This is a genomic window from Streptomyces collinus Tu 365, from assembly GCF_000444875.1.
GTDB lineage: Bacteria > Actinomycetota > Actinomycetes > Streptomycetales > Streptomycetaceae > Streptomyces > Streptomyces collinus_A.
Map to the genome: position 1 here is coordinate 8142651 of NC_021985.1, position 56750 is coordinate 8199400.

The window sequence follows — 56750 nt, forward strand, 5'->3', positions numbered from 1 at the left end:
CCTTCTCCACTTCCTGTAAAGAAACGAGTTCCTTCGCTTTCCTCGCCGCCCGCTTCGACCGGGAGGCACCCCGCAAGGGATGCCTCCCGGTTTTCGTGTGTGCCGGTGCCCCGGCGGCCGGGCGCTCACCCCGGGGCCGGAGCCGGGGCCGCCGCCCGAAACCGGCAGGCATGTGTCGCATCAATGGGGGAAGTGGTGCTCTGGTGCAGGAAGTGACCGTTGGGTAGTACGACTGGCGTATGGTCTCCGTGGCATATTCACTCACCTGTTTGACGAGGACCACGTGGCCACTGACAGCAGCAATTCCCATCCTCTGATCGAGACACTGGCCACCCAGCGGGACACGTTCCTGACCCAGTGGACCAGGGTCGTCGGCGACGACCTGCAGGGCAGGCTCAGCATCGCCGAGCTCGGACGGGAACTGGGCGAGCTGTACGACGCCGTCCTCAAGGCCCTCACCGAAGGCGGCCTGAACAGCCGGGCCGAGCAGTTCGGCGAGACCCGCAGCCTGCTCATCGAACTCTCCCGCAGCCGGGCCCGGCAGGGCTTCACCCCCACCGAGACGGCCCGCAGCGTCTTCGCCCTCAAGGAGGTGCTGGAGCCCGCCCTGGCCACCGACGAACACGGCGCCCGCACCTACCTCCAGTTCGCCCGGCTGCTGGACGAACTCGGCCTGCTCACCACCGAGGCCTACATCCGCACCCGCGAGGAGATCATCTCCTCCCAGGCCGAGCAGCTGCTGGAGCTGTCCACGCCCGTCGTCAAGCTGTGGGACGGCGTCGTCGGCGTCCCCCTGGTGGGCACCCTCGACTCGGCCCGCACCCAGGTCGTCATGGAGAAGCTGCTGCAGACCCTCGTCGAGAGCGACTCCACGCACGCCATCATCGACATCACCGGTGTGCCCACCGTCGACACCCAGGTCGCCCAGCACCTGCTGAAGACCGTGGTCGCCGCCCGCATGATGGGCGCCCAGTGCATCATCTCCGGCATCCGCCCGCAGATCGCCCAGACCATCGTGGCCCTCGGCATCGAGTTCGGTGACATCCCCACCAACTCCTCCCTCGCCGACGCGCTGCGCCAGGCGCTCAAGGAGATCGCCCGGGACACCGAGGACGACGTGCGGGGTCTGCTGTGACCGACCGCGTCCCCGTCCTCAAGATCGGCGAGATCCTCCTGGTCTCCATCCAGTTCGACCTGGAGGACCAGACGGTGCTCGACCTCCAGGAGGACCTGTCCCACCGCATCGTCGACACCGGCGCCAAGGGCGTCGTCATCGACATCTCGGCGCTGGAGATCGTCGACTCCTTCGTCGGGCGCATGCTCGCCACCAACGCCTCCATCTCGCGCATGCTCGGCGCCGAGACGATCGTCGTCGGCATGCGGCCCGCGGTCGCCATGACCCTCGTCGAACTGGGACTGTCCCTCAACGGCGTCCGCACCGCCCTCAACCTCGAACGCGGGCTGAAACTGCTACGGCGCCTCAACGCAGGCCGCGCATGAAGGACTACGGCCCGTTCGCCGACACCGCCGAGAGCGTCACGGTCCACCACAGCAGCGACGTCGTCAACGCACGCCAGGCGGTCCGCACCCTCGCCCAGCGCGGCGGACTCTCCCTGGTCCACCAGACCAAACTGGTCACGGCGGCCAGCGAACTGGGCCGCAACATGCTCATCTACGGCGGCGGAGGCGTGGTCCGCGCCGCCCTCGTCACCGAGGGCGGCCGCCCCGGCGTCTACGTCGAGTTCCGCGACCAGGGACCCGGCATACCGGACATCGAGATGGCGATGCAGGACGGCTGGACGTCCGGCAACGGCCTCGGCCTCGGCCTCAGCGGCGCCAAACGCCTCGTCGACGAGTTCGACATCGCATCCAGCGAGAAAGGCACCACGGTGCGCATTGTGAAGTGGGGCCGGTGAACACAGGCCTCGTCGCCGAGGCCGGCGATGTCCACTGGCTGCGCGCGGACATCGCCCTGGCCGCCGCCGCACGCCGCCAGGCCGGACAGCTGGCCCGCGCCGTCGGCCTGCCCGACGAACGCGTCTCCCGCGTCGAGCTGTGCGTGACGGAGATGGCCACCAACCTCCTCAAGCACGCCCACGACGGCTCCCTCGCCCTGCGCGTGGTGCGCACCCGCGGCCGCGCCGGCGTCGAGTGCCTCTCGCTCGACAACGGCCCCGGCATCGACGACGTGCAGCGCGCGCTGCGCGACGGCACCTCCGCCTACGGCAGCCTCGGCATCGGGATGGGCGCCATCGAGCGGCTCGCCGACGTCAGCGGCATCCACTCCCTGCCCGGCCGCGGCACCGTGGTCTGCGCGCGGTTCTGGACGGACGGCCCCCCACCCGAACCCGAGCCCGTCGCCACCGGCGGCCTGACCCGCCCCATCACCGGCGAGCAGCTGTGCGGCGACACCTGGGCCGTCCGCGCCCTCGACTGCCCCTCGCCGGCGCTGCTGCTGCTGATGTGCGACGGCCTCGGGCACGGCCCCCTCGCCGCCCGGGCCGCGGACCAGGCCAGAGCCGCCTTCCGCGCGAGCCGGCACATCAACCCCGAAGCCGTCCTGCGCGACGTGCACGAAGCACTGCGCAAAAGCCGCGGAGCGGCGGCCGCGATCGCCCTGATCGACCTAGCCGACCAGCGCGTCCACCTCAGCGGCGTCGGCAACATCACCGCCCTGCTCGCGCACGGCGACCGTCGCAACGGACTGCTGTCCACCCCCGGCATCGCCGGCGCCCATCTGCCCCGCGCACGCACCCACACGATGCCGTTCCCGCCCGGCACCGCCCTGATCATGCACTCCGACGGCCTCAGCGACCGGTGGAAACCGCACGACTTCCCCGGCCTGTTCACCCAGGACGCCTCCCTGGTCGCCGGGCAGCTGCTGAACCAGACCGCGGTCCGCCGGGACGACGCCGGGATCGTCGTGGCCCTGCACCGGCCCTCATGACCCCGGCACGATCCGCGCACGACGTCCTCACGATCGCCCTGCGCAAGCCGGGCGACGTGATCACACTGCGCCGCTGCACCCAGACGGTGTGCCGGGCCGCGGGCCTGACCGGCAGCCCCCTGGTCCGGCTGACCACCGTCGTCAGCGAGGCCGGCGAACACCTGCTCGGCGCACCCGGACTCAGCGCACACCTGCGCCTGGAGGAGACGGACACGGTCATGGTGACGGTGCGCATCCGCTGGCCCGGCGACAGCCGGCCCCCCACCCCCCTGCTCACCGCCGCCGGCCGTCTGCTCGACGACTCCCGTCTGACCGGCCCGCACGAGGACGGCCATCACGAACTCGTCCTCGCTCAGCGCACCGAGACCCCGCCGGCCTCCCTCGGCGACCTGGCCGCCGACGTCCGCGCCACCCTCGCCGACGGCAGCACCGCGGCCGACCTGATCGAGGCACTGCGCACCCAGAACGGCCAGCTCCTGGCCGCCCTGGAGGAGTCCCAGCGCCAGCAGGACGAACTCCAGCGCCTGAACGCGGAACTGGAGGAGACCAACGCGGGCGTCATGGCCCTGTACTCCGAACTCGCGGGCGAACTGCAGGCCACCAACACCGGAGTGGTCGCCCTCTACGCCGAACTCGAGGACAAGTCCCGCCAGCTCGAACTCGCCAACGAGTACAAGAACCGCTTCTGGGCCAACGTCAGCCACGAACTGCGCTCACCGGTCAACTCCATCATCGCCCTGGCCCGGCTGCTGCTGGACGCCTCGGCCGACCCGCTGAGCGACGAGCAGCGCCAGCAGGTGGCGCTCGTCCAGGCCTCCGGCAGCACCCTGCTGGCACTCGTCGACGAACTCCTCGACGTCGCCAAGGCCGAGTCCGGCCACCTGGAACCCCACCCCACCGACGTCGACCTGCGCCCGCTGCTGCACCAGCTCCGCGGAACCCTGCGCGGCACCGCCCACCCCCGGGTCGAACTCGCCATCCCCGACCACGTCCAGCAGCAGCCCCTCGTCACCGACGAGGTCATGCTGACCCGGATCCTGCGCAACGTCCTGTCCAACGCCCTGAAGTTCACCGCCGACGGCCACGTGAGCCTCGACGTCACCGAGCAGGACCAGACCGGCGACGACCCGCGCTTCGTCTTCCGCGTCCGCGACAGTGGCATCGGCATCCCCGCGAACGAACTGGACCGCGTCTTCGAGGAGTTCTACCAGGTCCAGGGCCCCCACCAGCGCGGCCGGGCCGGCACCGGACTCGGACTGCCCTACGCCCGCCGCCTCACCGAACTCCTCGGCGGCACCCTGACCCTGCACAGCGAGACCGGCCACGGCACGACCGTCACCCTCGACATCCCCGCCCGCCTCACCACCCCCGCACCCCAGAACACCCCCGCACCCGAGGTCCCCGCCCCCGACACACAGGCCGGCCCCCCTCCCACCGACCCCCAGGCCCCCGAGGCGCCCGCCGGACCACCCCCCGCCGGCCCCCACGCCCAGGCCGGCGGCACACCCACCGGCCCCGCGCCCCGCCCCGCCACCGGACCGGGACCGACCGCACACGTGGTCGTCATCGACGACGACGCGGCCTTCCTCGCCACCCTTCCGCCCCTGCTGGACGGACTCGCCGCCTCCGTCACCACCCTCTCGGACAGCACCCGGGCCGCCGCCACCGTCGCACACGAACAACCCGACCTCGTCCTGCTCGACCTCACCATGCCCACCACCGACGGCTACACCGTCCACCGCACGCTGGCCGCCGACCCGCGCACCGAGCACATCCCCGTCGTCGTCCTGACCGCCCTGGAAGCCGGGCAGGTGGACCACGCCCGCCTGCCGGGCGTACGGGCCGTGCTCAGCAAGACCCGTCTCACCGCCCCCGACCTCGCCGCCGTCCTCACCCCACACCCCACCCCGCCACCCCCGGCAGCCCCCACGCCCCCGCCCACCCCGCCGCACCCCAGGGCCGAGGAACCCCGATGACCCAGCGCACCGACAGCGACCCCAGCCCCGCCCACATCCTCGTGGTGGACGACACCCCCACCAACCGCTACGTCCTGGCCACCATCCTGCGCCGCGCCGGACACCAGGTCACCGAGGCCGAGGACGGCACCCGCGCGCTCGAGATCCTCGCCGGCCCCGGCCCCCTGCCCGAACTCGCCATCGTCGACGTCCGCCTGCCCGACATGAGCGGCTTCGAGGTGTGCGAACACATCAAGAACACCCCCACCACCGCGGCCATCCCCGTCATCAACATCTCCGCGTCCGCCATCACCGTCGACGACCGCGCCCACGGCCTCTACCGCGGAGCCGACGTCTACCTCGTCGAACCCGTCGCCCCCGCCGAACTCCTCGCCACGGTCACCGCCACCCTCCGCTACGGCCGGGCCCGCCGCCGCGCCGAACTCCTCACCGAACGCCTCCACCTGCTCAACCGCTTCACCCTCGCCCTGTACAGTGCCCCCGACGCCCGCACGCTGATCCGCGTGACCGCCGAGGCCGCGGGAGCCATCTTCCGCAGCGACGTCGCGGTGTTCCTGACCACACCCCAGGGCACCCCCCTGGTCGCCCACACCTGGGCAGACCCGCACACCCCCCAGAGCCCCGGCCGCCCCCAGGTCCACAACGCCCCGGCCCGGCCCGCCGCCGGCGCGCGCCCCGCCCACCCGGCCGGCCCCGACCTGCCCTGCGCGCCACCCCGCCTCACGGACCCCGCACAGCGCCGGGTCGTCGTCGGCCGCGCCAAGGCCGACCGCCAACCCGTCGTCGTCGTCACCTCCGCGGACGCCGTCACCACCGCCGACGACGGCCGCCTGCTCACCCAGCTCACCCAGGCCAGCGCCCTGGCCCTGGAAGCGCTGCGCAGCTACAGCGAGGAACACGCCCTCGCCCTCACCCTCCAGCGCAGCTTCCTGCCCGAAACCCTGCCCGAGACGGCCCGCGCCGACCTCGCCGTGCGCTACCTGCCCGCCAGCGAACGCACCGAGATAGGCGGCGACTTCTACGAGGCCGTCACCACCCCCGCCGGACTCGTCGTGGCCGTCGGCGACGTCGCCGGCCACTCACTGGACGCGGCCATGGTGATGGGCCAGGTCCGCCACGCACTGCGCGCCTACGCCACCGAAGGGCACCCGCCGCGGGCCATCCTGGCCCACCTCGACCACCTGCTGGCCTCGGTGAGACCGGGCGCCAGCGTCACCCTCTGCGTCATCCTGATCGAGGCGGACTCCGACACCCTGCACATCGCGAACGCCGGACACCTGCCGCCCCTGATCCGCGACCCCGACGGCACCACCCGCTACGTCCGCGAACACGGCCCCCTCCTCGGCCTCGGCCTGCCCCACCCGCCCGCCCACCGGGTCACCGTCGAACCCGGATCCCTCCTCGTCCTCGTCACCGACGGACTGGTCGAACGCCGCCACGAAGACCTCGAACACTCCCTGCACACCCTCGCCGCACTGGTCGGCGAGATCGGCCCGGACCCCGAGGAGACCTGCACCAAACTCCTCGACCGCCTCCTGCCCGACGGCAGCGACGACGTGGCCCTGATGGCGGTCCGCGTGAACACACCCCACCCACGCTGACACGGTCCGGCCCCAGGTGGCGGCCGCCGAGGTCGAGGTGCCCCAGACCCCGCGGCGCCCTGTCTGCCGCCTACGGCGGCGGCTGGCCGCCCTGGGTCCGCAGTTCCTCGTTGATGCGCTGGGCTTCTTCGAGCTGGTCCTCGAGGATGACGATGCGGCAGGCGGCCTCTATGGGGGTGCCCTGGTCGACGAGTTCGCGGGCGCGGGCGGCCACGCGCAACTGATAGCGGGAGTAGCGGCGGTGGCCGCCCTCGGAGCGCAAGGGGGTGATCAGACGGTGTTCGCCCAGGGCGCGGAGGAAGGCGGGGGTGGTGCCGAGCATCTCGGCGGCCCGGCCCATGGTGTAGGCGGGATAGTCGTCGTCATCGAGACTGTCGACGAGGCGGGTACTGCGAGGGGGCATAGACCTCTTCTTCCTGGGGGCACGTCGGGGGGCCCGGTGTGCCGTACTGGCGCACCGGGCCCCGAGCTTTCAACACCATCTACCGGCCAACCGTGCCGGCTTTCTCTGTCCGCGTGTTCCGCCCGGGAGGGCGGGACTGCGGGGATCGTGACTGCGTGACCGGGGACCACCTTCCAATCCGGGGCCTTGCGGTACCCGGGCGGACTGTCTCCGGCGCCCGGGCGATCCTGATGGCGTCTTGCTCCTTGTCCTCGGCTACTCGGTAGTACTGCTGACATCTCGCAGGCAGTTCATGTCTGCCGTGCCCACTTCGACTTCCTGAGTACGACAGAAACGCTAACTCCTCGGACGGTCAATGTCTACTACGGCCGCGACAGATTTTCTGCCCTGACCGCGGGGCGGGAGCCTCCGCCGTTCATATGGCGTGCAAGCACCGCACATCCAGCAACGACGATGCGGGTCCACCGCTCCGCGTGTCACACGGCGCCGACACGGCAGCCCCTTCACACAATGAGGCGATGGACCCCCGCGACGAGAGTCGGCACGAGCCCCGGCAGGTGCCCTACGGCGAGGCCCGCTGGCCGATGGCCGCAGCCGTCATCGCCGCCGCGGTGCTGACCCTGCTGCTGCCCGACGACCTGCGCCTGGGGCCCCGCTGGGCGCTCCCCGTCGTCGAAGGGCTGCTCCTGGTGGCACTGATCGCCGGCGACCCCGGCCGCATCAGCCGCCGCTCGAACGCCCTGCGCGGGGTGTCGATCGCCCTGGTCGGCGTGCTGGCGTGCGGCGCCATCTGGTCGACCCTCCGGCTGACCGACGACCTCGTGCACGGCGGCGACGAGACCAACTCCGCCGACGCCCTCCTGCAGGCCGGCGGCAGCGTGTGGGCCTCCACCGTCCTGGCGTTCTCCCTGCTGTACTTCGAACTCGACAGCGGCGGGCCCGCCGCCCGGGCCCACCACGCGCCGCCCACCCCCGCTCTCGCCTTTCCCCAGCACCTCAGCCCCGAGCTGAACGCCACCCACTGGCGCCCCCGCTACATCGACTACCTCTACCTCGGCTTCACCAACGCCACCGCCTTCAGCCCCACCGACGTCATGCCACTGTCCCCGTGGGCCAAGATCGTCATGGCGGTCCAGTCCGTCGTCTCCCTGCTCATCCTCGGACTCGTCATCGCCCGAGCCGTCAACGTCCTCGCCTGACGCGTGAAGCGGCGCGTCCGAGAGCGGGGCCCGTCGTCCGGTGTCGTCCGGTGGTGGAGGTGCGGGTCAGCCGGTCGGTGGGCCGGTCGGGGGACGTACGGGAGTGCTCTGGCGGGCTGAAATGAATACACGAAAGGCCGACCGGCCCTCGTCCCCCCCCCGGATCAAGAATTCAGAGGATCTCTCATGCTGAACGCCCGTCGTCACCTGGCCGCCCGTATCGCCGGCATCTCCTGCATCGCCGCTATAGCCGCCGGAACCCTCGGTGTCGCCAGTGCGGAGGCCGCGCCCATGACGAACCACCACAGCGCCTCCCACGCCGGCAGCCACCACCAGCAGCATCAGCAGCAGCACCACGGCAAGAACAGCAACAGCAAGAACACCAACAGCAGCAACGCCAGCAAGAACGGCCCGGCGAAGAACGCCGCCATGCCCAAGGGCGGCAACACCCAGGGCGGCACGCAGGGCGCGGGCAACGGCAACACCCAGGGCGGGACCCAGGGCGCCGGTAATGGCAACACGCAGGGTGGCACGCAGGGTGCGGGCAACGGCAACACCCAGGGCGGGACCCAGGGTGCGGGCAACGGCAACACCCAGGGTGGCACCCAGGGTGCGGGCAACGGCAACACGCAGGGCGGAACCCAGGGTGCCGGTAACGGCAACACCCAGGGCGGGACCCAGGGCGCCGGTAATGGCAACACGCAGGGCGGGACCCAGGGCTGATCACTGACAGCAGGCCGGCGCCCCGCGGAGACAGTCTCCGCGGGGCACCGGCCTGCTTCGTGCGGGGCACGCGGAGGCGGGTGGGCGGCCCGGTTTGGTAGGAACGCACAATCTCGCCGGGGGAGGGATAGCCACGCGTGGCTCACCGCGTCGTGGGGGGCGTGAAGAAGGGGAGGGTCGATGGAGGCCTCGAGCCACGATGAATTCCGGGAGTTCGTAGCGATGCGCTCCACCGCGCTGCTGCGACTCGCGGTGCTGCTCACCGGCGGGGACCGGCACGCAGCGGAGGATCTGCTGCAGATCGCGCTGATGAAGGCCTACGGGCGCTGGACGCGCATCGAACAGCCCGAGGCGTACGTCCGCCAGATCCTGTACCGCCAGCAGGTCAGCCGCTGGCGGCTGCGCAGACACCACGCCGAGACCACGGTGGGAGTGCTGCCCGAGTCCGGCGGACAGGCGGGCGCCGGACAGGCGGGCACAGGAGCGGAGCCGGAGCTGCGGATCGCGTTGTGGGCGGCGCTCGGCCGCCTGTCCAAGCGCCAGCGCGCCGTGGTCGTCCTGCGCTACTTCGAGGACCTGCCCGAGGCCGAGGTCGCGGCGCTCCTGGGCATCCCGGTGGGCACGGTGCGCAGCACGGCGCACCGCTCGCTCGCCAAGCTCCGCGCGCTCGTACCGGAGCTGGAACCCGACGGGCCCGCGGAACAGCTGCGACCGCTCAGTTACACGGCGAAGGAGATCCAGGGATGACGACACAGCGGGTGGAGGACAAGGTCCGCGAGACGCTGCACGCGGTCGCCCTGGACGCGGTACTGGCGCCGGCGGACCTGGCGCAGCAGGTGGTACGGCGGCGCGGCCGGCGTCGCTTCTCACAGGTAGCGGGGGCCGCGGTGGCCGTCGCCGCGATCGCCGCGGGGGCGATGCTCGGACCGTGGGGGAGCGGTGGGGGCGAACAGGGCCGCCCGGCGCGGCCGGCCGTGTCGCCGCAGGGCTGGCACCCGTGGCAGAGCGGAGCGGCGGGAGCCGGCGAGCGGGGCTGCCTGGCGGACGGTTCCGCGCTGTACTGCAGCGGGTCCAGGTACGACGTGGTGAAGATGGACGCCAACACCGGCGAGCGGCTGTGGAGCGTCAAGGTCAACGGCGGAGGCGACGGCATGGACCCCCCCTTCGCCGTGCGCGACGGCGTCGTCTACGCCTACCGCAACCACACGGCCGAGCACGAGCCCAACGGGGACTACGCCGGCGGCACCGACGTGATGGCCGTCGATGCCGCCACCGGCCGGCGGCTGTGGTCGGTGAAGATGCCGCAGGACGACCGCACCGGCCAGGCCGCCATGCTCATCGACGGCGCGCTCTGGGCCAACACCCCGTCCCTGCGCACGATGTCGGCCCTCGACCCGCGGACCGGCGAGACGAAGTGGCGCCACACCTGGGCCAAGGGCGAGGTGTGCCAGCGGGCCGTACTGAGCGGTGTGCCCTACCTGTTGTGCACCCAGGACAGCGAGGACGTGCACGACACCGACCTCCTGCGTCTCGACCCCGCCACCGGCCAGGCCCACAAGGTCACCACCCTGCGCGGCCGGCAGGAGCTGCTCGGGACCTCGGACGACCGGATGGTCCTGGCCTCGACCACCAGCACGACGGCCCACGACTTCCAGCTGTCCAGCGTCAGCGGATCCGGGGCGCGCACGTCACTGCCCGACCAGGCCAAGGGACACATCGCAAGCTGGGCCGTCGCCGGTGACCGGCTGATCTCCGTGTCCTGGAAGGGCCAGGCCTCCGCCTACTCGCTGACCAGCGGGAAGACCGTGTGGACCGGCCCGGTGGGCGTCACGATGCCCGGCAAGGACACCATGGCGTCCCTCGCGACCCCCGTGGTGTCCACGAGGCAGGCCACCGTGTACTTCTTCAGCCCGGCCGGCGACCTGTCCGGACTCGACCTGCGCACCGGCAAGCAGGTCTGGCACACCCACCTCGACACCGGCGAACCACAACCCGGCGGCCGGTCGGACACGCCCCAACTCCTGCTCTACCAGGACGTGCTGATCGCCAGGAACGGCAGCAGGATCTTCTCCCTCCTCCCACCGACCGGCCACTGACGCGAGCGGCCGAGCGACGACGGGCCGGGGCGGCACATGCGCCCCGGCCCGCCGTCCTGGTACGGAGCCGACCAGCGCGCCGCGAGGCGCGCTCGCGTCCGGCGCATGCCGACGCCGCGATGGCTTGATATGGCCGGCGTGCGGGTTCTCGCCCGCCGGGCCGCACCCTAGACTGCGACCGCTCCGAAATCTGACGATCTTCTGGAGGGTGTGCAGGATGAACCGAGCGCTCATGACCGCACTGGCGACGGCAGCGTTGGCCGTGTCCGGGGCCGGCACCACCGCCTCCGCCGCCGACGCCCCGCCGCGCACCACGCACGGTCCCTGCCAGTACACCCAGACCCCGGACGAACCGGCGGCGCGGCCGGTCCCCCTGCCGCACGATCCACGGCACACCCCCGGTCGCGGCACGGTCGACGTGGCTGTCCGCACCAGCCAGGGCCCGCTCCCGCTGCGCCTGGACCGGGCGCAGGCACCGTGCACGGTCCAGAGTTTCCTGCACCTGGCGCGGCACCGCTTCTACGACCGTACGGTGTGCCACCGGCTGACGGCGTACCCGACGCTGAAGGTCCTGCAGTGCGGCGACCCGACCGGCACCGGCGAAGGCGGCCCGGGATACAAGTACAAGGACGAGCTGCCGGTGGACCTGCCGCCGGCCCCGAGCGATCCGACCGGCGCCCGTCGCGTCTACGGGCGCGGCTTGCTGGCGATGGCCAACGCCGGTCCGGACACGAACGGTTCGCAGTTCTTCGTCGTCTACGGCGACTCCACGCTGCGACCGAACTACACGGTGTTCGGCACGGTCGGCGCCGCCGGCCTGAAGACGCTCGACAAGATCGCCGCCGGTGGTGTCGAACCCACTGCGCAGGACCCGGCGCCCGTCGACGGCACCCCCGTACTGCGCACCGAGCTGCTCGACGTCCGCCCGTCCTGCCGGCCTTGACGAAGCGGGGCCCGGCCGGCGCGCTCCAGCCACGCGACCGGCCGCGCCCCGGTGATGCCGGTCACGGCCGGACGTCGTAGGCCCCGCTCGCACCGGCGCCTCGATTGCGTCAAGCGGACGCGTCCAGCTGGTGCGCACGGTGGCGGTGCAGGACCAGGGGACGGGCGTCGCCGTCGTGGGAGGCGTCGATGGGGCTGCCCACCAGGAGTGTGTGGTCGCCCACCTCGATGGATCGTTCGACGGCGCAGGTGAACACGGCGGACGCGTGGGTCAGGACGGGCTGGCCGTCACGGAGGGAGTGCGGGACGCCGTCGAAACGCCGGACGGGGTCTCCCTGGGCGAACCGGCCGTACAGCTCCCGCTGCTGCCAGGAGACGACGTTGACGGCGAAGCCGCCGGTGCGCAGGGCGTTGAGCAGGGTGCGGCTGGTGTTCGCGAGCGACACCAGCAGCGTGGGCGGCTGGGCGGACAGCGAGATGACGGAGTTGACGGTGCAGCCCAGCGGGCCCTGCGGACTCTGCGTCGTGATGATGCTGACGCCGCTGGGGAGATGGGTCATGGCGGCGCAGAAGGTGTCGCGGTCGGCGCGCGGTGCGTGCTGGGGAGCGCTGCCGCGGGCCGGCGGCAGGGTCGTGGCCGTGGGGGCGGGAAGGCCCATGGGGTGACTCCTTCAGGACGTGGGGAGCAGTGGCGGCGCGGCGGGCACGGGATCGCCCGTGCGCCGCAGGACGGGGCTCAGCGCTTCCTCCACCGTCCGCATGCGCGCGTGGAGTTCGTCGCGGCTGCCGGCTCCGACGACGACGTGTCCGGGACGCTGATGGCTGTGCTGCCACAGCGGCAGGTGGTCGCCGGGGCGCGCGTGCACCTGGAGTTCCACGACGCCGTCGAGGGCACGGCAGCGGCCGGCGTCGGCGTGGCCGGCGAGGACGGCGTCCTCCCAGGGGAAGTAGTGGACGGCCGCGTGGGCGAAGCGGGGCCGCGGCTCGGCGGGGGCCGGGCCGGGCAGGACCGAGCGGACGGCCAGCTCGTACTGGTCGAGCCCGGTGACCAGTTGGGTCAGCAGCGGGATGCGGTCGCCGCCGGGCCGGGTGTGCGTCTCGATCACGTGCACCCGGCCGTCCTCGACCTTGACCTCGGTGTGGCTGGCGCCCCGGTCGACACCGAGGGCGTCGAGGCAGCGCCGTACGCGTTCTTCGATCCGGGCGTGGACGACCGCGTCGAGGGGGGCCGGGCTCTGGTGACCGGTCTCGATGAAGCGCGGACGTCCGCTGGTGCGCTTGGCGGTGACGCCGAGGATGCGGTGGCCGTCCTCGCCGGACACGGCCTCCACGCTGTATTCGGGGCCGCTGACGAAGCGTTCCCAGAGCAGGCCGCGCAGGTCGTCGCGCAGGGCCGGGTAGTCGGCCGGCCGGGCGATGTAGTGCAGGCCCCGGCTGCCGGCGCCCCGGACCGGTTTGGCGATGAGGGGGAAGTCGTCCGCGTCCGGTTCGTCCTCGCCGACGATGCCGAAGGCGGGGCCGGGGCAGTCGGCCTGCAGCATCCGGCGCATGAGCAGCTTGTCCCGGGTGCGCAGCACGGCGCCCACGGACACCGACGCCAGCCCCAGCGCCTCGCAGAGCAGGGCGGCCGGGAACAGGCCGAACTCCGTGAAGGACAGGACGGCGGCGGTGTCGCGCGGCAGCGGTACCTCCAGCAGGGAGGTCGGGTCGGCGCGGTAGGGGGCGCGGTGGACGGCGAGGACGCCCGCTCCGGCCTGCGGCAGCGGCTCGCCGGGGTCGACGATCCAGACGAAGGGGATGCCCAGGCGGGTCAGGGTGGTGTGGCCCTCGGCGGGGCGGGCTCCGACGAGGACCACGGGCGCATCGGGGCGGTGTCTCATGAGCGGAGCTCCTTGACCGGTGTGGCTGCGGGGGCGTCGTGCAGCAGGGCGGCGAGGGCCGCCCGGTCCGTCTTGCCGTTGCCGTTCAGGGGCAGTTCGGCACGGACGTGGAGGAAGGCGGGGACCATGTAGGCGGGCAGCCGCTCCCGCAGTGCGGCGAGCAGGGCCTCGGGGCGGGGATCGTCGCCGGTGCACACGGCGTGCAGTTCGGTGCCGTGGTGCGCGGTGGGCAGTGCGAGGACCACGGCGTCGTGCACACCGGGCCCCTCGCGCAGCGCGGACTCGATCTCGCCGAGTTCGACGCGGTAGCCGTCGACCTTCACCTGGTGGTCGAGGCGGCCCAGGTGCAGCAGTCCGTCCCGGCCGGCCGGGCGGACCCGGTCGCCGGTGCGGTACCACATGCGGGCCGGGACCACGCCCGCCGGCCCGGCTCGCCCGGCCGGCGCCGTGGCGGGGTCGGTGGGGTGGTCGCCGTCGAGGTCCCAGAAGCGTCCGGTGTTGTCGGCGGGGTCCAGATAGCCCGGGAAGCGCTGGGGCCCGCGCACGCACAGTTCCCCCTCCTGGGCCGGCCGCCCCGCGGTGTCGAGGACGCGATGCTCCAGGTGCGCGTAGACGTGGCCGATCGGCACCGTTCCGTTGGCGGTCGCGGGCCAGCCCCCCGGGTCGGTGCCGAGGCCGAACTCCGAGCAGGTGATGGTCAGCTCGGTCGGGCCGTAGAAGTTCTCCAGCCGCGACGACGGCGCCGCCGCCTGCCACGTGCGGGCCTGCTGGAGGGTGAGCGGCTCCCCGGCGAAGAGGCTGTGGCGCAGGGTCGGCATGGCGCCCTGGCGCAGCGCCCGCATCCGGCGGGCGAAGGAGATCACCGACGGAACGGAGCACCAGTGGGTCAGCCGATGGGTGTTGACGAACCGTACGGGGGTCAGGATCTCGTCCCGGCCGGGGACGACGAGGGTCGCACCGCCGCCCCACGCGGTGAACATGTCGAACACCGAGACGTCGAAGGTGAGATCGAAGGTCTGGGAGAGCCGGGAGCCGGGCCCGACCTCGTAGCGGTCGATGACGTGGGCGAGGTAGGGGGCCACGTTCTCCTGGAGGATCGGCACACCCTTGGGGGCGCCGGTGCTGCCGGAGGTGAACAGGATGTAGGCGGGCGCTCCCGGTTCACCGCGGCGGACAGCGGTGCCGCCGGCGTCGCCGCTGCCGGCCGCGTCGGCCAGGTCGAGCACCGGCACGGGCAGCTCGCCCGCCTGCCCGCTTTCGTCGGCCAGCACCAGGTCGAGTCCGGCACGGTGGGCGACGGAGGCGTTGCGGGCCCGGGGCCAGGCGGTGTTGAGCGGGACGACCGTGGCACCGAGCCGTTGGACGGCCAGGTAGCCGGCGTACGCGGCGGGCCGCCGGCCGGCCAGCAGACCGACCCGGCGCGGCCATCCGCCGCAGGCGTGCAGGACGCCGGCCGCGACACGGGCGCTGTAGTCGTCGAGTTCGCGATAGGTCAGGGCCTGCCCGGCGGCCTGAAGGGCGAGACGGTCGGGGTGGCGTGCGGCCGATGCGGCGAACCACCCGTACAGGGTCGCGGGGCGGTCCCCGCTACGGGCGCTCACCAGGCCGCTCCCGCGCTCACGGCGGCGGGTCGGGCGGCCGCCTCAGGGGGGCCGAGCGCGGTGAGGATGCGGTCGAAGGCCGTACGCACCAGCGAGGCGCGGGGCCTGCCGCGTGCCGCCGACTGGGCGGCGTAGCGCAGGGAACGGGACAGCTCACCCCACGCGGCGGCGGTCGCCGGCTCGGCACGGTGCAGGTACTGGTGATGGCGCGCCGCGGCCCACAGATCCTCGGCGTAGCGGACCAGTGCCCGCGGCTCGCACGCCAGCAGGTCGCGCAGGAGGGCCAGCGAGGCGGCGGTGCCGCGCACCCACCGGCCGGGGCACGGGTCGAAGCGGCCGGCGCCGTGCTCCAGCCAGCGGTGGCTGCCCGGGTCCGGCACCCAGGCGGGGCCGCCGCCCAGGGCGTACACGTCGCGCTGGTGCAGCACGGTGTCCAGGCCGGGCAACGGGGCCAGCAGAACGCGCAGTTCACCCTCGTCGGCCCAGCCGCGGTGCGGTGACTGGTGGCCTTCGGGCAGCAGGGCGTCGAAGTCGTCGACGACCAGCCAGCGCCCGCCGTCGCGGGCGGCGAGGCGAAGCCAGTGCGGCACGTCGCGCACGAGATGGGACGGACTCCACGGCAGATTGCGGCAGTTGGCCACGACGAGGACATCGCCCCGGCGGGCGAACTCGCCCCGCAACGCCGACACGGCGTCCTCCCAGCGGCGTGCGCCGCGGTAGCCGAAGTCGGGCGCCACCCGCTCGTGGTGGCTGAAGGCCAGGGTGTCGTCGAGACCGTCGCGGCGGACCGAGAGGGTGAAGCCGGCCGCCAGCCGCCGCTCGGCAGCGGGGTCGGTGAGACGGAGGTGTTCCTTGAGGTTGGTGGTGTAGCAGCTCAGCGCTTCAGCGGGCACGGAGATCTCCAAAGGCGCAACTCACGGGATGGACGCTGAGGTGACGCAGGGCGATCCAGGTGAGATCGCCCAGGGTGCCGGTGCCGGGCCGCACCGGGATGTCGAGGGACCACGGGCGGCCGGCGATACCGGTGCCGTCGGCCTTCACACAGGCCTCCTGCACCGTCCACACCCAGGCGAACTCCAGGGCGCGGCGCCCGGCCGGCAGCGAGGACAGCTCGCCGGCGCGTTCGCGCAGACACCGGCGGACCAGGCCGGCCGGCACATCCGGGCCGGGCGGCAACTGCACGTCCACGCCCACACGCCGGCCGGGGGCCACGGCCGCGGCCACCAGGTCACCGCCCAAGTCGCCGGAGGTGCCGGACGGGCCGTCGTGGGAGAGGCTGACGCCCAGAGCGGGCAGCCCCTGCAGCGCGGGCCGGCCGCGGACGTCGGCGCTCAGCGCGACGCCCTCGGTCCCGGGACACACCTCGGCGAGCAGAGCACGCAGCAGTCCCCGGGCGGCGAGGGACTGGCGCCGCCGCCACCGGGGCCGGCCGCGCACGTCCGCCAGGTCGGCGGGGTGCTCGCTCACCGCGGCCGTACGCGCCCAGGCCACCCACACACCGGGCGCCGCCTCGACGGTGACGTCACCGGCCGGCCGGCCGGGCGGGCCCGGGCGCGCCGGGGCCGGGGCGGCGCTCACCACGCCGCCCCGCCGGGCCGGGCCAGCAGCGCCTGCGCCTGGTCGGCGACGGAGCCCAGGACGGTCTCGGTGCTGCCGCCGGCGATCCCGAACAGCGCGGCCTGCGCGCGCCGGTGCTGCATGCCCGCGGCGGCGAAGCCGTCCGCACCGCACAGGTGCGCGCACACGCCGAGGACGTGGTCGGCCGTCTCCCCGGCCGCCGCCTTCACCAGCGCCGCACCGGTGTGGTCGTGCTCGGCGGCCACAGCGGCCCCCGACACCTGCACCAGCGCCTGCAGTTGCCGGGTGCGGACCAGGGCGCCGGCGAGCCGCTGGCGGATCGCGGGCTGTTCCCACAAGCCGCGCCGCGCCAGCCGGTCCCGGGTGTCGGCGAGCGCCCGGCGGCAGACCGCGGCCGCCCACAGACCGCCGGCGAGGCGTTCCACCGCGATGTGCCGGGCGAACAGGGCCAGTCCGCGCCCCGCGCCGCCGACCGGCTCGCCGGCGAGTACCGGGACGCCGTCGAGGTGGATGTGCCCGGTGCCGGACCCGGTGAAGTAGGGGCCCTCCGCCGCCTCGACGCGTACCCGCGGGTCGTCGGCGGGCACGAGGTACCAGGTGAAATGCGTGAAGTGGGGGCCGGGACGACGGCGGGCCAGGACGAGCAGCAGGTCGGCGTGGACCGCGTTGGTGATCCAGCGTTTGCTGCCGCGCAGCACGGTGCCGGCGTCTGTCTCCTCGACGTGTGTCGTCAGCGCGGTGAGGTCCGAGCCGGGGCCGCTGTCGGTGGCGGCCAGGGCCACCACACACCGGCCCTCGAGCATCCGCCGGGCGACGTCCGCCGCGGCCGGCCCGCGCCGGCCCGCCTCCGCCAGCAGCGGCAGCACGGTAGCGGCCTGGACGCAGACCGACAGCAGGGCTCCGGCGTCCTCCTGCGCCTCGGCGCGCACGATCAGATCGCCGAGCCGGTCGGGGATCACCCCGCGCTCGGGCAGCCCCTCCCGGTAGATGTCGCGCAGAGCGCCCGCCGCACCCAGCCGTGCCCACAACCGCCGGCCGGATCCGCCGGCCGGCCCGGAATCCGCTACCGGCCCGGGACCGCCGCGCTCCAGGAGCTCTGCGAGGTCAGGCAAGACGCACCTCCGGATCCAGGAGGGTGAGCCTGCCGTCGGCCAGCAGCAGCCGGTCGTTGCTGAAGTTCAGGCTCGCCGAGCGCAGATCCCGCAGGGCGCGCTCCAGCGCGAGGGGTGAGTCCCGCAGGTAGCCGTGGCGCAGCCCGACCGCGTCCACCAGTTCCTGCACCGCCGCGTGGCACTGCTCGGAGGCGGTCACCTTCAGACCGTTGACCAGGAGCTGCACGCGGGGCCGGGAGACGTCCTCGTGCAGGACCGCGTCCAGGGTGCGGGCCAGCAGCGCGGCGACGGCCTCCAGACGGTGGCGTACCCGGGCGAGCCGGGTGAGCAGCAGCTCGGAGTCGAGCAGGGCGCCGCCGCGGGTGCGGCCGGAGCGCAGCATGGCGACGGTGCGGGCCAGTGCGCCCTCGGCCGTGCCCAGCCAGGCGGCGCTCCAGCCGAGGTGGGCGAGCGGGCCGAAGGTGTGCGTGACGATGTCACGGAAACGGCCGTGCTCCCCGACGACCTGGTGGCCGGGAACGCTGCCGCGCAGGTGGAGCGCGCCGCTGTGGCTGGCCCGCATGCCGTGCGGGTCCCAGCCGCCGGCACAGGCCACCTCGAGCTGGCTGCGGTCGGCGTACACCAGCGAGACGTCGTGCTCGCTGTCGGAGTGGGGGCTGCGCATGGTGACGAGGAAGCCGTCCGCGTGGGCACCGCCGGTGACGATCGGCGCGAAGCGGTCGAGGAGCAGGTCGCCCTCGCGCTGTTGGAGGGGCGCGGTGGCGCTGAGGAGCGCACCGCCCTTGCCGGCTTCGGTGGTGACCGACGCCAGATACACCTCGCCCGCCCCGATCCGGGGCAGGAGTTCCCCGCGCAGCGTGCCGTTCGCGTGCTGGGCCAGGGCGGCCACCTGCTGGCAGTGCATCGCGAAGACCATGGCGAGCGACATGTCCTCGCGGCCCAGGCGCCGGGTGGCGGTGAGCATGTCGCCCAGCCGGCCGCCGAGTCCGCCGTCGGCGCTCGGCACGAGCAGGCCGAGCAGCCGGGTGCGGCGCAGTGAGTCGAGCGCCTCGAGGGGGAACACGGCTTCGGTGTCGGTGCGCCGCGCGTGGGCCGCGGTGACCTCGGCCGCCTCCTCGACCAGGGGCGCGAGGACGAGGGGGGCCCGGCCCCGGCCGGCCGCGCCGGTGACCGGGGCGGGCGCGGTGGGGGCGGTGCTCACGCGACCGCCTCGGCGGTGCGCGCGGCGTCCACGGCCCGCCACAGCGAGCCGGCGGTCGCGAAGGTCTCCTCGTTGAGGTCGTCGTCGGGCAGCGAGACGCCCAGCTCGTCCTCGATGGCGAACAGCAGGTCGACCGACTTCATGGAGTCCAGTCCCGCATCGCGCAGCCGGGTGTCGTCGGTGAGCGGCTGCTGCAGCAGGCGGGGCAGGTGGTCGCGGAGCACGTTCTGGAACATGGCGTCCATGGCGGTTCAGCCCTTCCGGGTGAGGGTGAGACGGGTCAGGTGCGGTGCGGCGTCGCCGTCGACGGCGACTTCGAGCGGGGCGGGATGGCCCAGGAAGGCGAGCAGGCTGGCGGACAGCCCGTAGGCGCCGACATTGGGGACGGCGAGCAGGTCGCCGGGGCGCAGCGCGGGCAGCGGCGCCTGGCGCGCCCAGGTGTCCAGCGGGGTGCACAGGGGGCCGGTGACCAGGGTGGGCCGCGGTTCGCCGCGTCCTGCCGCGCCGGTGACCAGGGTCGGGTTGAGCGGTGGCAGGCGGCGCAGGCCGGCCATGCCGCCGAGGTGGTTGATGCCGGACTCCAGGACGGCGACGTCCCGGCCGTGCGACCGTTTCACGTCGAGGACCCGGGTGAGCAGCGTGCCGGCGTCGCCCACCAGGTGACGGCCGGACTCGTATGCCGGGCGGGGGGTGCCGTCACGCCAGCCGGGTGCGCCGGCGTCGAGGAGTTCGGCGAGCCCTTCGCGCAGGCCGGTCAGGTCGGTGGCCTCACCCTCCTTGGCGAAGGGGGCGCCGAAGCCGCCGCCCAGGTCGAGGGTGGTGTCCAGCCGCGCGGTGTGCGGGGCCAGGACGGCGCGCAGCCGGCCGGCCGTGGTGAGGGACTGCCGGAACTGCGCCAGCAGGTCGGGTACGTGGGTGAGGTTGGTGCCCATGTAGAGGTGCAGGCCGGTGACCTCGGCGTGGGGCCGGTCCCCGAAGCGCTCCGGTTCCTCGGCGATCCACCGTGTGTCGGCGCCGAACTGGGAGGCGACCCCGGTCATGGCCAGGCCCTGCCCGGCGGCGGGACGGTCGTCGTTGACGCGCAGCAGCGTCCGTGTCCGCACCCCCGCCCGGCCGGCGAGCCGGTCCAGCTGGTCGAGGCCGGTGGGGGAGTCGGCGCAGAACTCGCGGACCCCCTTCTCCAGCGCCCGCTCGATGTCCTGGTCGCGTTTGCCGGGCCCGGTGTACAGGACCTGCCCGGCGTCCCAGCCGGCGTCGAGCGCGGCGTCGAGTTCGCCGGGGGAGCACACTTCGGGCAGGGTCCCGGCCTGCCTGAGGGTGCGCAGGACGCCGGGGTGGGAGTTGGCCTTGAGGGAGTAGTAGAGGTCGCCCGGCTCGGGCAGGGCCCCGCGCAGCCGGGCGGCGTTCTCCCGGACGCGCGCGAGGTCGTACACGTAGCACGGGGTCTCGGCGCCCGCCTCCAGCGCGGCGCCGACCGCCGCGGTCAGGAGGCCGGGGGCGGCCACGGCGCCGGGCCGGGCGGTGTCCGCCAGGACGGCGGTGGTCGGGTCAGACAAGGCTGGCCACCTCCTGGGCGAGGGTCTTGCGGTCGACCTTGCCGTTGCGGGTCAGGGGCAGGGCGGGCAGCGGCACGCAGCGGCCGGGCACCTTGAACTCCTCGATCTCCTCGCGCATGGCGTCCAGGACGTCCGCGGGGCCGCGGTCGCCGACCACCACCAGGACCGCGGGCGCGCCGTCGGCCGGCGGCAGGACGGCGGCCTGTTCGACGCCGTCCACGCGCCGGGCGGCGGCCTCCACCTCGGTGGCGCTGACCCTGAATCCGCGCTCCTTGTAGATGTCGTCGCGGCGGCCGGCGAAGTGGACGAAACCGTGTTCGTCGAGCCATCCGTGATCGCCGGTGCGCAGCTCGGGGAAGAGCCCCTCGCGGCGCGGGAACCGCTGGGCGGTCAGCTCGGGGCGGCGCCAGTAGCCGGCCATGACGTGCGGCCCGCGCACCACCAGTTCGCCCGTCTCGCCCGCGGGCAGCCGCTCCCCGTCCGGGCCGGCCGCGTAGATCTCGGTCCCGGGCAGGGCCCGGCCGCAGCTGCCGGGGTGCTCCAGGTCCGCGTCCGGCGGGTTGATGGCGGCGCGTTTGCACTCGGTGAGCCCGAACATGAGCTGCACCCGCAGCCCCGGGACGGCGGCCCGCAGCACGGCGAGGGGCTGCGGGGGCATCGCGGCGCCGGTGTTGGTGAGCAGCCGCAGCCGCAGGCCGTGGCCGGGCGAGCGGCGCACCAGCTTGGCCAGGGTCTCGGCGACGGCGGGCACGGAGGCCAGGACGGTGGCGCGCGCGGCCTCGATGTTGCGCAGCAGGGTGGCCCCGACCTCGGCGGGCAGCCCGAGCCGTACCGCGGCCCCGCTCAGGGCGCCGAGGAACACCTGGTAGAGGCCGTAGTCGAAGGAGAGGGGAAGGGGGCTGTAGACCACGTCGTCGGGGCGGTAGCGCAGTTCGCCCTGGATGGCGTGGACGGCGAACAGCGCCTGCTGGTGGGTGCTGACCACGGCTTTCGGGGCTGCCGTGGTGCCGGAGGTGTAGATCAGGCAGACCGGGTCGACCGGGAGCGGAGCGTCGCCGCCCCGCTCGCCGGCGGCCGGCCCGGACCGGCCGGGCGTCGACTCCGGGCCGCGCGGGACGTCCGAGAGGCGGGCGGCGGTGATGCCCCGCTCGGCGGCCAGGCGCCGGGCGTCCTCGTCGTCGGCGAGCAGGAGGACGGGTTCGGCGTCGTCCAGGACGTGAGCCAGGGCCCGCCCGCGGGTCTGTTCGTGCAGCAGAGCGAAGGGGGCGCCGATCCGGGAGGCGGCATAGACGAGGACGGCGACCTCGACGGTGGAGGGGGCCACCACCACGACGCGTTCCCCGCGGCGGGCCCCGAGGCCGCGCAGCCAGTGGGCGGCCGCCCGGCTGGCGACGGCGAGTTCACCGTGGGTCAGGCCGTCGTGCGAGGTGGTGACGGCGGGCGCGTGCGGCGCGCGGCGCGCCGCGGTGTCGATCAGATCGTGCAGCAGCTTCACGGCGTCTCCCGGTGGGCGCGGGCGGTGATGCGGCACAGGCCGTCGAGGTCGTGGAGGTGTTCGGGGACGAGATCGTCGGCGTCGAACTCGATGCCCAGCCGTTGCTCGATCCGCTCGACGATGTCGACCATCCGGAAGGAGCCGAAGCCCGGTATCCCGGTCAGCGGGCGGCCCGCCAGCAGCTCGGCGGCGGGCACGCGCAGCACGGCGGCGGCTTCTTCGGCGACGGCCCTGCGCACCGCGTCCGTGTCCGGCAGGCCGGTGGCCGCCCTGGCGACGTCGCCGGTGGCCGGGGCGGCCTCGCGCACCGGGTACGGCGCGGTGAACACCTGGGAGTCGGCGTGCAGGAGTTCGGCGAGCCTCTCCAGCGGGCCGGCGGGTTCCGGCCGGCCGCGCTGGACGCGGCGGTGGGCCAGGAAGGTGTGCTCGGCCAGTTTGCCCCAGGCCGTCAGGTGCTGTGCGACGGCCGGTGCCACGTCGCCGGCGGCGGCCCGGTGTGCGGCGTGCAGCCGCCGGGCCCGGGCCAGCAGCCAGGTCTCCAGGGTGAGTCGGGCGAGGGCCTCTTGCCGGTCGGGGTGCTCGCGGTAGGCGCGCACGTACGACTCGACGGCCGCCGCCGTGGCCGCCACGACCGCGGTGGCCTCCTGCGGCGCCCCGGCGCGGGACGTGCGGTGGACGCGCGCGCCGTCGCACAGCGCCTGGGCGAGTTCCTTCTCGGTGAGGGTCCAGATGCCGGGCCGGGCCGGACCGTAGGGGGTGTCGTTGTGGTAGCCGTCGCGCACCACGGCCCGCCCGGCGGCGTCCCTGTCGAGCAGGAAGCTGTGGTCCATGTGGGCGTGGCCGTGGTACGGCACCCAGGGCAGGTGGTAGGCGTCGGCGACCACGTACAGGGTGCCGGGGCCGGCCGGCAGGGCGGCGGCGCAGGGAGGGAGGGTGCGCGCCTTGGTGAGCGACAGCCCGAGCGCAGCGGCACTGCGTTCCAGGTGGGTGCCGGTGGCCGGATCGACGGTCGGCAGGCGGCCGGGGCCGGCGTCGCGCGGCGCGAACTCCAGGCGCGCGCCGAGGACGAGCGGCGAGACCCCGTACTCGGCGCGGGCCAGCCAGGCCAGGTTGACCTGGAGGCAGTCCAGGAGGTCGGCGCACAGGTCCGCCGGCGGGGCGGTCCGCGGGACGGCGGGGGCGCTCACCGCACCTCCTCGAGACCGGCGGGTGCGCCCGTCGGCCGTCCGGCCGCCGCGACCGTGATCCGGCCGGGCGCCGTCTCGGCGTCCGCGGCCGCGTCGATACGGGCCAGGCCCGCGACGGCATCGGCGATCGCCGCCGGGTCGGGCGCGCGGTCGGCCAACTCGCCCTCGAGGAACTGCTGGTAGGCGCCGAGGTCCAGGTAGCCGTGGCCGCTCACGCAGACCAGGACTCCGGTGCGGGCGCGGGGGGCGTCACCGTCCCCGCCGCCGTCGCCCGCCGCCAAGGCGGCGGCGGCCAGGGCGTGTCCGGACTCGGGGGCGGGCAGCGTCATCTCCGACGTGGTGAAGGCACGGCCCGCGGCGAGGGCGGCGACCTGGTCGACGGCGGTCGCACGGACCTGTCCCGCGTGCCGCATCGCGGAGACGAGTTTGGCGGCACCGTGGTAACGCAGGCCCGCGGAATGGGAGTCGGGAATGCCGTAGTCGCTGCCGACGGTGTACATGGCCTCCAGCGGGGACGTTCCGGTGGCGTCCGTGCGGTCGTAGGCGTACACGCCGCGGGTGAGCTTGGGGGTCGTGCTGGACTCCGCCGCGATCAGTGCCGGTGCTTCGGTGCCCTCGGCGGCGGCCGCGGCGTAAAAGGGCAGGGCGATGCCGCCGAAGTTGGAGCCCGCTCCGACGCAGCCGACCACGGCGTCGACCTCGCCCCCCTCCTCGGCGAGCTGGTCGATGGCCTCCAGGCCGATCACGGACTGGTGCAGGATGCTGTACGTCTCACCGCTGCCGATGCAGAACGCCGCCCCGTTGGTGCGGGCGGCGTACTCGACGGCCTCGCCGATCGCGAGCGAGAGGCTGTTGCCCGCCGACCGGCCGGAGCGGGCGACCTCGGTGAGGGTGCTGGGGCTGGAGATGACGCGCGCGCCGAGCATCCGCATCAACACGCCCCGGTAGGGCTTGCGTTCCAGGCTGGTGCCGACCATGAAGACGGTGCAGCGCATGCCGAAGCGGGCGCAGGCGGCGGCCAGCGCGGTGCCCCACTGGCCGGCGCCGGTGCCGGTGACCAGCTCTTCGACGCCCGCCCGGTGGTAGTAGTAGGCCTGGGCGAGCGCGGTGTTGAGCTTGTGGCTGCCGGAGATGTTGCCGCCCTCGTACTTCACCCAGACCGGCACCCGGGCGCCCACCGCCTTCTCGAAGGCGCGGGCCCGCCACAGCGGGGTGGGGCGAAAACGCCGGTAGGCGTCGGCGACCTCCTCGGGGATGTCCCAGTACTCGCGCGGCCGCACGCTCTGGCGGACGAGTTCCATCGGCAGGTTCGCCTGCACGATGCCTCCGTCGGTGCCGGAGTGCTGGGTGCGGTCGGCCGGCAGTGGCTGCTTGAGGTGGGGAAGGACGCTGCGCCAGCGGCGGGGGACCTCGCTCATGCGGCGGCCTCGCTGCTCTGCTCGACGATCGCGGTGACGTCGGCGACGGTGGCGAAGGACCGGCCCACGAACAGCTCGTCGGACAGGACGACGCCGGTCTCCTCCTCGACCTGGACCAGGAGGCCGATGAGGGTGAGGGAGTTGATGTGGAGACGTTCGCCGTTGAGCGGTTCGTCGTCCGTCAGGCCGCCCGGGTCGACGGGGGGTTCGGAGGCCGCCGCGAGGATCTTCTTCACGACGCCGGTGAGGTGGGGCGATGCGGGGTGTGCGTGCTGCATGCCATTCCTTTGCGGAGCGGGACACGGATACGGATACGGGTGCTGAGCAGGTGAACGGAACCCGGGCACGACCGCCGGCGGGCAGCGGTGTGCGCCGTCGCCACGGACAGTGGTGTGCGCCGTCCCGGGCGCAGGGCGGTGACGCACACCGCCGTAACGGGAGGAAAAGAAAAAAGGGGGGAGGGGGGAGGGGACGCGGGTGGCTGCCGGCCGGCGAGGCCGGGCGCACAGGGGCGTCGCTTGGTACGCCAGTCGGAAAGCGGCGCCGGTCAGCGCAGGGGAGCGGTCAGCGCAGGGGAGCCGGCACGGCTCTGCACCCTTGCGTGCCGGGCGCGGTGCGCCGGGCACCGCCGTTGCCGCGAGCGGCGATGAACTCCTGGATGTGCAGACGGAGTTGCTTCAGGTGCGGGGCGCGCAGGACGCCGAAGTGGTCGGTGTCCAGGGAGCGGACGCAGACGTCCGCGAGATGCGGCGACCAGCGCGCGGCCTGCCGCGGATCGTCACTGCCGGTACAGGTGATCAGCAGGGTGCGGCCGGGATGCCGGCCGTCCGCGCGGTGGCGGGTGCGGGCCTTGAGGTGGGCGTCGACAGTGCGCTCCGTGCGGGCGAGAGCGCCCGCGTCCATGTGGTCCGCGGCCTCGCTCAGCACCTGGCGGCGCACGGCGTCGTAGACCTCGGGCCCGTCGCCGACGGGTGCCGGACTGCTGTCGACGAGCACCAGGTCGGGCGCGTGCCCGCCGGTCAGCCGCTGCGCCGTCTCGAAGGCGAGCAGCCCGCCGAGGGACCAGCCGACGAACAGGTCGGCAGGGGTGGCAAGCGCGGCCACCGCCTCGGCGTAACGGTCGGCCATGGCCGGTATATGGGCGTCCGGTTCCTCGCCCTCCTCCAGGCCGAGCGCCCGGATGCCGTACACGGGGCCATGGCGGGAGAGGTGGGCGACGAGCCCCAGATAGGGAAGGAGGCCGCCACCCAGGGGGTGGAAGACGACGGTACGGATGTCGCCGGCCCGCCTTCCCAGCGGTAACAGCAGCGGCCTGGCTAAGCCGGCCGTCGTCTCGGTTTGCGCGCTGTGGCTCACAGGGGTCCCCCGCTCGAACCTGCGGTCGAGGCCGGCCGGCCTCGACCCGATGGTGCGTGGAGCGCCGAAACGCCATGGGGCCTTCGGGCGGTGTGTCGCGTGCGCCCTGTGAACAGCCCCGGACTTTCACTGCCCCCGGGGTCACCAGCACCACGTGAATCACACATCACCCAGGCAAGTGTGACTCAGGTCACACTCACGGAGGAGTGTGCGCCCCCCAATTCCCCCGCGCGTTCACGCATCGGCCCACGTCACGCGCACCGGCCCCCGACCGGGCCCGCACACGGCAGCCGGCGGACCCCCACCATGCCCCGACCGGCCGCACATGAATCCCGCTCCGGGGGAACACCTCTCATGGCCGACGCCATCCCGCGTCCGTTCGCCATCGATTTCCCGCCGCCGCGCGCGACGAGAAAGGGCCGCAATGTCTCACCTCCTCTTCGTGGAGACCACAGGTCTGGGCGTCCAGGCACTCGCCCACGCGAAGCGATGCGGTCACACCGTGACCTACCTGCACTGCCCCCTCTACGACTTCACCGCCACCCCGGCCCAGCGCGGACAGGCCATCCAACTCGCCGACCACACCGCGGCGTTCACCGACCCGCTGGACGGCGACACGGTGTACGCGGCACTGCTCGCCTCCGGCGCGGACCCCGCCGACGTCGACGCGGTGCTCTCCACCCTGAGCTACGGCGCACAGGCCGCCGCCGACCTCGCCGCCCGCATCGGCGCCCGCGGCACCTCACCGGCCGGCACCCTCGCGGCCCGGGACAAGGGCGAGTGCCGCCGCATCCTGCACGCACGCGGGGTGCCCAGCGTCGGCTTCCGGGTCGTCACCGACGCCGCCGAAGCACTGGAGGCCGCCGCGGCGATCGGCTACCCGGTGATCGTGAAACCGGTCCTCGGCATCGGGAAGGCCGTGACCTCCATCGCCCGCGACCCCTTAGCCGTGCGGGCCCACTTCGCCGCCGCGGCGGCCGACCGCGACGGACTCACCGAAGGCATGGCCCACCAGCTCGACGAGCGGTATCTGGTCGAGGAACTGGTCGCGGGGGACCTGTACTCCGTGGAGGTCGCCGCCTCCGCCGGACGCATGGTCCCCCTCGTGTGCGCGAGCCGCAAGGTGAGCCGGGAGAACCCGGTGCTGGAACTGGGATGCACCGTCCCCTCCGGACTGCCGGCCACCGACGAGGCCGCACTCGGCCGCTACGCCGTCCAGGTGTGCCGCGCACTCGGACTCGACCTCGGCATCTTCCACGTCGAGGTGATGCACACCCCGTCCGGCTTCCGGCTCATCGAGGTCAACCCCCGGCTGACGGGCGGCTCCCTGCCCGACACCATCAGCAGCGTCGCCGGCGTGGACGTCTTCGCCCTCCTGGTCGACCTGTTCCTCGGCGCCCCCCTGCCCGACGGCCCCCTGCCCCTGAAGGGCTCGGCCTCGCACTCCTTCCTCGCCGCACCGAGGAAGTCCACCGTGCCCGCCCAGCTCCCCGACACCTGGTTCACCCCCTTCCTCGCCCGCCTCCACTCCGGCTACGCCCGGGTGCGCGCCGGCGACGAGGTACCGCCCATGCGCACCAACTTCGACTCGTTCGGCATGCTGCGCGCCCTCGCCCCCACACCCGCCGAGGCCGAGGCGACGTGCACGGCGGTCAAGGCCGACATGGAAACCCTCTTCGGTTTCCCGCTGCTGGCCGAGCGGACCCGCACCCCGGCCCCGGTCGCGTGAGGCCCGACGGCGGCCGGCGGACCCCCGCGGGCACGAACAGCGACCGCGCGTCCGAACACCACGGCCGGACCCCCCCGAACGAAGACGACACGCCCGACCGCCGTAAGCACGCCGAGGGCGACGCGACGTCCGCCGCATCCGCGCACGCCGGAGGCGAGCGCCGCGAGCGCGCCGAGGACGACACGACGTCCGCCGCATCCGCGCACGCCGGAGGCGAGCGCCGCGAGTACGCCGACGGCGACACGACCCGCGCCCCCCTGCGCACGCCGGACGTGGCCGACGCGCCGAAGGACCAGCAGCCGGCCGGCACCCCGCGGGCACCCGCCCGGGCCGACGACCCGGCGCCGCAACCGCAGGACGCGCAGGCGCAGTCACGGCAGCGGCGAGGGCTCTCGCTCGCGGTGTACCTCACCTCGGCGACGCTCATACGCTCGGCGAGCGGTGGCGCTCCCGTCGCGCTCGTCGCGCTGACGCTGGCCCGGCCGGGGCACGGCGGGGCCGCGCTCGGCGGCGTCCTGGCGGCCCTGCTCACACTGCCCAACGTCGCCGGGCCGTGGATGGCGCGCTGGCTGGAGGAGGCCCGCGACCCCAGGTTCCGGCTGGCGGCCGCGTTCACCGTCTTCGGGCTGATGCTCGCCGCGACCGGTCTGACGCTGGGCCGTCTGCCCGTCGTCCTCGTGGGTCTCCTCGTCATCGTCGGCGGTCTGTGCGATCCGCTGATGACAGGGGGCCTCAGCAGCCGGCTCGCGCTGATCGTCGGCGAGGACACCCGCGCCCAGCGCCGGGCCGAGGGGTGGGACTCGGCGACCTACGGAAGCAGCAACATCCTCGGTCCGGCCGCGGTCGCCGCGATCACCGCCCTGACCGGGGCCCTGACCGCGGTCGTCGTGCTGGGCGCGGCCGGCGTGCTGGCCGGCCTGCTGATGCTCGCGCTGCCGAAGGAACGCCGCACCGCCGCCGCGAGGCAGCGCTCGATGCCCGTACGGGACGCCCTCACCGTGATCGTCCGGAAGGGGCCGCTGCGCCGCGTCATGATCGCCACGATGATCACGTCGGTCAGCACCGGCGGCGTGATGGTGATCGCGGTGGTCCTCGGCCGCAACCTCCAGGGTTCGGCGGGCGCGGGCGCCGCCCTCGGCGCCGCCTACGGCGTCGGCAACCTCTGCGGAGCGCTGCTGACCGGCGCGTTCCCCCTCACCGGGGAACCGGAGCGCTGGGTGCTGCGGCTGATCGCCGCGAACGCCGTGGCGGTCGGCCTGTGCGCACTGGCCCCCGGTTACGTCCTCGCCCTGGTGACCTTCGCCCTGGCGGGAGCGACGAGCGCCATCCTGTTCACCGCGTCCCTGGCCGTGCGCTCGGTGTACTCCCCGCCCAACGCCCGAGCGCAGGTGTTCGTGACGATGGCCGGGCTGAAGATGGCCGCCGGTTCGGCCGGCACGGCACTGGCGGGCACCCTGGCCGGCATCGGCCCGCGCCTCGCCCTGTGTCTCAACGCCGTCGTGGTCGCCTCGGCCGTCACCGTCGCCCTGACCGACCTGCGCCTGACCCGCCGCCGGTCGTCCGCCGCGGACCCCGGCGACATGCAGTCGCCGGCGGCATGACGGAGAGCAGGAAGCGGGCGAGTCCGTGGTCGGCGTCGGGGACGCCGCCGCGGGCTCGCCCGCCTCGCGCGCACGGCACCGCTCAAGCGGTCAGAGCTGATCCTGGGGGAGGTCCAGGGCGTCGCCGGCCGCCGGGCCGGGGACCATGCCCTGCATGAGTTCGTTCAGGTCCAGTTCGGTGGCACCGGCCGGGACGGTGGGCCGGGTGCCGTGTCCCATCCGCAGGGTCAGGCCCAGCTTTTTGACCTTGGTGTCCTCGGCCAGCCCGGCGAGGTCGACGCGCACCCTGTCCAACTCGCCGCCCCTGAGCGTGAAGTCGGCCTTCACGTCGGTGTCGGGGGCGTCCTTCAGGTCCTTGGCCGTCGGCAGTTCCATGCCCGGCGGCAGGTCCTTCACCAGCGGTCGCATCTCGCCGAACAGCTTGGTGACCAGCGTGCGGAAGGGGGCGGTGGCGGTGACGTGCTCGGTGCCGTCCGGGCCGTCCGCGGTCTTGAAGCGCACCTCACGGGCGACGACGTCGCGCAGGGCCGCCACGAGCTTCCGCTGCGTCCTGGTGTTCAGGGACGGGGCGGGCGCAGGACCTTCCGGGCTCCAGGCGCCGGCCTTCGCCTTCTCCATCTCCTTCGTACGGAACTTCACCCATCGGCCGGCGAAGAGAGCCTTGATCGCCCCGGCCTGCGGTGACTGGGCGTGTCCGTCCCGGGGCTGCCGCATCGCTCGCCTCATCGCTCGCAAGCTCCACGGCGCGAGCTGGAGGACGCCGAACGCGACCTCCACGCCGAGGAAGAGCCACAGCAGCCGCGACACCCCGTGGGCGAGTGCGTACGCCTGCCACGTCGCGAACAGGGCCCGGGCGATGCCGTCGAACAGTCCGTGCTGCGGCAGCGGTCTGACGATCCGCAGAACGGCCCAGACGACCACCACCGAGCCCATCAGGTTGGCGAACAGGACCTGCCACGGGTCGAGTTCGGGCAGGGCGCCGAGCCCGAGCGCCGTGCCGCACGAGGACAGCGTGTCGTGCACCAGGACGTAGGTCCACGGAGTCGCGAACCCGGCGGTGACGACCAGGTCGTACCAGGCGCTCGCGCGGACGACGCGGAGGTAGGTTGGGCGGGAAGGGGGGCGAAGACGGCTCACGGCGAGGCTCCTGCTTGGTCTCTTGACGACGGCGCCTCACGCTAAACAGTGGAGCACGCTCCAAGGTCAAGCCCGAGATCCGACGGAGGGGCATGCGCATCGGTGAGCTTGCCGCGCAGGCAGGCATGACCAGGGACACGATCCGGTTCTACGAGAAGGTCGGTCTCGTCACCGGCCGGCGTCTGCCCAACGGGTACCGCGACTTCCCGCCGGAGACGGTGGTCTGGCTCCAGTACGTCCGCACCGCGCAGGCACTCGGATTCTCCCTGGCGGAGATCGCGCGCAACGGCGAGGCGCTGCGCGAGGCGCCGGACACCGCGGAAGCACTGTCGACGCTCTTCGAGGAGAAACTCCGCGTCGTCGACACCCGGATCGCCGAACTGACCGCCCTGCGAGCCGAACTGGCCACGCGCGTCGGCACCGGATGCCCCCTGCGGCCGACCGGCCGACCCGCCGGGACGGACGCCGCAAGCGCCCCCGCGGAGGCAAATGCGCTGTCCCGAGCGTGACGGGGGAGACCTTGCGGGAAGGACAGGGGGCCAGGCCCGGCCGTGCGCCCGCACCGAGCGGGCCGCACCGGCCCCGACCTGCCCTATGATCCGCTTCTCCGACGATCACCTCTGGCCACGTTCCTGTGCGCCCCCACGACAGGCAGGTATCCACCCGTGTCCGGACCCACCGTCAAGGCCCCCTGGCTGCCCGCCCGCTTCGCCCAGGCCGCCGTGGCCGCGGCGGCCGTGGCGGACGTCGCCCGGGCCGTGACCGTGCGCGCGCACGCGGCCCATCCGCTGGACACGTCCGAGAGCACGTCGGGGCGGGTCTCCCAGGTGTACGTGAACCTGATGATCGTGGCGGCGGCGCTGTTCCTGGTCTGGTTCACCCGCTCCCGGCGCGTCGCAGGATCGCTGTCCCCGAACCCCCTTGCGGGGTCGGCCCCGTGGGCCGTGTTCTCCTGGCTGGTCCCGGTGATCAACATGTGGGTGCCGCGGGGGCTGGTCCTCGACGTCCTCCGTGCGAGCGGTCCCGGCGCGGCCCAACCGCGCGACCGGGTGCTGGTGAACGTCTGGTGGGCGACATGGATCGGGCACGCGCTGGTCGCCGCCGTGAGCGGCGGGCCGGGGCAGCGGGCTTCGCTCGCCATGCTTTTGGTGGCCGAGGGGCTGGAACTGGCCGCGGCCGCCCTGGCGATCGCCGTGATCCAGCGGATCACGACGCGGCAGGCCGCCGCGCTGGGATCGACGCTCCCGGCCCCGGGCGTTGCGAGCCTGCCGCCCCTGCCGTAGCCGACCGGCCGGGAGCCTCAGCCGAGGGGACAGTGGCCGCCGTTCGGCCCACCCGATGACACGGCTCCCCGCAGCGCCCCTGCAGCCACGAACATCCCCTCCAAGGCCCTTTCCCGCCGTCCTGTCCGGCCCCTGGGCCGGTCACAGCTCGAACTCGAGGTCGATCAGGTCGGTGAGTTCGACTTCGAGGCCGTGGGCGCGGCGGCCGTTGTCGCGGAAGTAGACCTCGCCGAGGGCCTCGGCGGCGACCTGGCGGAGCTGGTCGTCGGTGAGACCGGCTTCCTGGGCCTGGAAGAGACGGGCGGCATGGCCGGGTGGCAGGGCGAGGGTGAGGTGGCGCACGCGGGCGTCGTCGGTGCTGCCGGGGGCGGCGGTGTAGCCGAACCGGGCCCGGACGTCGATCATGATGCCGCCGGTGGTGGCCGCGGCCTGCTTCGCCTTGGCCCTGACCTGCGGCTGCCAGCGCACGAGCACCTCACGCTCGAGGCGGCCGGCGAGCTCCGGCCGGGGCTTCCTGATCTGGTTCTTCACATACCGTTCGACGGTGCGCTGACTGACGCCGAGCAGCTCGGCCACGCGCCGGGTGCTGCGCTGGTGCTGCTTGACCAGGTAACGCATCTGCGCTCCGGCGCTCTTCGGGACGGGACGCGTGAACGCCCCCCGGACGGCTTTGTCGAGTCCTTCGCCGATCGTGACCATCGCCGTAACCGCCCTATTCCCCGGTGTCCTTGGCGGTGACCTCGCCGGTCTTGATGTAGCGGGCGAGGTTGGCGACGTGACCGTCACCGGCGAGCTCCTCGAGCACGTTGGCTCCCCACAGCACGCTCTGGGTGCCCTCGTGCTTGACCATCCCCGGGGAGACGCCGAGCCGGAAGGAGCCGGGCACGGTCTTGCCGCCCGAGTCGTAGGGCAGGACGTCCAGCGGGCTGGGCCCGTCGGCGGCGTACACGGCGCAGTCCGAGAGCACCGCGACCGGGTACCGGCCGGTGGCCGCCGCCAGGTGCAGCATCTTGCGGTGCATGTTGATCCGGGCCCGGGAGATCACGGTGGCCCGGATGTCGGGGCGCCACGTCGGCCGGGCCAGAGCCGGCCAGGCCTGCCCCGGTTTCCAGCCGCCGCCGCGTGCCTTCTCCTGCAGCTTGCCGATGCCGCCCTTGACGGTCATCTTGACGGCGCCGAGAACGAGCGCCAGCTCCGGATCACGGCCGCGGTGGCCGTCCATCGCCTTGAGGAACGCGGCCGGGGAGAGCTTCTCGGTGACGCCCAGGTCCGCCATGGTGGCGACGTAGGCGTCGCGCAGCCGCTTGTACCAGCCGTCCAGGAACCGGCCGCTCTCGGGCCGCACCCACGCCTCCAGCGGGGCCACCTCGTAGCCGAGCTCGACGGCGTAGGCCACGGTGGGCGTGGTGTACCAGGCCGGGCCCTCGGGACGCCGGCCGGTCGGCGTGAACGGGCTGGGCAGCAGGTCACCGTCGAGGTCCCGCCACCGCTTGCCGACCTTCACCCGGTTCAGGTCGACGTGGGAGAGATCGACCAGCCAGGAGCCGGGCACCGTGGCGTCGAAAGTCGGATCGGTGACGTGCACGGGCGGCGACGCGAGGCCGACGACGGCGCCGTTGGCGGCCGCACCGAACGCCAGGTTCACGTCGATGCCGACCAGGTGGCGCCGCATGCACTCCTCATCGGTGAGATCCCGCGCCCAGTCGTAGGCCTCCTCGAACAGCTTCTCGCCGGGGCCGCGCACGTGAAAGCGGGGCAGGTGCGCCAGGACGGGGTGCCCGTCGGTCGCCTCGCACGGCGCCGGGTCCACCGGCTCGGTACCCAGCGACCCCGGCCGGTGCTCGCGGTGCCGCCTGCCTTCCTCGTCCGGCCGGCCGGCACGGGTCGGCGGGTTCAGCGCGGTCATCAGCTGCAGCCCCGTCACCGCGGTGGACCCCACCGGCGTCATCACCCGCTGCGCGTACACACCCAGCACCCGGGCCAGCTCCGCCGGCTCCAACCGGGCGGCATGGCCCCACGCGCGGTCGTCGAGGGCGCGCCACGAAGGAATGCACAACTGCACGCAACGCCGACGGCCCCCCTGAACGGGGCGGTAGATCCGCGCCCACGGCCCCAGCCCCCGCTTGGTGAGCTGCCAGTCCGCGCGCTGGAGCTGCTTGACGACCTTGTGCCCCTCCGGGAGCCGCCCGGCCAGCCGCTCCTCGTGCGACAGCTGGGCGGGCAGGCCGTAGCGCTCGCACGCCGCCTCGGTGAGCACCAGCAGCGGGTCGGCGTCCTTGCCCGAGCCGTGCAGCCGCTCCGCCCCGAGCCGCGCCTCGGCCAGCGTCCACTCCACCAGCGCGGGAAGGGACTTGGCGGGCACATCCAGGATCAGGCCGCCGACGCCGTAGCCGGTCACATGTCGCTCGGCGTCGGCATCGAGGACGAGCAGCGGGCCGTGCGCGTACGCCCCACCGGGCGGCGGCGTCTCCGCCGGAGCGGCCTTCTCGGCGGCCGGACGCCGGGAGGCCGGCGCAGGCCGGGAGGCGGCTGCCGGACGCGGGGCCGCCGCCGAGGCGGGAGCGGCGGCGGGGACAGCGGGCGCGGTGGTACCTGATGTGGCAGAGACTGCGGCTGCGGGCACCGCACCCGAGGCCGCAGGCGGCGCCATCGGCGCCGTGCCGGAGGCTGCCTTCGGCGCCGCCGTGTCCTCCTGCGGCGCACCAACGTCTTCAGTGGCGGGATAGAGCTGTGCGAGCTGCTCGAGCAGGCGCGCGTACGCATCCCGCTGCGGCGGCCGCGGCTCGGTCTTGCCCGATTCCCAGTCGCCGACGGTCGCGCGTCGCACGCCCAGGGCGGCGGCCACTTCGTCCAGAGTGAGGGCGTGCGCCTGGCGCAGCCGCCGGCGCTCCGCCGGCGACGGCAGCGACGACCGGGACGCCACCAGGGCATCCACCGCGTCGAACAATTCGGACATGAAGCACCTCCAGCCCCATCCTAACGAATGAGACGTACGAATAGCGCACATGCATCGTTCATTTCGCGTGCGGCAGGAGGGCGTCAGCCTGCAGAAGCGGCCAGGGCGCGCATGCTCGCCACCGCCTGCGGCCGCCGTCCCCGCCATGACGATCTGCCCGTACGATCAGCGGATTCATTTCGTCCTGAGGAGTACCTGCCAGGTGAGTGCCGTCATCCCGTCGTCCCGCGATGCCACCCGACTGCTGCGGGTGCAGCAGCTGTCCCGAGTCGAGGACGGTGAGAGGCTGCACGCTCTCTTGTGGCGGCCGGGACCCGGCTGGCGGATGATCAGCAGCGCTGTCCTCGGCGGAGGCATCGGGGAACGTTCCTGGATCCTCAACGCGCAGGTCTCCCACGGTTACCGGCGTACCGACCCGGCCCGGCACCTGGCCGTGCTGGCCCACGAAGCCGGCGCGCGGGGCGAGGGGGTGGGCCTGATGACGGCAGCCGACGTGCGGGCCCACGGCAGCGCGCATGACGGCGGAGTCGACGCGGTGGCGACGGCGGGCCTCGGCGTACGGGGATGGGCCGCATCCCCGGCCGAGGGCACCGCGGCGCCGCTACGGGCGGGCACGGTCAACATCGTCGTCGCCCTTCCCGTGGCGCTGTCCGACGCGGCGCTGGTCAATGCCGTCGCCACGGCCACCGAGGCCAAGGTGCAGGCGCTGGTCGGGGCCGGCTACGACTGCTCCGGTACACCCACCGACGCGGTCTGCGTGGCCACACGTACGCCCCGCAGAGGCGAGGACGTCCACGCTTTCGCCGGCCCCCGCTCCCTGTGGGGGGCCCGTCTGGCACGGGCCGTCCACGCGGCCGTATCCACCGCGGCGGCTGCCTGCTGACTCGCGACGGCACACGACCGGGTGGCTCGGCCCGCGTCACCGTGCCGGTGCTGCGCAGTGCCGTGTGTCCGCGCTCGCCCCGGCAGCCGCCATCGGGTAACTGCAGCTGAACCACGGCTTTCGCCGGTCAGGCCGCCGGCGCCGGGAGGTGCCCGAGGTGCCTGGTGACACGCTCACGCAGCAGGAGGTACTCCTTTCCGCGCCGAGGCAGAGGGCCCGGCGGCCGCTCGACGACCCGCGCTGCGGTCACGGTCTGGCCCGTGCGGAACTGCTCGCGCGTCAGGTCGAGTTCCGCACCGCTGGGCAGCCGGTTCCACCAGTGGAATCCCTGCTGATCGCTGCCGCAGTGGACCTCCCCGACCATGAGGTCGCCGCCGAAGATGTCGTTCACGACCAAGGCGGTGATGTCGCAGTGCCCCCAGGCCGGGTTGTCCGGCTGCCATCCGGCGCGGGCGAGGTCGTCCGGGGAACACGTGTCGGCGGCCCAGCTCGCGCGCAGAGCGTCGTGGAGGGTGAGCAGATTCCAAGGGGTCATCCCGCCAGCATCGCAGCAGCCACCGACAGCGACGGATCGCCGGGAGACGCCTGGTCAGCTGCCGGACCCGGACCGCGGATGCCGTCGACGCCTTCGCCTGGCACCCAGCCGATCAGCGGGGCCGCGCCAGGCGTTCCTGGAGGCGGGCGTGCCGGAACTGGTACACCGGGCCGGTCGCCCGGAGCAGGTTGCGGCGGCGGGCGTCCTCCAGAAACGCCATCAGGCACACCGGGGTGCCCTCGCGGGCGGAGAGCTGAAGGGCGGTGGCGGCGGTGGCGACGGCCGTGTTGCAGACCGGGCCGGCCATGACGGCCGTCAGCAGCGCACCCGAGAACGCGGCCAGCGCGCCCAGGGGGGAGCCCAAGTACCAGGCCACCAGGGGCCCGGCCAGCAACCCCACCGCGACCCCGGTCAACAGGCCGAGGACGAGGCGCAGTCCGAGGTGGTGCCGCCACACATCCCTGGGCCCGACCGAACGGGTGTCCTGCAGCGGTGGGCGGTTGTAGTACTCCCGTACGTCGTCGTACCAGGAGCCCGCTCCGGCGGACAGCAACGGCACGCCCGCCACGATCTGGTGGCCGCGACCGGTCACCAGGACCCCGGTGTACCCGAGCGGCAGGGTGGTGAGGAAGCAGAGCCACGCGGGCGGCGGGCTGTCGCCCGGCAGCAGGGGCGCGCTCAGTGTCGTCGCGGTGCCGAGGACCAGCCACTCCACCACGCCCGAGACGATGGCTCCCGGAGTGAAGATGTCCCGCCAGCCGGCACTCTGCAACGGCTGCGGATCACTGAGTTCCGCGAAGCGGTCGCCGGCCACCCAACCGCCCAGGACCGCGCCCGGGACCGCGAGCAGCACGGTGGACAGGGTGGGGGAGGCCAGCCACATCACGACGAAGGTGGGCACCCCGCACACCACGCTGACCAGCGCCCACATGGCGAGCCGTCTGGGCCGGACCTCGGCCCACCCTGTGATGTGCCACCACCGCAGGTCCCGTTCCCCTTCGCCGGCGAGGCGCCGCGCGACGAACCGCAGGGTCCGCTCCGCCGTCTCGGCGGACCAGCGGGGGGCCGGGGTGCCGGGCCGCGGAGTGTAGGCGGCGGTGACGGCGTGGTCCAGCAGATGGTTCTCGACCTCGGTGGAGGTGTCGAAGCGGGCGCTGTCGAGGAGTTCGTCCACCGGACCGTCGTCGGCGTAGATGTCCCGTACCAGGGTGATCGCCAGCGGCTTGGCGAGGGCGTGGGCCACCGCGCTGTCCGGGGCGTGCAGCAGCCGGTCGGTGAGCGCCCGCCACGCGGCGGGCGCCGGGTCGGGCAGCTGGTCGAGCAGGTACGTGGCGGCCTCGGCCGGCGCGACGGGCTGGATCTCCAGCGCCACGGCGCTGCCCAGCCGGGCGTTCTTCTTCGCGGTCCGTACGGCCTCCAGCGCCCGGGAGACCAGCACCAGCCGGCACGGAGCCTGCGCCAGCGCGGTCACCATCGCGCCCCGCAGCTTGTTGCCGTCGACCTCGTCGAGCCCGTCCAGGAACAGTGCCACCCGTCCCGACTCCAAAAGCTCCCGGGCCCGCCCGCGGCCGCCCCGCCCGGCGAACAGCGTGTACTCCCGGGCCAGCCGTTGCGCCGCCCACTCCGTCGCCTTCTCCCGGGCCGGGTCCCAGCCGTCGAGCGTCAGCAGCACCGGCACCGGCACACGCGCCCGCTCCCTCGCACTGAGGTCCGGCCGGGCGCGGTGGCGCAGCGCGGCCAGCAACAGCAGCACCGCGGTGGCCGTCTTGCCCACCGCCGGCGCACCCAGCAGAAGCAGCCGACCCGAGGCCAACCCGCCGTAGACGGCGTGCAGTTCGTCCAGTCCGCCACCGGCCCGCAGCCGCTCCTGGGTCACCGCCGCCAGGCCGGGCAGCGGTTCGAACCGGGACCACCGGCCCTTGGCGGTCGCCGCGCCGACCGGGCCCGACAGGTCCCGGCGGGTCACCCGCCAGCGCGGCGGCAGCGGCGGCGGCTCCAGCAGCCGCCGCAGCCCGGCCTCCTCCTGCCACTGCATCCACACGGCGCGGGCCAGCTCGTCGGCCGAGGCGTCCAGCCGGGACGGGACCTCAAGGCCGTGATGGTGATGGACGTTCTGCGTGCTGCCGGCACCCGTCTGCAGAGCGACCGGCCCGTGGAAGGCGTTGCCGCTCACCCCGTCCGGCCCGGCACCGGGCCCGCTCATCCCGCCGTCCCGAAGTGGATGTCCTGGGTGCTGTGCGCGCCCGTCTGGAAGGCGACCGGCCCGCGAAAGGTGTTCCCGGACACCGCCCCGCCGCTCTCCTGGCCCCCCGTCCGCGCCCGCAGCGCGTCGAGCCCGGCCACCAGCTCGTCCCGCTCCGCCGCCGCCACACTCTCCAGCAGCGCGGCGAACTCCCCGCGCCACAGGCGTGCTTGCACCTCGCGCTGCCACTCCCGTTCCCCCTCGTCCGCGCCCGCCGCCAGTGCGACGGCGGTGCGGTCCAGCCGCTCCAGCGCCTCGCCCTCCCGGCCCGGGTCACCGCGGCCGACCAGCCGGGCGCACCGCGTCCGGAACCACGCCCACAGGTCCGAACCGGCGGCCTCCACCACCGCGGTGCCCCCCGCCGCGGCGGCAGCCGTCATCACCTCGTCAAGCATCGCCAAACCCCCCAGTCCAGCCATGACGTCCTGAACATCCTGAAATCAGGACAGGGACCCTAGCGCGGCGCGCACGCGCACCAGACGGTTTTCCCGATTCCCCGGACCGGGCGCTACGCCCCACTCGTCGACCATGGCGTCCAGCCGCACGAGACGCCGCCCGCACTCGGCCTCCACCTAAGACGCCCTTCGGGCAGGACAGCCGGGACGACCTGTCGGCCACCTCCACCCGCACCGCCGACACCAGCCGCAGCACCGCCCACGAGCAGGGCCGCTCCGGTCGAAGCGCGCAGGCGCCCTCGCCGGCGACTCGGCGCGGCCCGGGCGCCTGCGCGCTTCGACCGGAGTGGCCCCCGCGGACGGATGCAGAAGTGGGGCGCCAGGGGGCGGCTGTCGGTCGCGTATCGGGCGCGGATGCTCCCCGTTCCTCACATTCGGGCGTTTGGCCTTGTATGCAACGTTCTGAGGAGTTTGGCCCGGCAAGGTTGCAGTCGCGATGAGGCCCGGTCGTCGGGTCCTCACCGGACGTGGAGGAGCACGATGCGAGGCTTGAGGACTCTCGGGGCGGGCGCGCTGGCGGTGGCCCTGGTGTCGGGCGTCGGGTGGGCGGCGCAGGCGTCGGACGGCCAGGCGCCCGTCGAGGCGGCCGCGGTGGTGGACGGGTACCAGGTGGTGAAGCTGCCGAACGCGACCGTGCCGAACTTCCAGCGGCGGACGGTGTTCTGCCCACAGGGGAAGGTCGCCATCGGCGGGGGAGCGGAGGCGCAGGGCCAGGACGCCATCCTCGTCGGCTCGTTCCCGACCGACGACGGACGCGGCTGGACCGCCCTCGGCCGGCAGATGCGGTACAGCGACGTCGGGATCTCGGTGTACGCGATCTGCGCGAACCGCTGATCTCCCAACCCCTCCGGCTGCGCCCCGCCCCATTCCTCAAGGAGCGGGGCGCAGCGTTGCTCAAGCCGGAGCGTGACCTGGCAGGCCCTGTCGGCTCCAACGGTGCGCCGCCGTACCCGATGATCACCTGGCTTTGCCCCCGGGAACGGACAGCAGCATTCCGGCTGCCGCAGAAGCCGCGCCGGTTCACCCTCTCCCACCGGAACCGCCCGGCCAACGGCTGCTGCGTCGCGACGGTGCTCGTCCCGGCGGGGGCCCGGCCTGTGCCCCGGCGACACGGGAACGTGTCACCAAGGACGGACCAGGGACTTCGCATCGGCTATCGGGGGCAGACGGGGATAAGTGCAGCGATTGGAGGAGGAGACAGTGGCGGAGGAGTCGTCGTTGAGGGCTGTGGGATGGGCGCGCTCGCTCCCGGTGAGCAGTGGGGCGAAGGGAGCGAGGGACTGGACACGCGCGCACCTGACGACGCTCGGCTGGGCGGCTACCGCCCCTGACCTGGTGGACTCGGTGGTTCTGGCCGTTTCCGAGTTGGTGACCAACGCGCACATGCACGCCCGCAGCGCGGCGCAGCTGATCCTCACCTGGGACGAGGAGTGCCTGCATGTGACGGTGCACGATGCCTCGCCACGGCTGCCCGAACAGCGCCCCTCCGATGCCGGCGCAACCGGGGGCCGCGGCCTGCAACTGGTCGACGCACTCGCCGACACCTGGCAGGCCCACCGGTGTCCCCGTGGCAAAGACGTGATCGCCTGCTTCCAGCCACACGCAGCCCACTGACACACAGCCTGCTGCGGAACGTCGGCCGGGCGCGGGCGGGGTGATCGTGCGGCGTCGCGATGGCGACGTCCTGTCCCTGAGCCAGAGGCGTTCGCTCGCCGTGTGGATGCCGGTGCCGCGCACGGCTTCCCGCACCGCCGCGTCGCGTGCGGCTTAGGACCTCGGGACAGCGTCAGGGCGCCTGCCGCGGCCACCTGGAGAAGCCCGTGACCAACGCCCGTATCGCGCCCCCGGCTCGGCACCCCTCCCGCGAGCCAGGCCCAGCCCCTTCTCGCGCTCGGGGCCGCCCGGGATGCCCACGCGGTCGGGTGACTCGAAACCCTGGATCGGGGAACCGGAAGCGATGCCCTGCCTCATAAAGGGGGGCCGGGTCTTCGGACGCCCGGCTCCCTCACCGGAAGAAGGACCATGATGACGCGCGAAGACGACGGTGGGCAGTCCGTGCCGAACACCCCAGGCAAGCGCTCCGGCGGCGACGGCGTCACACGCCGCCGTCCGCTGCGCGAGCGGCACGTCGAGGAGACGGTCGAGGTCGCGGTGCCGGTCCGCACGGCCTACAACCAGTGGACGCAGTTCAAGACGTTCCCGCGCTTCTCGACCATGGTCCGCGACGTCGAGCAGATCAGGCCTACCGTCACCGCGTGGACCATCGGCTACGGCCCCCTGCGTCACCGTTTCGCCGTCGAGATCGTGGAACAGGACCCTGACGCCTACCTGGCCTGGCGTGGCCTGGAGCAGCACCCCACCCACCAGGGCGAGGTCGAGTTCAGGCCGACGGAGTCCGGTGGCACCGCGATCACGGTCCGGATGCTCCTCCAACCGCGGGGGGCAGCGAAGGTCCTCACCCGCTCGTCCAGGGTCGTGGGGCTCACCGTGCGGCTGGTGCGCGGGGAACTGGTGAGCTTCAAGCACTTCATCGAAGGGCTCGGTCAGGAGGGCGGTGCCTGGCGCGGCACCATCCGCAACGGCCGGGTTCAGCACGACACCCCGGAACCGCCCAGGAGCCGTGTCGCCCAGTGGCCCGTCGGCTGACCCGCGTACCGCACACGGCAAGAGAAAGGCCAAGCGATGCAGAACCCGCCCGGTGAGGAGCCGGAGACCTCCCTCTCCGTGACACCGCCGAAGAAGTGGGCGGCCGGGGTTCCCGCCGTCGTGCACGCGCTGGAGTACTCCCTGGAGCAGACCTCCCCGCGCAAGACCGGGGTCGACCTGCTCACCATGAACCAGGTGGGCGGGGTCGACTGCCCCGGCTGCGCGTGGGCGGACCCCGCTCCGGGCCGGCGCCATCGCAATGAGTACTGCGAGAACGGCGCGAAGCACATCAACGACGACGCCACGACGCGCCGGATCACCGCCGACTTCTTCCGCGAGCACAGCGTGTCCGATCTGGCCGCACGCTCCGACATGTGGCTCAACCAGCAGGGCCGGCTCACCGAGCCGATGATCAAACGGCCCGGGTCGGACCACTACGAGCCCATTGGCTGGAACGACGCCCTGGGCGTGCTCGCGCAGGAACTGAAGGGGCTGGACTCGCCCGACGAGGCGGTCTTCTACACCTCCGGCCGGGCCAGCAACGAGGCCGCCTTCGTCTTCCAGCTCTTCGCCCGCGCCTACGGCACCAATAACCTGCCCGACTGCAGCAACATGTGCCACGAGTCCAGCGGCTTCGCCCTGAACGAGACGCTGGGCGTCGGCAAGGGCACCGTGAGTCTCGACGACCTCCACCACGCGGACCTGATCTTCCTGGTGGGGCAGAACCCGGGCAGCAACCACCCGCGGCAGCTTTCGGCCCTGGAGGAGGCCAAACGCAACGGCGGCCGCATCGTGGCGGTGAACCCGTTGCCGGAGGCGGGCCTGCGACGCTTCAAGAACCCGCAGAAGCCGCGTGGGGTCGTGGGGCGGGGCACCCAGATCGCCGACCGCTTCCTGCACATCAAGCCGGGCGGGGACCTTGCCCTGTTCCAGGCACTGAACCGGTTGTTGCTGGAGGCGGAGGACGCGCGTCCCGGCACCGTCCTGGACCACGACTTCATCAACGCCCATACCTCCGGCTTCGAGGAGTTCGCCCGGCACGCCCGCACCGTCGACTGGGACGACGTGCGTACGGCGACGGGACTGACCCGCGAGGAGATCGAGAAGGTCCGCGACGAGGTCCTGCGGAGCGAACGCGTCATCGTGTGCTGGGCGATGGGCATCACCCAGCACAAGCACGGCGTACCCACCATCCGGGAGATCGTCAACTTCCTGCTGCTGCGCGGCAATCTGGGGCGCGCCGGCACGGGCGCCTGCCCGGTGCGCGGCCACAGCAACGTCCAGGGCGACCGCACCATGGGCATCTGGGAGCAGATGCCGGACACCTTCCTGGACGCCCTTCAGGACGAGTTCGGCTTCGATCCGCCGCGCCCGCACGGCTTGGACTCGGTGAACTCCAGCAAGGCGATGCTGGAGGGCCGCGTCAAGGTCTTCCTCGCCCTGGCCGGGAACTTCGTACGCGCAGCGCCCGACAGCGAGGTCACCGAGAAGGCGATGCGATCGTGCCGGCTGACCGCCCACATCTCCACCAAGCTCAACCGCTCGCACACCGTCTGCGGCGACACCGCCTTGATCCTGCCGACGCTTGGGCGCACCGAGCGTGATGTCCAGGCCGACGGCGAGCAGTTCGTCACCGTCGAGAACTCCATGAGCGAGGTGCACACCTCCCAGGGACGACTCGAACCGGCCTCGCGCGTGCTGCTGAGCGAGGTCGCCATCCTGTGCCGGCTCGCCCGGCTGAGCCTCGACGGCGAGGGGAACATCCCCTGGGCCAAGTTCGAGGGCGACTACCACACCATCCGCGACAGCATCTCTCGGATCGTGCCGGGCTTTCACGACTTCAACGCCCGGGTGACCCGTCCGGGAGGCTTCCAGCTACCCAACCCGGTCAACGAGGGCGTGTTCAGGACCGAGACCGGCAAGGCCCGGTTCACCTGCAACGAGCGGGTGGTCCCCCGGGCCCCCGAGGGTCACCTGCTGCTGCAGACCTTGCGCTCGCACGACCAGTGGAACACCGTCCCGTACACCAACAACGACCGCTACCGCGGCATCCACGGCAGCCGCCACGTGATCCTCGTCAACCCGGCCGACCTGTCCGAACTCGGCCTCGCCCAGGGCGATCGCGTGGACCTGGTGAGCGTCTGGGAGGACGGTACCGAGCGCCGGGCCGAGAACTTCGAGGTCGTGTCCTACCCCGCGGCCAAGGGTTCGGCCGCCGCCTACTACCCGGAGACGAACGTCCTGGTGCCGCTCGACAGCGTCGCCGACGTGAGCAACCAGCCCACGTCGAAGGGCATCGTCGTCCGCCTCGAACCCACAGGCGACCGATCCCGGCCGGCACCCGTCTGACCGAAACCGACGAGGTCGTGGGGCCCGCTGACAGCAGCGGGCCCGCCGTCCGTCCAGGCGAGGGCGGCCGCGAAGGGCCACCCCGACACCACGCCGGTCACCGACATCGTCCTGCCTGAATCCGTGGAGTAGGTGCGCCAGATCTCCAGATCTCGACGGTGAGCCGGTCGGTGGCAGCAAGCTCGGCGAGTTCGGACAGGGCCTGGGGCACGGTCGGCGGGATCCATGCCGGTGAAGCGCACCGCCGCCGCTGCAACTCGGCCCGGCCGGTCACCCGTTGCCGCCGTTGCCACCGCGGCCGCCCTGGCCGCTCGTCTCGCAGCCGACCCCGAGACAGGTGCCGCCGTTGCCGCCGCGCCCGCCGGTGCCGCCGTCCCCGCCGCCCGCGGCGTCGCCGCCGGTGCCGCCGGTGCCGCCGTTGGCGCTGCCGGCGCACACCCCGACACAGATGCCGCCGTTGCCGCCGGCGGTGCCGTTGCGACCGGGTGCCCCAGTGCTGCCGTTGCCGCCGTTGGCGCTGCCGTTGCACAGCCCGGCACAGATCCCGCCGCTGCCGCCGTTGGTTCCGTTGACCGTTCCGTTGCAGTTGCCCGCACAGATCTTGTCGCCGACCCGGATGTTGCCGTTGCCGAACTCGACGCCGCTGAGCACTCCGGCGCCGAAGACGGGGCGGCCCGCGCCGGATCCGTTGCCGTGGTTGTCGGCGGGGAGGTGCAGGGCGGCATCGCTCACGGCCGCCTGGCTCTGCGGCATCGGCGCCGCCATGGCGGTCGGCGCCAGCGCACCGCCGGCGACCACGGCAACCGAGACGGCCAGACCCAGACCGAATTTCGACGGGCGTACGGGCATCGAATTTCTCTCTTTCTGAAGACGTTTCCGAGAATTGCGAGAAAAGCGCGAGCTGGGGAAAATATGGATGGCAAAAATCATGGGCGCCCCGGTCCAGAAATTCGGGCCGGGGCGCAGGCGCCCTCCTCAGGAGCCGGGGGCGGAGCCGTCGTCGAGCAGCCCCAGCCAGTCGCCGTCCTGGAACTGCCGCTGCCAGGTGTCGACCTCCTTCTCCGGGATTCTGTACTTCTTGGCGACGTCGGCCTTCGTCGCGTGGCCGGAGGTCACGGTCAGCACGATCCGGACCTTGTCCATCACGGTGAGATCCGGCTCCGCCTTGTCGGGCAGGTCCTTGAAGGACAGGCAGCCGCCGGGCTGGCCGGGCTGGCCGGGCTGGCCCGGTCGGCCGGGCGCGCCGCCCTTGCCCCCCGCGCCGCCCTCCCCACCCTTGCCGCAGTGCGCGGACCGGCCGGCGAGGGCCGAGTAACCGCTGGTGCCGGTGGTGCCTGTGTGCGTCGCGGCCTGGGCGGCGCACGCGGTGCCGGAGACGAGGGTCAGGGAGGCCACCGCCATGAGGAGGGGACGCCGCCAGGAGATTGTGGACATCGAGGTTCTCCGATTCTTCTGTTGCCCGGGGGTGGAGGTTCTTCCGTTGGAGGGGTGGAGGCCTGCCAGGCCTCCACCCCGTGGTGCTGCGGCGTCGCGGCCCTGGGTACCGCAGGCCCCTGGCGGTCAGAAGAGGCTGCCGCCACCCGCGCCGCCCGCCCCACCGGTCCCGCCGAACAGACCGCCCAGTCCGGCCGCGCCGCCCTTGCCGCCGTTGCCGCCCTGGAGGATGCCGAAGCCGCCGTTGCCCCCCTTGCCGCCGTTGCCGCCGACGAGGACACCGCTGCCGCCGCCACCGCCGCTACCGCCGCTCCCGGCGAAGATGCCGGAGCCACCGGCACCACCGTTGCCGCCGGCACCGCCGACGACGCCGTCGCCACCACCACCGCCGCCGCCACCGCCGCCACCTGCGAGGATGCCGTCGCCGCCCTTGCCGCCGTTGCCGCCGGCACCGCCGACGCCCAGGACGCTGCCCCCGCCGGAGCCGCCGGAGCCGCCGCCCCCGCCGATCAGGCCGCCACCACCGGCGCCACCGTCACCGCCGGCGCCGCCGCCCTGCACGAAGGCCACGGTCGAGGCGGGCATCGGAGCCGCCATCGCGGAGGACACGGGGAGGGCGACGCCTCCGGTGAGCAGTGCGGCCGACGCGAAGACGGTCGCAAAGCGAATACCTCGACGCCGGGGACGGGTCTCGTCGTACGTGCGCTTGGTACGGGTCATGGATTTTCCTCTTTCTTCTCAAGGGCATCTCTGTCGCCCAGTGATTCGAGATGTCGGTGAGGCCCCTTGGGGAGAATTCCGCCTTACCGGTCGGCCTCGTTCCTTTCCGGTGAGGCCTTGTGCTTCAAGTACGCCCTGTTCGCCCAGCCTGGTCACGTTCCGCAAGTTCGGGACTTGACTCCGCACGTAGGCGCCGGGTAAAAGCACCGGTCGAGTGGCGGGAGGCCCCCTGTCCCCGCAGAAGGCACAGCGGCGAGGGCGCCCCCTTCGGGTCGGCCGGCCATGAGGCGAGGCTGAGATTGGCGCGGGAGCGGGCGAGGCGGACCGCCTCCGTGAGGAAGCGGGCCTGTGTCGCCGCGCTCGGGGCGCCGCGTAGCCGCGGTGCCGTAAGCATTGATGCGGATGCTCGACCGCGCGTTGGAAGGTGCCCGTGTGCGGCAGCCCATCCACGGGCGGCGGCGAGTCCTTCTACCCAGATGGTGTCGTGATGCGACCAGACCATGCCCAGAGCGTCGAGCTGGGCGATGTGGTCGGGGTCCATGTCCCCGAGGGCGTGGAACCGCCTGGTATCGGCCACCCAAGGCCGCCCCAGCGGGAAGGCCGCGAGAGCGCTCGGCCACTCCTCTGTCTCCGCCTCCTGCTCATCGCCGGCGGGAACGCGGTGGTTTGCGAAGGGCACACGCAGGTCGCCGTGGTGCCGGTGGTAGAAGGTGGCGGCTTCCATGCCGCGCCGCCAATGGGCGTGTTCGGGGCTGAGGACGCGGAGGTTGATGAAGGCAGCGAGCGCGGCAGGATCACACGGGGTGGAGACCTTCAACAGGGCCCCGGACCGGCATCGACAGCCGGTCCTGCTCATCGAGGGCAGAGCCTTCCGCGGAGCGGGACTGTACGCCTGTGACACGCTTCGTGCCTGAGGCTCGGCGAGCCACCCCACACCCGCCGGGCCGCACGGCGCGTATGACGTGAGGCGCTTGACCGTTTGACCTGTTCAGAGCCGCTCTAGATGTGTTGCGCTGATCCAGCGCCAGGGGAACCATGGAAGGTGATGGACCTGCTGGAGCGAGAGACCGTGCTCCAGGACCTCGCCGGTCACCTGACGGCAGCCACGAGCGGCCCTGGACGGGTAGCCCTCGTGCGCGGCGAGGCCGGCATCGGCAAGACCACGGTCATCGAGCATCTGATCAAGCTGGCCGATCCCCATGTCCGAGCCCTGGTCGGCGCCTGTGACCCGCTGACCACCCCACGCCCCCTGGGCCCCCTGCTGGACCTGGCCCCCGATTGCGCCGAGACCGTGCGAACCGCCCTTGGGCAGGCGTTGGCCGGCGCAGGCCATCCGGGAGAGGTGTTCCAGTCCCTGCTGGACGATCTGAGAGGCTGTCCCAGCCTGCTGGTCATCGAGGACGTCCACTGGGCCGATGAGGCCACCTTGGATCTGCTGCGCTACCTGGCCCGGCGCCTGCCGACCGTTCCAGCGCTCGTGGTGGCCACTTACCGAGACGACGCGATCGGCCGTGCCCACCCCTTGGCCGCGCTGCTCGGTACTCTGGCCGGCTACCGGTGGGTTTCCCGCCACGCCCTAGCTCGCTTGAGCCGCCTGGCCGTGGCCCGCCTAGCCAGCGGCCGGGCCGTGGACGCTGAGGAGCTGTACCGCGTATCCGCAGGCAATCCGTTCCTCGTCACCGAGATCCTGGCCGCCCCTACCGAGCACATCCCGGCCACCGTGCGCGAAGCCGTCGCCGGCCGCCTAGCCAGCCTCTCGGAGCCGGCCCGCCAGGTCGCCGACATGCTGGCAGTCCTGGGCCACCGAGCCTCGCTGCCATTGTTGGCCGGCCTCCTGCCGGATGCGGACGGAGCGCTGGAAGAGGCTACGGCCTGCGGAATCCTGCGCGTCGGCGGGCAGCTGATCGAGTTCTGCCATGAGCTGGCCCGGCTGGCAGTCCTCGAGACCGTTCCGGTCGCATACCGCCTGCAGATACACCGGCAGGTATTGGCGGCATTGCGCTCCGGCCCCGTGGCCGCGGACGATCTGGCGCTGGTGGCCGATCACGCTGAGGCCGCCGGGGATTCTGCCGCCGTGCTGGAGTACGCGCCGCAAGCGGCCGCACATGCTGCCGCCCTGGGTGCGTATCGGGAGGCGGCCGCCCAGTACACCCGGGCCCTGCACTACGCCGCCTGCCTGCCGCCCGAACAACAGGCATCCTTGCTGGAGGGCCATGCCCAGGCCTGCTCTATGGCCCGCCGGCTGGACGAGGCCATCGCTTCTCGCCGGACGGCGGCCAAGCTGCGGCATGCGCTGGGTGACCGGCTGCGCGAGGGGGAGAACCTGCGCTGGCTGTCGTGCATGCTGCATTTGAACGGGCACAGCACCGAAGCCGCGCAGACCGGCCTGGAGGCTGTGCGGACACTCGAAAAACTGAGACCGAGCGCGGAGTTGGGCGGAGCGTACCTGAACTTGTCCACACTGGCCGTCTACGGCCATGAGGATGCGGAGGTGGCCGCTGCCTACGCCGACAGGGCGATGGCCGTGGGCGAGCAATTCGGTGATGCGGGGCTGGTCGTACAGGCAAGGTTTCTCCCCGCGGCGGCACGGACGCTCTGCGGAGGAAGTGGCTGGGAGGAGTGTGAACACGCGGTGTCCAGCGCGATGGCACAGGATCTACAGCTGGATGCCTCCTTCCTGGCGATGCTCATGTGCTTGTACGCCGTACAACTGCACGACGACGCCCGGGCCACTGCCGCTGTGCAGCGGTCGGAGACCTACTGTCTGGAACACGAACTGCTGACCTACCTGTATTGCACGAAGGCCATGGACAGTTGGAGACTCCTGCACCGGGGCTCGTGGAACCAGGCCACCGACGCCGCACACGGGATCTTGTCCCATCCTCTCTCGCCGCCGGTCGACCGGGCCATTGCCTTGACCGTCCTGGGACTGGTCCGGGCCCGACGAGGCGAGCCGCAGGTATGGCCGCCGCTGGAGCAGGCGGCACGCCTCGTCGATGCGAATTTCCTGCTGAGTACAGGCCTTGGGTGGGAGGCCCGGGTCGAGGTGGCCTGGCTGACCGAAGACGACGAGCTCGCGAAGACCGAGGCCCACCACGGTCTGTCCGCAGTGGCAGACCGCACCCATCCCTGGCTCTCCGGAGCACTGGCCTGCTGGATTCGCCGCACCGGAGGCACACCCCCACAGGTGCCGGCGGCCGAACCCTACGCGCTGGAGCTGGCCGGCGACTGGGCAGGCGCCGCCGCGCGATGGGATCAGCTCGGCTGTCGCTACGACGCCGCACTGGCCCGCCTGGCTGGAAACGCGGCCGCACTACGCCAAGCACTGGCTGACTTGGAGACCCTTGGCGCCCGGCGGGCCGCGAAGCGCGCCCGTGCCATGATGCGCAACCGCGGAGTGCGCCCCGTCCGCTCCAGCCCCCGGGCAGCCACCCGGGCCAACCCCTACGGGTTGACCAACCGGGAGATGGATGTGCTCAAGCTGCTGGCCGAAGACCTACGGGATGCGGAGATCGCTGCCCGGCTGTACATCACACCCAAGACCGCCGGTCATCACGTGGGCGCGGTACTGGCCAAACTCGGCGTCCACACTCGCCACGAAGCCGCCCGCAAATTCGAGTGCCCCAAGTCGCGGTAGGACTCCGAGGTCTCGCACTCGGGCACAGCAGGGCGGCGAGGATACTGCGCGGCCCGCTACCGCCTCGCGGGCCGGCCTGAAGAAGAACCGAGCACGCGACCACCTACCCCTTTCGCAAGTTCGGCCCGGTGGCTCTGGTCACGGAAGCGGCTCCCGCATGGCTCGCCGTTCCAAGTTCAGTCATGCACCTGTTCGTGGGTGTAACAGTAGGCCGTCCGCAGCACCGCAGCGGTCCGCGCGGTGAGTTCTTCGTCCTCCTCACCTTCCTCGTCCCCGTCGGCGTCCTCGTCGTCTTCGTCCCACCCTGGTGATCCGGCGTGGCGGGCGAGGGAGCGCAGGCGCGCACGCACCCGATGCGCGGCTTCCTCGGGAGCGGCCAGGGAGGTGTCGAGGCGGCTGACGAGGCGGTGGGGTGTGGGTTGCCGTCGCGGGGGAGCGGCCCCGCGTCACGTGCGAAGGGGGCACGGGGCCGCCAGCCTGGCTCGTCCTGTCAGGAGCCGGGCCTGTCCTTGATGACCGTACGGGACATGTGAGTTCGACGCCCCTGGGAGCTGACTGTCGTACTGCGACAGGGGGCCCAATCAGGCAGGTTCCGTTCCAGGCGGGGTCGGGGCGGTGGTGAGGCTTCCGGCCTGGCACCGGGGGCCACCGCCAACGCGTTGCTGCGGATCACGGATGCCGGCAACTACCCTGCGGCGCAGTGCCACCCGACCGCCGCGCAGTACCTGCAGGTCTACCCGCCGGGCCAGACGACCCCGATCTACGTCGCCTACACCTCGACGGGCTGCGCCGGGACGGTGGGCATCCTGAGCGTCAGCGCGCTCCAGCCGGGCTCGGGAAGTGCCTCGTAGTACGCCGGACCAACGGCGGTGCCCCGGCCACCGGGGCCACGGTCTTGACCGGCGGCGGCCCACGAACACCTAAAAGAGCGTTTCGTCCCGCCGGGGGTGTTTGGTAATACTTCTCCATCACCGATCACCCGACGTAACGAAGCACTACAAGCCGACATCCGGCTTACACGCCGAACGCCTCCGTGTGGGCTCGCGCCCACGCGCGGTACGTCCGGGCCGGCCTGCCCAGCACCTCGGGTACGTCCGCGGTGACCGCCGCGTTGCCCCCGTCCCGGACGAACGCGGTGCTGAGCACGACGGCTTCCGCCTGCGCGTCGTCGAAGCCCCAGGTGGTACGCAGGAATTCACGGATCTCGTCCGGTGCGAGGCTCCGGGTGGTGAGCGGGCGGCCCAGCACCGAGGCGAGGACGGCCACCTGGTCCGGAAGGCTGATCGCCTCCGGCCCGGTCAGGGTGAACGTCCGCCCCGCGTACCGCCCGTCGAGCAGGGCCCGCACCGCCACGGCGGCCACGTCACGCGGGTCGATCACGCCCGAGGTCCCGTCCCCGGTCATGTTGGGCACCGGTTCGCCCGCCCGGAGCGCCCCGGCCCAGCTCAGCGAGTTCGAGGCGAACGTCGAAGGCCGCAGGACCACCCACTCGGCCCCGCTCTCCCGCACGGCCCGTTCGCCGTCGACATGCCATCGGCCGAAGGGGCCGAGCGCGGGCTCGCCCGTCCCGACGGCGGACAGCTTCACCAGCCGGCGCACCCCTGTGGCGCCGGCCGCCGCGACCAGGGCGGCGTCCTGCCCCTCGTCGGGACCGGGGGGACGCAGCAGGAACGCGGCGCTCGCGCCGGTCATCGCCTCCCGCAGGGGGGCCGGGTCGTGATGGTCGCCGCGCACCGCCTCCACCCCCCCTCGGGCACCCGGGCCTTCGCGGGGTCGCGCGCCGCCAGGTCGACCGCCACACCGGCACGGTCACCCTTTGGGCTTTGGTCCGCACGCGCACCGCCCCGATTCCCGTGCTGCGTCTGGTGGACGGCTTCCCCGCCGACGACTACCGCATCTCCACCCGACGACCGGTGGTTCCCGCTGGGCGAAGGAGAGTGGGGGAGTTCTCGATCCCGCCCGGGTCGAGATCGCGGCCGATTGGGTGACGACCGCCGCCGACCGGATGATGAGTGCCAGAGGGGGGATACGGAACAGCCCTGCGCTGCGTCTGGGCAGAAAGGATTGCGTCCCCGGCCGTGCCGCACCCCGGGGTCGGCGCCCCTTTTCGTCGGCTCGACCGCTCTCGAACAGACCCGCTCAGCGGACGAATTCACCCCCGCCCACGACGCCTGGTGGACGCAGCGGGATGCTGCCCCCCGCATAGCCTGCCGCCGCCGCCCATGCCCACCAGCGGACCACTATGCAGGCGTCGCTGGATCGGTTTCTCGCCCGGCCGTGCTCCGCTGCGCCCAACCTTTCACCGGCGCGCTCGCGAGTCATTCACAGAAAAGCTCCCTGTAGGGAAGTCGGCCAGGCACTGCACCCGCCGCCACTCGGAAGGGCATCTCGGCTGAGATGGCATCGGCCAGAGACCGTTCCGACAGCCCGCAACCACCAGGCATTGGGCACGCCGCCCGCCCTCCCCCGGCGGGGCTGGGAGACCGTCCTCACCCCGGCGCAGCGCTGACCGGTACGCATGACAGCCCCGCACCCGCATCGGGTCGGGGCTGTCACATTATGCGAAGCCCTCACATACCTCGCATCGTTCGATTGCGCGAGCAGTCGGCCTGGCCATCCTCAGCCGGTGCGGACTACCAGCGGCTGTAGGAGCAGGTCTTGTACTTGACGCCGTACTTCCAGTACGTCGTGCAGACCTTGACGCCCTGCTTCCCGGACCTATTGCCCCAGTTGCTGCCCCATCTATTGCCCCAGTTGTTGGGGTGCTGATTCGGCTTCGGCCACGGATGGGTCCCCGGTGGATACATCGGCGGGTAGGTGTTCGGCGGGTAGTCCACCGGCGGGTTCTTCGGCTGGGGCGGCGGCCAGTCCACCGGCGGGTTCTTCGGCTGGGGCGGCGGCCAGTCCACCGGCGGGTTCTTCGGCTGGGGGGCGGCCAGTCCACCGGCGGGTTCTTCGGCTGGGGCGGTGGCCAGTCCACCGGCGGGTTCTTCGGAGTCGGGTCCTGCTTGCTCCCCGGCACCCAGTCGGGAGGCTTCTCAAGTGTGCCCCTGCCACCGTAGCCAGGCCCGGTCGAGTCGCCCGGCGTTTGGCCGTAACCACCCCCCCAGCCCAACTGCTTGGACCCCGGAGGCGGGTCGATTGGACCCGGTGCAACCGGCGTTTCCGCCTTGCCGCCGTTGTTGTCGGACCCGCTGGGTGCCACCGTCGCTGCCGCGGCAGGAGATGAGGCGGCCATTGCCTCTGCGGTGACGCCCGGCGAGAGCGCGAGAGAGGCGAGGATCGCTGGACTGAGTGCGAATAGGAATCGATTACTACGCATGGGTTCTCCCCTTTCGGTGGAATTCAGCACTTCGGTCTTCAGAGCGGGTACGAGTGCGTCGTCGCCGCTTTTGGGTGCGCCTCCACGTGGATGTCGTGCGTTGGGCGTGGGCGCATGGAGGATCTTCTGTGTTCAGCCTCATGGGTCGATCACCACAGAATGAAAGGCTTTGTTCACATCACGGAGCCCAATCAAGAAACTCCGGTAGCAGTCAGGGCAGCGGTCCTCTCCGGTGTGCCAGCCGTGCTGCATACAGAACTCGGAATCACTCGCGTCTGCGGTGAAGGGGTAGCCGTCGTTGGCAAGCCCTTGGAGGAAGTCGTTGATGATGGTCATGGTCGATCCAGGTGATCACTTAAAGTAACTGAAGGTCGGCTTTGGGCTGCCCTCAGGAGGGTTCTGTGTCGATGGCAGCCATCAATGAAGCGGTCGGAGTGCGCTGGCATCACACAGCCAGTGGAGGTGGTCGGCAATCCGACGCGGAGTGCTCCAAAATCAGTTCCGTTGCGCCTGAACCTCGTACGGGTTTCGGGGCTTTGGAACTCTTCGACACAGACAGCGTGCGCTAGCGGCAACGGGCGGCACATCGGGTCCACGCCCCAAATTCCAGTCCGCTACACCCCACGAGTTACGCGGCACACCCTATGTGCTGCCCACCGCATCCGACGGTTTCGCCTGGTACGCCACACACATCGCACATCTGCTGGCCGCCTGGCCTCATTCCGACCGGATTCCGATCTTTTGCACCTGCTCGGCACCAGGAGGGAGAATGACGGGTGATGGACTTGCTGGAGCGAGAGACCGTGCTCCAGGACCTCGCCGGTCACCTGACGGCAGCCACGAGCGGCCCTGGACGGGTAGCGCTCGTGCGCGGCGAGGCCGGTATCGGCAAGACCACCGTCGTCGAGCATCTGGTCGAGCTGGCCGATCCCTACGTCCGGGTCCTGGTCGGGGCCTGTGACCCGCTGGCCACCCCGCGCCCGCTGGGGCCGCTCATGGACCTGGCCCCCGATCTCGGCGAGGCGGTGGGCACCGCTTTGAGAGGAGCGGTGGCCGGCGCGGGCCATCCTGGTGAGGTTTTCGAGTGCCTGCTGGCCGATCTGAGCGGCAGGCCCAGCCTCCTGGTCATTGAGGACGTCCACTGGGCGGATGAGGCCACCACGGACCTGCTGAGCTACCTGGCCCGACGCCTGCCGACCGTTCCCGCGCTGGTGGTGGCCACCTACCGCGACGACGAGATCGGCCGCACCCATCCGCTGACCATGCTGCTGGGCACCCTGGCCGGGTACCGGTGGGTGTCCCGCCACACTCTGAACCCGCTCAGCCGCGGGGCCGTGGCCCGTCTGGCCACCGGACATGCCATCGACGTGGAGGATCTGTACCGCGTCTCCGCCGGCAACCCGTTCCTGGTCACCGAGATCCTGGCCACCCCAGCCGGCAGCCTCCCCGTCACAGTGCGCGAAGCCGTCGCCGGCCGCATGGGCGGCCTCTCAGGCCCGGCGCGCAACATCACCGATGTACTCGCCGTCCTGGGACACCGGGCTCACTGCAGCTTGTAGCCGGCATGCTGCCGAACGCAGAGGACGCCCTGGAGGAAGCCGTCGCCAGCGGCATCCTGCGCACCGACGGGCACACCATCGAGTTCCGCCACGAGCTGATCCGGCTGGCGGTGCTGGATGCCGTCCCCGCCCCCCGCCGCCTGCAAGTACACCGGCAGGTGCTCGCAGCAATGCGGTCCGGCGCCGTAGCTTCGGCTGATCTATCTCTGCTGGCGGACCACGCCGAAGCAGCCGGCGACGAGACCGCGGTGCTTGAGTACGCCCCTGCAGCGGCGGCTCATGCGGTCACACTGGGCGCGCACCGGGAGGCAGCGGCTCAGTTCACCCGGGCGCTGCGGTACGCCGGCGGCTTGCCGCCCGACCGGCAGGCCGCTCTGTGGGAGGGCCATTCGCTGACCTGTTTCCTGGCCCGTCACCTTGAGGAGGCGATCGCTTCTCGCCGGACGGCGGTCAAGCTGCGTCATGCGCTGGGGGACAGGCAGAACGAGGGCGAGGACCTGCGCTGGCTGTCGTACATGCTGTGGCCGGCCGGGCGGAGCACCGAGGCCCTCGACACTGGCCTGGAGGCTGTGCGCACGCTCGAAGAGCTGTCCCCGAGTGCGGAGTTGGCCAGGGCGTATTTGAACCTGTCGATGCTGTCCGTCTACGACCACAAAGGGGCAGAGGTGGCCTACGCCTATGCCCAGAGGGCGATGGACGTGGGCGGGGGGCTCGGTGATGCGGGGCTGGTCGTCCAGGCGCAGTTCCACCCTGCAGCGGCACGCATGCTCTGCGAAGGCAGTGGCTGGGAGGAGTGCGAACGAGCGGTGTCCAGCGCGATGGCGCAGGATCTGCAACTCGACGCAGGCTTCATGGCGATGCTCATGTGCTGGTACCTCCTGCTGCAGGGGGACAACACTCGAGCTGCGGCCGCAGTACAGCGGTCGGAGGCCTACTGCCTTGAACACGAGCTGTTGACCTTCCTCTATTGCACGAAGGCCATGAAGAGTTGGATGCTGCTGAATGAGGGCGCGTGGCATCAGGCCACCGACGCCACACACGAGGTGTTGTCCCATCCCCTCTCACCACCGATCGACCGGGCCATAGCCCTGACCGTGCTGGGCCTGGTCCGGGCTCGCTGCGGCGAGCCTCAGGTATGGCCACCGCTGGAGCAGGCAGCAAGCCTCGTCGACGCCAACTGCCTGCGCGACATGGGACTCGGATGGGAAGCCCGGGTCGAGGCGGCCTGGCTGGCCGGAGACGACGAGCGCGCGCAGGCCGAGGCACAACAGGGATTGGCCGCACTGACAGAGCGCGCCCACCCCTGGCTGACCGGTGCCCTGGCCTGCTGGATCCATCGCGCCGGGGGCACACCCCCGCCCGTGCCGGCGGTCGGACCTTACGCGCTGGAGCTGAACGGAGACAGCACCGCTGCCGCACGGCTGTGGGAAGAACTCGGCTGCCCCTACAACGCCGCCATGGCCCGCCTTTCCGCAGACGACACCGCGCTGCGCCAAGGCTTGGCCGACTTGGAGAGACTTGGCTCCCGGCCCGCCGCAGCTCGCGCCCGCGCCGTCATGCGTGTGCGCCCCGTCCGCTCCGGCCCGCGAGCGGCTACTCGGAGCAACCCCTATGGACTGACCAACCGGGAAATGGACGTCCTCAAACTGCTGGGTGACGGCCTGTCGGACGCAGATATCGCCGCCCGGCTCTACATCACGCCCAAGACCGCCGGACATCACGTGGGCTCAGTCCTGGCCAAACTCGGCGTCCACACCCGCCACGAAGCCGCCCGCAAGCTCGACCGTCCCGAGTACCGGTAGGACTTGCCGTTCCCCTTGAGACGGCAGTCCCGCAGGACCTTCCAGTTCTTCAACGGGACAGCGCATGTTCCACCCGCGCTCGGGCCCTGCGGTGGACGGTGTTCTCCGCCTCCTGCTGCGCGCTCAGACGCTTCTGGCCGCGCCGTTCGCGGTGCGGGATGAGCAGGCCGGTGCCCTGGTGGCCACCAC

At 72.6% G+C, this 56750-nt stretch carries 52 protein-coding genes and 2 pseudogenes (1 of these 54 only partly in view); 25 read left to right on the forward strand and 29 right to left on the reverse strand.

Annotation, left to right across the window (positions count from 1 at the left end; all coding sequences use genetic code 11):
* Positions 1-283 precede the first annotated feature (283 nt).
* Genes B446_RS34845 through B446_RS34870 form a run of 6 tightly spaced genes read left to right on the forward strand, consistent with a single transcriptional unit; the run spans position 284 to position 6524 of the window.
* Positions 284-1135: an STAS domain-containing protein gene (locus B446_RS34845; protein ID WP_020937437.1), complete on the forward strand. Its 852-nt coding sequence runs from the start codon at positions 284-286 to the stop codon at positions 1133-1135.
* Positions 1132-1500, forward strand: a complete 369-nt coding sequence (locus B446_RS34850; RefSeq protein ID WP_020937436.1) for an STAS domain-containing protein — start codon at positions 1132-1134, stop codon at positions 1498-1500. Before B446_RS34845 ends, B446_RS34850 begins: the two co-directional genes overlap by 4 nt.
* Positions 1497-1916 carry an anti-sigma regulatory factor gene (locus tag B446_RS34855; RefSeq protein WP_020937435.1) on the forward strand — a complete coding sequence of 140 codons (420 nt, stop codon included), beginning with the start codon at positions 1497-1499 and terminating at the stop codon, positions 1914-1916. The genes B446_RS34850 and B446_RS34855 overlap by 4 nt, the downstream gene beginning before the upstream one ends.
* A complete protein-coding gene (locus B446_RS34860; RefSeq protein WP_020937434.1) occupies positions 1904-2947 on the forward strand; it encodes an anti-sigma regulatory factor in 1044 nt (347 codons plus the stop codon). Before B446_RS34855 ends, B446_RS34860 begins: the two co-directional genes overlap by 13 nt.
* Positions 2944-4923, forward strand: a complete 1980-nt coding sequence (locus B446_RS34865) for a hybrid sensor histidine kinase/response regulator (RefSeq protein WP_020937433.1) — start codon at positions 2944-2946, stop codon at positions 4921-4923. The genes B446_RS34860 and B446_RS34865 overlap by 4 nt, the downstream gene beginning before the upstream one ends.
* The gene (locus B446_RS34870) at positions 4920-6524 is read left to right on the forward strand and encodes a fused response regulator/phosphatase (protein ID WP_020937432.1); all 1605 of its coding nucleotides are present in this window, start codon (positions 4920-4922) and stop codon (positions 6522-6524) included. Before B446_RS34865 ends, B446_RS34870 begins: the two co-directional genes overlap by 4 nt.
* A gap of 70 nt (positions 6525-6594) precedes the next feature.
* On the opposite strand, the gene B446_RS34875 is transcribed toward B446_RS34870, so the two are convergent.
* Positions 6595-6927 (reverse strand): MerR family transcriptional regulator, encoded by a 333-nt coding sequence (locus B446_RS34875; RefSeq protein WP_020937431.1) that lies wholly within the window; start codon positions 6925-6927, stop codon positions 6595-6597.
* 518 nt (positions 6928-7445) lie between these two features.
* Here B446_RS34875 and B446_RS34880 point away from each other — a divergent pair.
* The 5 genes from B446_RS34880 (at position 7446) to B446_RS34900 (ending at position 11888) form a co-directional block, all read left to right on the forward strand.
* Positions 7446-8126, forward strand: a complete 681-nt coding sequence (locus B446_RS34880) for a DUF1345 domain-containing protein (RefSeq protein ID WP_020937430.1) — start codon at positions 7446-7448, stop codon at positions 8124-8126.
* A 186-nt stretch (positions 8127-8312) separates the two neighbouring features.
* Positions 8313-8849 (forward strand): hypothetical protein, encoded by a 537-nt coding sequence (locus B446_RS36295; RefSeq protein ID WP_020937429.1) that lies wholly within the window; start codon positions 8313-8315, stop codon positions 8847-8849.
* 180 nt (positions 8850-9029) lie between these two features.
* Positions 9030-9596, forward strand: a complete 567-nt coding sequence (locus B446_RS34890) for a SigE family RNA polymerase sigma factor (RefSeq protein ID WP_020937428.1) — start codon at positions 9030-9032, stop codon at positions 9594-9596.
* Positions 9593-10945 (forward strand): PQQ-binding-like beta-propeller repeat protein, encoded by a 1353-nt coding sequence (locus B446_RS34895; RefSeq protein WP_020937427.1) that lies wholly within the window; start codon positions 9593-9595, stop codon positions 10943-10945. The genes B446_RS34890 and B446_RS34895 overlap by 4 nt, the downstream gene beginning before the upstream one ends.
* A 217-nt stretch (positions 10946-11162) precedes the next feature.
* Entirely contained in the window at positions 11163-11888 is a 726-nt protein-coding gene (locus B446_RS34900; RefSeq protein ID WP_043474410.1) for a peptidylprolyl isomerase, read from the forward strand.
* Between the two features lie 109 nt (positions 11889-11997).
* Here B446_RS34900 and B446_RS34905 read toward each other — a convergent pair whose 3' ends face one another.
* The 14 genes from B446_RS34905 to B446_RS36305 all read right to left on the reverse strand — a co-directional run bounded on the left by B446_RS34905 (position 11998) and on the right by B446_RS36305 (position 26271).
* Complete coding sequence (locus tag B446_RS34905) at positions 11998-12546, reverse strand: flavin reductase family protein (protein WP_020937425.1); 549 nt, start codon at positions 12544-12546, stop codon at positions 11998-12000.
* 12 nt (positions 12547-12558) lie between these two features.
* Positions 12559-13767 carry an ATP-grasp domain-containing protein gene (locus B446_RS36300; protein WP_078614580.1) on the reverse strand — a complete coding sequence of 403 codons (1209 nt, stop codon included), beginning with the start codon at positions 13765-13767 and terminating at the stop codon, positions 12559-12561.
* Complete coding sequence (locus B446_RS34915) at positions 13764-15368, reverse strand: AMP-binding protein (protein ID WP_020937423.1); 1605 nt, start codon at positions 15366-15368, stop codon at positions 13764-13766. Before B446_RS34915 ends, B446_RS36300 begins: the two co-directional genes overlap by 4 nt.
* Positions 15365-16261 (reverse strand): hypothetical protein, encoded by an 897-nt coding sequence (locus B446_RS34920; RefSeq protein ID WP_020937422.1) that lies wholly within the window; start codon positions 16259-16261, stop codon positions 15365-15367. The genes B446_RS34915 and B446_RS34920 overlap by 4 nt, the downstream gene beginning before the upstream one ends.
* A complete protein-coding gene (locus B446_RS34925; protein ID WP_202807755.1) occupies positions 16251-16946 on the reverse strand; it encodes a 4'-phosphopantetheinyl transferase family protein in 696 nt (231 codons plus the stop codon). Before B446_RS34925 ends, B446_RS34920 begins: the two co-directional genes overlap by 11 nt.
* The gene (locus tag B446_RS34930; RefSeq protein ID WP_202807754.1) at positions 16943-18058 is read right to left on the reverse strand and encodes an acyl-CoA dehydrogenase family protein; all 1116 of its coding nucleotides are present in this window, start codon (positions 18056-18058) and stop codon (positions 16943-16945) included. Before B446_RS34930 ends, B446_RS34925 begins: the two co-directional genes overlap by 4 nt.
* Positions 18051-19259, reverse strand: a complete 1209-nt coding sequence (locus tag B446_RS34935) for an acyl-CoA dehydrogenase family protein (RefSeq protein WP_020937419.1) — start codon at positions 19257-19259, stop codon at positions 18051-18053. The genes B446_RS34930 and B446_RS34935 overlap by 8 nt, the downstream gene beginning before the upstream one ends.
* Positions 19256-19504, reverse strand: a complete 249-nt coding sequence (locus B446_RS40615; RefSeq protein WP_020937418.1) for a phosphopantetheine-binding protein — start codon at positions 19502-19504, stop codon at positions 19256-19258. The genes B446_RS34935 and B446_RS40615 overlap by 4 nt, the downstream gene beginning before the upstream one ends.
* A 6-nt stretch (positions 19505-19510) precedes the next feature.
* Positions 19511-20815, reverse strand: coding sequence for an Orn/DAP/Arg decarboxylase 2 (locus tag B446_RS34945; RefSeq protein WP_020937417.1), 1305 nt, complete (start codon positions 20813-20815; stop codon positions 19511-19513).
* The gene (locus B446_RS34950; RefSeq protein WP_020937416.1) at positions 20808-22310 is read right to left on the reverse strand and encodes a class I adenylate-forming enzyme family protein; all 1503 of its coding nucleotides are present in this window, start codon (positions 22308-22310) and stop codon (positions 20808-20810) included. Before B446_RS34950 ends, B446_RS34945 begins: the two co-directional genes overlap by 8 nt.
* Positions 22307-23497, reverse strand: coding sequence for an acyl carrier protein (locus B446_RS34955; protein ID WP_020937415.1), 1191 nt, complete (start codon positions 23495-23497; stop codon positions 22307-22309). Before B446_RS34955 ends, B446_RS34950 begins: the two co-directional genes overlap by 4 nt.
* On the reverse strand, positions 23494-24915 hold the full coding sequence (locus B446_RS34960) for a TrpB-like pyridoxal phosphate-dependent enzyme (protein ID WP_020937414.1): 1422 nt from the start codon (positions 24913-24915) through the stop codon (positions 23494-23496). The genes B446_RS34955 and B446_RS34960 overlap by 4 nt, the downstream gene beginning before the upstream one ends.
* On the reverse strand, positions 24912-25193 hold the full coding sequence (locus tag B446_RS34965) for an acyl carrier protein (protein ID WP_020937413.1): 282 nt from the start codon (positions 25191-25193) through the stop codon (positions 24912-24914). The genes B446_RS34960 and B446_RS34965 overlap by 4 nt, the downstream gene beginning before the upstream one ends.
* 286 nt (positions 25194-25479) lie before the next feature.
* Positions 25480-26271 carry a thioesterase domain-containing protein gene (locus B446_RS36305; protein WP_078614579.1) on the reverse strand — a complete coding sequence of 264 codons (792 nt, stop codon included), beginning with the start codon at positions 26269-26271 and terminating at the stop codon, positions 25480-25482.
* Positions 26272-26695: 424 nt separating this feature from the next.
* On the opposite strand from B446_RS36305, the gene B446_RS34975 reads away from it, so the two are divergent.
* Together B446_RS34975 and B446_RS34980 are read left to right on the forward strand one after the other, a co-directional pair.
* Positions 26696-28000, forward strand: coding sequence for an ATP-grasp domain-containing protein (locus B446_RS34975; protein WP_020937411.1), 1305 nt, complete (start codon positions 26696-26698; stop codon positions 27998-28000).
* Positions 27997-29601, forward strand: coding sequence for an MFS transporter (locus B446_RS34980; protein ID WP_020937410.1), 1605 nt, complete (start codon positions 27997-27999; stop codon positions 29599-29601). The genes B446_RS34975 and B446_RS34980 overlap by 4 nt, the downstream gene beginning before the upstream one ends.
* A gap of 699 nt (positions 29602-30300) precedes the next feature.
* Here B446_RS34980 and B446_RS38585 read toward each other — a convergent pair.
* Positions 30301-30738: pseudogene (locus tag B446_RS38585) on the reverse strand (hypothetical protein); the annotation flags it as partial.
* 92 nt (positions 30739-30830) lie between these two features.
* Here B446_RS38585 and B446_RS34995 point away from each other — a divergent pair.
* Together B446_RS34995 and B446_RS35000 are read left to right on the forward strand one after the other, a co-directional pair.
* Positions 30831-31247 carry a MerR family transcriptional regulator gene (locus tag B446_RS34995; protein WP_020937408.1) on the forward strand — a complete coding sequence of 139 codons (417 nt, stop codon included), beginning with the start codon at positions 30831-30833 and terminating at the stop codon, positions 31245-31247.
* Between the two features lie 156 nt (positions 31248-31403).
* The gene (locus B446_RS35000) at positions 31404-32021 is read left to right on the forward strand and encodes a DUF4328 domain-containing protein (RefSeq protein WP_020937407.1); all 618 of its coding nucleotides are present in this window, start codon (positions 31404-31406) and stop codon (positions 32019-32021) included.
* A gap of 141 nt (positions 32022-32162) precedes the next feature.
* Here B446_RS35000 and tpg read toward each other — a convergent pair whose 3' ends face one another.
* Both tpg and tap read right to left on the reverse strand, forming a co-directional pair.
* Positions 32163-32720, reverse strand: coding sequence for a telomere-protecting terminal protein Tpg (tpg, locus tag B446_RS35005; RefSeq protein ID WP_020937406.1), 558 nt, complete (start codon positions 32718-32720; stop codon positions 32163-32165).
* A gap of 13 nt (positions 32721-32733) precedes the next feature.
* The gene (gene tap / locus B446_RS35010) at positions 32734-34977 is read right to left on the reverse strand and encodes a telomere-associated protein Tap (RefSeq protein WP_020943820.1); all 2244 of its coding nucleotides are present in this window, start codon (positions 34975-34977) and stop codon (positions 32734-32736) included.
* 202 nt (positions 34978-35179) lie between these two features.
* Here tap and B446_RS35015 point away from each other — a divergent pair, with 202 nt between their 5' ends.
* Positions 35180-35860, forward strand: coding sequence for an adenosylcobinamide amidohydrolase (locus B446_RS35015; protein WP_020937404.1), 681 nt, complete (start codon positions 35180-35182; stop codon positions 35858-35860).
* Positions 35861-35987: 127 nt separating this feature from the next.
* Here B446_RS35015 and B446_RS35020 read toward each other — a convergent pair whose 3' ends face one another.
* The 3 genes from B446_RS35020 to B446_RS36310 form a co-directional block, all read right to left on the reverse strand.
* A complete protein-coding gene (locus B446_RS35020; protein WP_020937403.1) occupies positions 35988-36395 on the reverse strand; it encodes a YunG family protein in 408 nt (135 codons plus the stop codon).
* Positions 36396-36507: 112 nt separating this feature from the next.
* Positions 36508-38598 carry a hypothetical protein gene (locus B446_RS35025; protein WP_020937402.1) on the reverse strand — a complete coding sequence of 697 codons (2091 nt, stop codon included), beginning with the start codon at positions 38596-38598 and terminating at the stop codon, positions 36508-36510.
* Positions 38595-39032: a hypothetical protein gene (locus B446_RS36310; RefSeq protein WP_148305708.1), complete on the reverse strand. Its 438-nt coding sequence runs from the start codon at positions 39030-39032 to the stop codon at positions 38595-38597. Before B446_RS36310 ends, B446_RS35025 begins: the two co-directional genes overlap by 4 nt.
* 540 nt (positions 39033-39572) lie before the next feature.
* Here B446_RS36310 and B446_RS35035 point away from each other — a divergent pair.
* From B446_RS35035 to B446_RS35050, 4 genes are all read left to right on the forward strand, one after another.
* Positions 39573-39926 carry a hypothetical protein gene (locus B446_RS35035; protein WP_043476963.1) on the forward strand — a complete coding sequence of 118 codons (354 nt, stop codon included), beginning with the start codon at positions 39573-39575 and terminating at the stop codon, positions 39924-39926.
* A 366-nt stretch (positions 39927-40292) separates the two neighbouring features.
* Entirely contained in the window at positions 40293-40706 is a 414-nt protein-coding gene (locus B446_RS35040) for an ATP-binding protein (protein WP_020937399.1), read from the forward strand.
* A gap of 411 nt (positions 40707-41117) precedes the next feature.
* A complete protein-coding gene (locus B446_RS35045) occupies positions 41118-41738 on the forward strand; it encodes an SRPBCC family protein (RefSeq protein ID WP_043474403.1) in 621 nt (206 codons plus the stop codon).
* 36 nt (positions 41739-41774) lie between these two features.
* Complete coding sequence (locus B446_RS35050) at positions 41775-44087, forward strand: FdhF/YdeP family oxidoreductase (protein ID WP_020937397.1); 2313 nt, start codon at positions 41775-41777, stop codon at positions 44085-44087.
* A gap of 270 nt (positions 44088-44357) precedes the next feature.
* Here the strand turns inward: B446_RS35050 and B446_RS36315 are convergent, their stop codons facing one another.
* The 4 genes from B446_RS36315 to B446_RS41020 form a co-directional block, all read right to left on the reverse strand.
* On the reverse strand, positions 44358-45017 hold the full coding sequence (locus tag B446_RS36315) for a hypothetical protein (RefSeq protein ID WP_148305707.1): 660 nt from the start codon (positions 45015-45017) through the stop codon (positions 44358-44360).
* A 45-nt stretch (positions 45018-45062) separates the two neighbouring features.
* Positions 45063-45521: a DUF1153 domain-containing protein gene (locus B446_RS35060; RefSeq protein ID WP_020943823.1), complete on the reverse strand. Its 459-nt coding sequence runs from the start codon at positions 45519-45521 to the stop codon at positions 45063-45065.
* Positions 45522-45647: 126 nt separating this feature from the next.
* Complete coding sequence (locus B446_RS35065) at positions 45648-46241, reverse strand: hypothetical protein (protein ID WP_020937394.1); 594 nt, start codon at positions 46239-46241, stop codon at positions 45648-45650.
* Between the two features lie 124 nt (positions 46242-46365).
* Complete coding sequence (locus tag B446_RS41020) at positions 46366-47097, reverse strand: Helicase associated domain protein (RefSeq protein WP_078614578.1); 732 nt, start codon at positions 47095-47097, stop codon at positions 46366-46368.
* A gap of 189 nt (positions 47098-47286) precedes the next feature.
* On the opposite strand from B446_RS41020, the gene B446_RS35070 reads away from it, so the two are divergent.
* The 3 genes from B446_RS35070 (at position 47287) to B446_RS37765 (ending at position 50729) form a co-directional block, all read left to right on the forward strand.
* Entirely contained in the window at positions 47287-49878 is a 2592-nt protein-coding gene (locus tag B446_RS35070; RefSeq protein WP_020937393.1) for an ATP-binding protein, read from the forward strand.
* A gap of 182 nt (positions 49879-50060) precedes the next feature.
* A complete protein-coding gene (locus B446_RS40865) occupies positions 50061-50189 on the forward strand; it encodes a hypothetical protein (RefSeq protein ID WP_272945899.1) in 129 nt (42 codons plus the stop codon).
* A gap of 252 nt (positions 50190-50441) precedes the next feature.
* Positions 50442-50729, forward strand: coding sequence for a DUF4232 domain-containing protein (locus tag B446_RS37765; protein ID WP_272945902.1), 288 nt, complete (start codon positions 50442-50444; stop codon positions 50727-50729).
* Between the two features lie 163 nt (positions 50730-50892).
* Here the strand turns inward: B446_RS37765 and B446_RS35080 are convergent, their stop codons facing one another.
* The 3 genes from B446_RS35080 to B446_RS35085 form a co-directional block, all read right to left on the reverse strand.
* Entirely contained in the window at positions 50893-51612 is a 720-nt protein-coding gene (locus B446_RS35080) for an NAD(P)H-binding protein (protein ID WP_237751097.1), read from the reverse strand.
* 899 nt (positions 51613-52511) lie between these two features.
* Positions 52512-52787 carry a hypothetical protein gene (locus tag B446_RS39080; protein WP_148305706.1) on the reverse strand — a complete coding sequence of 92 codons (276 nt, stop codon included), beginning with the start codon at positions 52785-52787 and terminating at the stop codon, positions 52512-52514.
* Between the two features lie 551 nt (positions 52788-53338).
* Positions 53339-53536 (reverse strand): hypothetical protein, encoded by a 198-nt coding sequence (locus B446_RS35085; RefSeq protein WP_020937390.1) that lies wholly within the window; start codon positions 53534-53536, stop codon positions 53339-53341.
* Between the two features lie 443 nt (positions 53537-53979).
* On the opposite strand from B446_RS35085, the gene B446_RS40625 reads away from it, so the two are divergent.
* Entirely contained in the window at positions 53980-54759 is a 780-nt protein-coding gene (locus B446_RS40625) for an AAA family ATPase (protein ID WP_237751096.1), read from the forward strand.
* A 5-nt stretch (positions 54760-54764) separates the two neighbouring features.
* The gene (locus B446_RS35090; protein ID WP_237751095.1) at positions 54765-56561 is read left to right on the forward strand and encodes a helix-turn-helix transcriptional regulator; all 1797 of its coding nucleotides are present in this window, start codon (positions 54765-54767) and stop codon (positions 56559-56561) included.
* On the opposite strand, the pseudogene B446_RS35095 reads toward B446_RS35090, so the two are convergent.
* Positions 56477-56750, reverse strand: a pseudogene (locus B446_RS35095) (transposase) (it continues 525 nt past the right edge of the window). The gene B446_RS35090 and the pseudogene B446_RS35095 overlap by 85 nt on opposite strands.

Excerpts from the sequence above, each read along its gene's own strand:
- B446_RS34855 (WP_020937435.1), top strand. The coding sequence starts at position 1,497 with ATGAAGGACTACGGCCCGTTCGCCGACACCGCCGAGAGCGTCACGGTC.
- B446_RS34865 (WP_020937433.1), top strand. The coding sequence starts at position 2,944 with ATGACCCCGGCACGATCCGCGCACGACGTCCTCACGATCGCCCTGCGC.
- B446_RS34870 (WP_020937432.1), top strand. The coding sequence starts at position 4,920 with ATGACCCAGCGCACCGACAGCGACCCCAGCCCCGCCCACATCCTCGTG.
- B446_RS34875 (WP_020937431.1), bottom strand. The coding sequence starts at position 6,927 with ATGCCCCCTCGCAGTACCCGCCTCGTCGACAGTCTCGATGACGACGAC.
- B446_RS34880 (WP_020937430.1), top strand. The coding sequence starts at position 7,446 with ATGGACCCCCGCGACGAGAGTCGGCACGAGCCCCGGCAGGTGCCCTAC.
- B446_RS36295 (WP_020937429.1), top strand. The coding sequence starts at position 8,313 with ATGCTGAACGCCCGTCGTCACCTGGCCGCCCGTATCGCCGGCATCTCC.
- B446_RS34890 (WP_020937428.1), top strand. The coding sequence starts at position 9,030 with ATGGAGGCCTCGAGCCACGATGAATTCCGGGAGTTCGTAGCGATGCGC.
- B446_RS34895 (WP_020937427.1), top strand. The coding sequence starts at position 9,593 with ATGACGACACAGCGGGTGGAGGACAAGGTCCGCGAGACGCTGCACGCG.
- B446_RS34900 (WP_043474410.1), top strand. The coding sequence starts at position 11,163 with ATGAACCGAGCGCTCATGACCGCACTGGCGACGGCAGCGTTGGCCGTG.
- B446_RS34905 (WP_020937425.1), bottom strand. The coding sequence starts at position 12,546 with ATGGGCCTTCCCGCCCCCACGGCCACGACCCTGCCGCCGGCCCGCGGC.
- B446_RS36300 (WP_078614580.1), bottom strand. The coding sequence starts at position 13,767 with ATGAGACACCGCCCCGATGCGCCCGTGGTCCTCGTCGGAGCCCGCCCC.
- B446_RS40615 (WP_020937418.1), bottom strand. The coding sequence starts at position 19,504 with ATGGACGCCATGTTCCAGAACGTGCTCCGCGACCACCTGCCCCGCCTG.
- B446_RS34960 (WP_020937414.1), bottom strand. The coding sequence starts at position 24,915 with ATGAGCGAGGTCCCCCGCCGCTGGCGCAGCGTCCTTCCCCACCTCAAG.
- B446_RS34965 (WP_020937413.1), bottom strand. The coding sequence starts at position 25,193 with ATGCAGCACGCACACCCCGCATCGCCCCACCTCACCGGCGTCGTGAAG.
- B446_RS34975 (WP_020937411.1), top strand. The coding sequence starts at position 26,696 with ATGTCTCACCTCCTCTTCGTGGAGACCACAGGTCTGGGCGTCCAGGCA.
- B446_RS34995 (WP_020937408.1), top strand. The coding sequence starts at position 30,831 with ATGCGCATCGGTGAGCTTGCCGCGCAGGCAGGCATGACCAGGGACACG.
- tpg (WP_020937406.1), bottom strand. The coding sequence starts at position 32,720 with ATGGTCACGATCGGCGAAGGACTCGACAAAGCCGTCCGGGGGGCGTTC.
- tap (WP_020943820.1), bottom strand. The coding sequence starts at position 34,977 with ATGTCCGAATTGTTCGACGCGGTGGATGCCCTGGTGGCGTCCCGGTCG.
- B446_RS35020 (WP_020937403.1), bottom strand. The coding sequence starts at position 36,395 with ATGACCCCTTGGAATCTGCTCACCCTCCACGACGCTCTGCGCGCGAGC.
- B446_RS35025 (WP_020937402.1), bottom strand. The coding sequence starts at position 38,598 with ATGAGCGGGCCCGGTGCCGGGCCGGACGGGGTGAGCGGCAACGCCTTC.
- B446_RS36310 (WP_148305708.1), bottom strand. The coding sequence starts at position 39,032 with ATGCTTGACGAGGTGATGACGGCTGCCGCCGCGGCGGGGGGCACCGCG.
- B446_RS35035 (WP_043476963.1), top strand. The coding sequence starts at position 39,573 with ATGCGAGGCTTGAGGACTCTCGGGGCGGGCGCGCTGGCGGTGGCCCTG.
- B446_RS35045 (WP_043474403.1), top strand. The coding sequence starts at position 41,118 with ATGACGCGCGAAGACGACGGTGGGCAGTCCGTGCCGAACACCCCAGGC.
- B446_RS35050 (WP_020937397.1), top strand. The coding sequence starts at position 41,775 with ATGCAGAACCCGCCCGGTGAGGAGCCGGAGACCTCCCTCTCCGTGACA.
- B446_RS36315 (WP_148305707.1), bottom strand. The coding sequence starts at position 45,017 with ATGATTTTTGCCATCCATATTTTCCCCAGCTCGCGCTTTTCTCGCAAT.
- B446_RS35060 (WP_020943823.1), bottom strand. The coding sequence starts at position 45,521 with ATGTCCACAATCTCCTGGCGGCGTCCCCTCCTCATGGCGGTGGCCTCC.
- B446_RS35065 (WP_020937394.1), bottom strand. The coding sequence starts at position 46,241 with ATGACCCGTACCAAGCGCACGTACGACGAGACCCGTCCCCGGCGTCGA.
- B446_RS41020 (WP_078614578.1), bottom strand. The coding sequence starts at position 47,097 with ATGAGCAGGACCGGCTGTCGATGCCGGTCCGGGGCCCTGTTGAAGGTC.
- B446_RS35070 (WP_020937393.1), top strand. The coding sequence starts at position 47,287 with ATGGACCTGCTGGAGCGAGAGACCGTGCTCCAGGACCTCGCCGGTCAC.
- B446_RS40865 (WP_272945899.1), top strand. The coding sequence starts at position 50,061 with ATGCACCTGTTCGTGGGTGTAACAGTAGGCCGTCCGCAGCACCGCAGC.
- B446_RS35085 (WP_020937390.1), bottom strand. The coding sequence starts at position 53,536 with ATGACCATCATCAACGACTTCCTCCAAGGGCTTGCCAACGACGGCTAC.
- B446_RS40625 (WP_237751096.1), top strand. The coding sequence starts at position 53,980 with ATGGACTTGCTGGAGCGAGAGACCGTGCTCCAGGACCTCGCCGGTCAC.
- B446_RS35090 (WP_237751095.1), top strand. The coding sequence starts at position 54,765 with ATGCTGCCGAACGCAGAGGACGCCCTGGAGGAAGCCGTCGCCAGCGGC.